At 33.4% G+C, this 57,671-nt stretch carries 34 protein-coding genes (1 of these 34 running past the window's edge); 9 read left to right on the forward strand and 25 right to left on the reverse strand.

All coding sequences use genetic code 11. The features are described 5' to 3' along the window. Nucleotides 1-469: 469 nt before the first annotated feature. The 4 genes from thrS (at nt 470) to rplT (ending at nt 3,730) form a co-directional block, all read left to right on the forward strand. A complete protein-coding gene (gene thrS / locus JM658_RS15105) occupies nt 470-2,410 on the forward strand; it encodes a threonine--tRNA ligase (RefSeq protein ID WP_236960175.1) in 1,941 nt (646 codons plus the stop codon). A 71-nt stretch (nt 2,411-2,481) separates the two neighbouring features. Next, entirely contained in the window at nt 2,482-2,994 is a 513-nt protein-coding gene (gene infC, locus JM658_RS15110) for a translation initiation factor IF-3 (RefSeq protein ID WP_317207880.1), read from the forward strand. A 63-nt stretch (nt 2,995-3,057) separates the two neighbouring features. Then, nucleotides 3,058-3,255, forward strand: a complete 198-nt coding sequence (gene rpmI / locus JM658_RS15115; protein ID WP_236960179.1) for a 50S ribosomal protein L35 — start codon at nt 3,058-3,060, stop codon at nt 3,253-3,255. Between the two features lie 130 nt (nt 3,256-3,385). After that, on the forward strand, nt 3,386-3,730 hold the full coding sequence (gene rplT / locus JM658_RS15120; protein WP_236960181.1) for a 50S ribosomal protein L20: 345 nt from the start codon (nt 3,386-3,388) through the stop codon (nt 3,728-3,730). 85 nt (nt 3,731-3,815) lie between these two features. Here the strand turns inward: rplT and JM658_RS15125 are convergent, their stop codons facing one another. Then, nucleotides 3,816-4,919, reverse strand: coding sequence for a hypothetical protein (locus tag JM658_RS15125; RefSeq protein WP_236960184.1), 1,104 nt, complete (start codon nt 4,917-4,919; stop codon nt 3,816-3,818). Nucleotides 4,920-5,068: 149 nt separating this feature from the next. Here JM658_RS15125 and JM658_RS15130 point away from each other — a divergent pair, with 149 nt between their 5' ends. Continuing rightward, nucleotides 5,069-5,878, forward strand: a complete 810-nt coding sequence (locus JM658_RS15130; RefSeq protein ID WP_236960186.1) for an HAD family hydrolase — start codon at nt 5,069-5,071, stop codon at nt 5,876-5,878. Nucleotide 5,879: 1 nt separating this feature from the next. Here JM658_RS15130 and JM658_RS15135 read toward each other — a convergent pair whose 3' ends face one another. Beyond that, nucleotides 5,880-6,302, reverse strand: coding sequence for a secondary thiamine-phosphate synthase enzyme YjbQ (locus JM658_RS15135; RefSeq protein ID WP_236960188.1), 423 nt, complete (start codon nt 6,300-6,302; stop codon nt 5,880-5,882). Between the two features lie 198 nt (nt 6,303-6,500). On the opposite strand from JM658_RS15135, the gene JM658_RS15140 reads away from it, so the two are divergent. Beyond that, on the forward strand, nt 6,501-8,759 hold the full coding sequence (locus tag JM658_RS15140; RefSeq protein WP_236960196.1) for a tetratricopeptide repeat protein: 2,259 nt from the start codon (nt 6,501-6,503) through the stop codon (nt 8,757-8,759). Nucleotides 8,760-8,774: 15 nt separating this feature from the next. Here JM658_RS15140 and JM658_RS15145 read toward each other — a convergent pair whose 3' ends face one another. The 5 genes from JM658_RS15145 to purD form a co-directional block, all read right to left on the reverse strand. Beyond that, nucleotides 8,775-10,775 carry a TonB-dependent receptor plug domain-containing protein gene (locus JM658_RS15145; RefSeq protein ID WP_236960198.1) on the reverse strand — a complete coding sequence of 667 codons (2,001 nt, stop codon included), beginning with the start codon at nt 10,773-10,775 and terminating at the stop codon, nt 8,775-8,777. Nucleotides 10,776-10,879: 104 nt separating this feature from the next. After that, complete coding sequence (locus JM658_RS15150; protein WP_236960200.1) at nt 10,880-11,734, reverse strand: hypothetical protein; 855 nt, start codon at nt 11,732-11,734, stop codon at nt 10,880-10,882. A gap of 117 nt (nt 11,735-11,851) precedes the next feature. Then, a complete protein-coding gene (locus tag JM658_RS15155) occupies nt 11,852-12,070 on the reverse strand; it encodes a hypothetical protein (protein ID WP_236960208.1) in 219 nt (72 codons plus the stop codon). Between the two features lie 254 nt (nt 12,071-12,324). Next, complete coding sequence (locus JM658_RS15160; RefSeq protein ID WP_236960210.1) at nt 12,325-13,548, reverse strand: asparagine synthetase B; 1,224 nt, start codon at nt 13,546-13,548, stop codon at nt 12,325-12,327. Nucleotides 13,549-13,687: 139 nt separating this feature from the next. Further along, nucleotides 13,688-14,959 (reverse strand): phosphoribosylamine--glycine ligase, encoded by a 1,272-nt coding sequence (gene purD / locus JM658_RS15165; RefSeq protein WP_236960212.1) that lies wholly within the window; start codon nt 14,957-14,959, stop codon nt 13,688-13,690. A gap of 306 nt (nt 14,960-15,265) precedes the next feature. Here purD and JM658_RS15170 point away from each other — a divergent pair, with 306 nt between their 5' ends. Next, nucleotides 15,266-16,438: a hypothetical protein gene (locus JM658_RS15170; protein WP_236960214.1), complete on the forward strand. Its 1,173-nt coding sequence runs from the start codon at nt 15,266-15,268 to the stop codon at nt 16,436-16,438. A 242-nt stretch (nt 16,439-16,680) separates the two neighbouring features. Here the strand turns inward: JM658_RS15170 and JM658_RS15175 are convergent, their stop codons facing one another. The 11 genes from JM658_RS15175 to JM658_RS15225 form a co-directional block, all read right to left on the reverse strand. Then, nucleotides 16,681-17,190, reverse strand: a complete 510-nt coding sequence (locus JM658_RS15175) for a hypothetical protein (RefSeq protein WP_236960215.1) — start codon at nt 17,188-17,190, stop codon at nt 16,681-16,683. Between the two features lie 231 nt (nt 17,191-17,421). Then, entirely contained in the window at nt 17,422-22,365 is a 4,944-nt protein-coding gene (locus JM658_RS15180; RefSeq protein ID WP_236960217.1) for a T9SS type A sorting domain-containing protein, read from the reverse strand. A 10-nt stretch (nt 22,366-22,375) separates the two neighbouring features. Then, a complete protein-coding gene (locus JM658_RS15185) occupies nt 22,376-24,565 on the reverse strand; it encodes a fibronectin type III domain-containing protein (RefSeq protein ID WP_236960219.1) in 2,190 nt (729 codons plus the stop codon). Next, a complete protein-coding gene (locus JM658_RS15190) occupies nt 24,456-29,285 on the reverse strand; it encodes a hypothetical protein (RefSeq protein ID WP_236960221.1) in 4,830 nt (1,609 codons plus the stop codon). The genes JM658_RS15185 and JM658_RS15190 overlap by 110 nt, the downstream gene beginning before the upstream one ends. Nucleotides 29,286-29,645: 360 nt before the next feature. Next, on the reverse strand, nt 29,646-35,387 hold the full coding sequence (locus tag JM658_RS15195; RefSeq protein ID WP_236960223.1) for a fibronectin type III domain-containing protein: 5,742 nt from the start codon (nt 35,385-35,387) through the stop codon (nt 29,646-29,648). Between the two features lie 8 nt (nt 35,388-35,395). Next, the gene (locus JM658_RS15200) at nt 35,396-37,846 is read right to left on the reverse strand and encodes a BamA/TamA family outer membrane protein (protein ID WP_236960224.1); all 2,451 of its coding nucleotides are present in this window, start codon (nt 37,844-37,846) and stop codon (nt 35,396-35,398) included. A 524-nt stretch (nt 37,847-38,370) separates the two neighbouring features. Then, entirely contained in the window at nt 38,371-38,952 is a 582-nt protein-coding gene (locus JM658_RS15205) for a hypothetical protein (RefSeq protein WP_236960226.1), read from the reverse strand. Further along, the gene (locus JM658_RS15210) at nt 38,949-39,200 is read right to left on the reverse strand and encodes a hypothetical protein (RefSeq protein WP_236960228.1); all 252 of its coding nucleotides are present in this window, start codon (nt 39,198-39,200) and stop codon (nt 38,949-38,951) included. The genes JM658_RS15205 and JM658_RS15210 overlap by 4 nt, the downstream gene beginning before the upstream one ends. A gap of 408 nt (nt 39,201-39,608) precedes the next feature. Beyond that, a complete protein-coding gene (locus tag JM658_RS15215) occupies nt 39,609-39,860 on the reverse strand; it encodes a hypothetical protein (RefSeq protein ID WP_236960230.1) in 252 nt (83 codons plus the stop codon). A 105-nt stretch (nt 39,861-39,965) separates the two neighbouring features. Then, the gene (locus tag JM658_RS15220; RefSeq protein WP_236960232.1) at nt 39,966-40,952 is read right to left on the reverse strand and encodes a UDP-glucuronic acid decarboxylase family protein; all 987 of its coding nucleotides are present in this window, start codon (nt 40,950-40,952) and stop codon (nt 39,966-39,968) included. A gap of 239 nt (nt 40,953-41,191) precedes the next feature. Continuing rightward, the gene (locus JM658_RS15225; protein ID WP_236960340.1) at nt 41,192-44,650 is read right to left on the reverse strand and encodes a methylmalonyl-CoA mutase family protein; all 3,459 of its coding nucleotides are present in this window, start codon (nt 44,648-44,650) and stop codon (nt 41,192-41,194) included. A gap of 310 nt (nt 44,651-44,960) precedes the next feature. Between JM658_RS15225 and purU the strand changes: the two genes are divergently transcribed. After that, a complete protein-coding gene (gene purU, locus JM658_RS15230; protein WP_236960234.1) occupies nt 44,961-45,815 on the forward strand; it encodes a formyltetrahydrofolate deformylase in 855 nt (284 codons plus the stop codon). A gap of 206 nt (nt 45,816-46,021) precedes the next feature. Here purU and JM658_RS15235 read toward each other — a convergent pair whose 3' ends face one another. From JM658_RS15235 to prfA, 3 genes are all read right to left on the reverse strand, one after another. After that, on the reverse strand, nt 46,022-46,816 hold the full coding sequence (locus JM658_RS15235) for an ABC transporter substrate-binding protein (protein WP_236960237.1): 795 nt from the start codon (nt 46,814-46,816) through the stop codon (nt 46,022-46,024). Nucleotides 46,817-46,825: 9 nt separating this feature from the next. Continuing rightward, entirely contained in the window at nt 46,826-47,635 is an 810-nt protein-coding gene (gene pyrF / locus JM658_RS15240; protein ID WP_236960239.1) for an orotidine-5'-phosphate decarboxylase, read from the reverse strand. Nucleotides 47,636-47,794: 159 nt separating this feature from the next. Continuing rightward, a complete protein-coding gene (gene prfA / locus JM658_RS15245; protein ID WP_236960241.1) occupies nt 47,795-48,871 on the reverse strand; it encodes a peptide chain release factor 1 in 1,077 nt (358 codons plus the stop codon). A gap of 409 nt (nt 48,872-49,280) precedes the next feature. Between prfA and JM658_RS15250 the strand changes: the two genes are divergently transcribed. Beyond that, nucleotides 49,281-49,931, forward strand: a complete 651-nt coding sequence (locus JM658_RS15250) for an ATP-binding cassette domain-containing protein (RefSeq protein WP_236960243.1) — start codon at nt 49,281-49,283, stop codon at nt 49,929-49,931. Between the two features lie 129 nt (nt 49,932-50,060). Here JM658_RS15250 and ccsA read toward each other — a convergent pair whose 3' ends face one another. The 4 genes from ccsA to JM658_RS15270 all read right to left on the reverse strand — a co-directional run. Next, nucleotides 50,061-53,207, reverse strand: coding sequence for a cytochrome c biogenesis protein CcsA (gene ccsA / locus JM658_RS15255; protein ID WP_236960251.1), 3,147 nt, complete (start codon nt 53,205-53,207; stop codon nt 50,061-50,063). A 93-nt stretch (nt 53,208-53,300) separates the two neighbouring features. Then, entirely contained in the window at nt 53,301-54,797 is a 1,497-nt protein-coding gene (nrfA, locus tag JM658_RS15260) for an ammonia-forming cytochrome c nitrite reductase (protein WP_236960253.1), read from the reverse strand. A 28-nt stretch (nt 54,798-54,825) separates the two neighbouring features. Then, nucleotides 54,826-55,425 carry a cytochrome c nitrite reductase small subunit gene (nrfH, locus tag JM658_RS15265; protein WP_236960255.1) on the reverse strand — a complete coding sequence of 200 codons (600 nt, stop codon included), beginning with the start codon at nt 55,423-55,425 and terminating at the stop codon, nt 54,826-54,828. 538 nt (nt 55,426-55,963) lie between these two features. Next, on the reverse strand, nt 55,964-57,671 hold the 3' portion of the coding sequence (locus tag JM658_RS15270; RefSeq protein WP_236960257.1) for an adenosylcobalamin-dependent ribonucleoside-diphosphate reductase. 845 nt of this gene lie beyond the right edge of the window; the window shows 1,708 of its 2,553 coding nt (coding positions 846-2,553); the start codon falls outside the window, past its right edge; it ends in the stop codon at nt 55,964-55,966.

The following is a 57,671-nucleotide window of genomic DNA, read 5'->3' on the forward strand; positions in this document are numbered from 1 at the left end:
CCATAAACAAAAAGAAAGGCGACAGTCTACCTAATCTCATATATAAACCTTATTTAAGCACGAAAATAACTAACACCTCTACTCTATTTATATGGAAGCAACATATCACACTTTTTAATACTTATAGCGGAACTATATATTTTAACACCCTATAATATGTCTACAAAATCGATTGTATCTATATGAGTAGTATTCAAAGCAACATAATTTACCTTATTATTGACACTATTATATATAATACTAACAACACTATTACATTCAACCAAATCATTAAAAGATAAGCAAAACCTTCTACCACCCTATAATCATTCATAATAAATAAGATTCTACACAGGTATTGATTCGCAAAAAGAACCTAATTATAGGTCTTTATATAATTCTTAGATTATATCTTAACTAAAAGAAACTAATACTGTTGTACGCGTGAAGACTTACCCTTATCTTTGCAAACTGAAAAACAGTATATAAAATGATTAAGATTACTTTACCCGATGGATCGGTTAAGGAGTTTGAGAAAAACACAACTCCTATGGATGTTGCCAGAAGCATAAGCGAAGGTTTGGCCCGTAATGTTATTTCTGCAAGTTTTAATGGCGAAAAAGTGGAAACGGTTACGCCTTTAACCACCGACGGGAGTCTTATTCTTTATACGTGGAATGATGCAGAAGGGAAGCAATCTTTTTGGCATTCTACATCTCATATAATGGCGCAAGCTTTAGAAGAATTATATCCAGGAGTAAAACTTACTATTGGACCTTCTATTGATAATGGTTTTTATTATGATGTAGATTTAGGTGAGCAGAGTATCTCTGAAAAGGATTTTCCTGCTATTGAAGCTAAAATGCTCGAGATTGCAAGAGGAAAGCACGATTATAAAATGCGTGCTGTTACAAAAGCAGAAGCATTAGATTTTTACAAGAAGCAAGGAAACGAATTTAAGGTTGAACTTATAGAAAATCTTGAGGACGGGACAATTACTTTTTGTGACCACGATACTTTTACAGATTTATGTAGAGGTGGGCATATTCCAAATACTGGAATTGTAAAGGCTATAAAATTACTTTCGATTGCTGGAGCGTATTGGAGAGGAAATGAGAAAAACCCTCAACTTACGCGTATTTATGGAATTTCATTCCCTAAACAGAAAGAGTTAAAAGAATATCTAGAGCTTCTAGAAGAGGCTAAAAAGAGAGACCATAGAAAGCTTGGAAAAGAGCTTGAGCTATTTACTTTCTCTTCAAAAGTAGGTCAAGGACTGCCATTATGGCTTCCAAAAGGAGCTGCATTGAGAGAGCGTTTGGAAAACTTTTTAAAGAAAGCACAGAAAAAAGCAGGTTACGAACAAGTTGTTACGCCACACATTGGACAGAAAGAGCTTTATGTTACTTCTGGTCACTATGAGAAATATGGTGAAGACAGTTTTCAGCCTATTCGTACACCAAAAATGGATGAAGAGTTTCTATTAAAACCAATGAATTGTCCTCACCACTGTGAGATTTACAATTCTCGTCCTTGGAGTTATAAAGAGTTACCTAAGCGTTATGCTGAATTTGGCACTGTATATAGATATGAGCAAAGTGGAGAATTACACGGATTAACACGTGTACGAGGTTTTACTCAAGATGATGCTCATATATTTTGTACTCCAGAGCAATTGGATGACGAATTTAAAAAGGTAATAGACCTTGTACTTTATGTATTTGGCTCTTTAGGATTTGAGAACTTTACTGCACAGGTATCGTTACGTGATCCTGAGAAGCCAGAGAAATATATTGGAAGCGACAAAAACTGGGAAATGGCGGAAGCTGCTATTTTAAGTGCTGCCAAAGAGAAAGAGCTTAATTATGTAATAGAAACTGGCGAGGCCGCATTTTACGGTCCGAAGCTAGACTTTATGGTAAAAGATGCTTTGGGTAGAAGCTGGCAATTGGGAACCATACAAGTAGATTATAATTTACCAGAACGTTTTGACTTGAATTATAAAGGAAGTGACGATAAGCTACACAGACCTGTAATGATTCACCGTGCACCATTTGGAAGTATGGAACGTTTTATAGCAATATTATTAGAGCATACTGCTGGAAATTTCCCTTTATGGTTAATGCCTGAGCAAGCTATTATATTGTCTATCAGCGAGAAATATGAAAAATATGCCGAAAAAGTTTTAAGTTTATTGGAAAATGACGAAATTCGCGCCCACGTTGATAATAGAAGTGAGACTATTGGCAAGAAAATACGAGATGCAGAAATGAATAAAATCCCGTATATGCTGATAATAGGAGAGCAAGAAGAAAAAGACGGCACGGTTTCTGTAAGAAAACATGGAGAGGGCGACATTGGAACAATAACAATTAATGAGTTCTCAGATTTGATTAATTCAGAAATCAATCGTACATTAAAGAAGTTTTAAAAATAAAGTTTAATTAAAATTTATAAGCCATAGCAATTAAAAGATTTAACAGAAACGCTCAAAGAAGAGAGATTAAAAATCCGCACAGGACCAATAGAGAAATTCGTGTACCAGAAGTAAGATTGGTAGGCGATAATATTGAGATGGGTGTATATCCTACCAAAGAAGCTTTAGCAAAGTCTGAAGAATTAGGTTTGGATCTTGTTGAGATTTCACCAAATGCCAAGCCTCCTGTTTGTAAGATAATGGACTACAAGAAGTTCTTATACGAGCAAAAGAAGAGAGAGAAGGCTATGAAGGCGAAAGCCTCTAAAGTGGTTGTGAAAGAAATTCGTTTTGGTCCTAATACAGATGATCACGATTATGAATTTAAAAAGAAACATGCTGAGAAGTTCCTTAAAGAGGGAGCTAAACTTAAGGCATATGTTTTCTTTAAAGGTCGTTCTATCGTGTATAAAGATAAAGGAGAAATTCTGTTGCTTAAGTTAGCATCAGAAATGGAAGATATAGGAAAAGTAGAGCAAATGCCTAAGTTGGAAGGTAAGCGTATGACTATGTTCATTGCACCTAAGAAAACGAAATAGGTTTTTACATACACTATACATATAAAAGAGAATAAGCGCGATAATTAAATAAATATTAGGAATATGCCTAAAATGAAAACTAAATCCAGTGCTAAAAAGCGTTTTAAGCTTACAGGTACAGGTAAAATTAAAAGAAAGCACGCCTTCAAAAGTCACATCTTAACAAAGAAGTCTAAGAAGCGTAAGCTTGCACTTACCCACTCTACTTTAGTTTCTAAAGCAGACGAAGGTAATATCAAACTACAATTACGTTTAAAATAATTGTTGTTTCGGTTCAATTAAATATTGTTTAACCCTGGAGTCAGGCCACTAAAAGACACGTACGATTGTATACTGTTGAATTAGTGAAATAAAGTGTCGATAGACCGCCTGCTACAAAAAATTAAAAATTATGCCAAGATCAGTAAATTCAGTAGCTTCAAGAGCACGAAGAAAAAAAGTGTTGAAGCAAGCAAAAGGCTACTACGGTAGACGTAAAAACGTTTGGACGGTTGCTAAAAATGCGGTTGAGAAAGCAATGTCTTACTCATACAGAGACCGTAGAAATAAGAAAAGAACATTCCGCGCTTTGTGGATTACTCGTATTAATGCGGGTGCTAGATTACACGGATTGTCTTATTCTCAGTTTATGGGGAAAGTAAAAGCTAATGATATCGAACTTAACCGTAAGGTTTTAGCCGATTTAGCTATGAACCACCCAGAGGCTTTCAAAGCAATTGTTGAAAAAGTAAAGTAAACGTTTAACAACATATTATCCGCTTATTAAAAAATCCGGTCTTTAACGAGACCGGATTTTTTTATGCAATCAACTATTTTAAGTCTTAATATACAATAGATGGTAATTCTGAAATAAATGCTTCATGAACCTCTTGTGGAGTTAAAATATGCCCTTTCTTTTGAGCGCCTTGTGCCAAATCATAACCTCGTTGCGCAGCGTCCATTCTCTGCGCTGGTGTTCCATGATGACCATCTGCATCAAAACCACAATCTCCAATATTAAAGAATAGTTCAAAAAACCCTTCAACACGTTTCCAGTTGTAAGTAGCTCCTCTTTTATGGGTCATATAATAAGCAGCAAAAAAATCAGCTTCCAATTCTGTAGAACGTGTAGACTCTGGAATATTCCCTTCTTCAACAGGATAAGTCCAATTATTATCAAACTGTATTTGATGCCCCCATTCGTGAGCTAAGATACCCGTCCACACAATCTTAACATCAATACCAGTTTGTGCCATCACAGAAACGATACCATCACTAATTACGATCATATCTCCTTGTCCTTTTCCGAAAAAATTATCAATATTAATTGCAAAGCCATCAAAAGAAACTAGAGGGTTCTCAATCAAAAATGTACTTTCCTCATTAATCCTATTGATATCTACAATCAAAGCATCAACATCTACTGTTGGCCCATATAAAAAGGGAAGTGTTTCCCTAAGTAAGTCTTCATTTTCAAAGTTGGCATTATGTTGCCCCTTTACAGAGATCTCTCCTTTCATGTCCCAAAACTTCTCATGATCTTTTACACGCTTTTTCATTAAGTTCGTATATTCTCCATTAGCTCCAAAGTACTGAGGACTCGTATCTACTAAGGACATGTAAAAATTTATTTCGCTATAAATACTATAAAAAAATCCACCTATATCATCTATATTTTCAGCTACAGTTTCACCAACAGCTTCATCAAAAGCTGTACTTTCACATTCTGATGGCTCTACTGCATTAGCAAGGTCATCAAAATATGAAAAATCATTAATACTCAAATCTAACGCTATTGTCCTTGCTTGCGAAATATTTGGATAGTCATTAACTGCAGAAGTTACATAGACTGCATTTAGATCTGCTTCAGTAGATACGTCCTCTTTAGAACACGAATTAAGCGCTAGTACTGCACCAATTCCAAGAAAAATTTGTTTAGTTTTCATAAAATATGTTTTAGTTTAAAATCATATCAATATAGTAAAAATATAGATTATATGCGATTTTAATCGATGAACGACATCACATTCCTAACAAACTATTAACTTCAAGTTGAAATAGAAATCCTATTTTTGCTACTTATACAATTATATTTATGGATTTATCGAAAGTAAGATTAGTAGTAACAGATATGGATGGAACCCTTTTAAACACAAAGGGAGAAGTAAGCGATTCCTTTTTTGAATTGTTTAAAAAATTCAAAGCTAATGACATTCATTTTGTTGCCGCGAGTGGGAGACAATATGATAGTATTACAAATAAATTAGCTTCTATTGTAGATGACATTACAATAATTGCAGAAAATGGTGGTATCGCAAAGCGAGGAACTGAAGAGCTCTTAGTCACTAATCTTCCTGCTGAAAATACTAATCAAATTATCGAACTCTTAAGAGGTATCGATGATGTTTTTGTAGTTTTATGTGGTAAAAAATCTTCTTATATAGAAACTAAAGACGCAACATTCATTGAACTGTTTAATGAATATTATGCAGCTTATGAAGTTGTTGAAGACTTAACAAAGGTTGATAAAGATGACTTTGTAAAAATAGCAGTATACCATTTTGAAAGCTCTGAAGAGCATATTTACCCTTCTGTAAAACACTTGGAAGACAGTTTGCAGGTAAAAGTATCTGGAAAAAACTGGTTAGATTTATCACATCCAAATGCAAACAAAGGATATGCCTTAAAAATGCTTCAGGATAAATTAGGAATCTCAAAGTCTGAAACTATGGTTTTTGGGGATTACAACAACGATTTAGAAATGTTAGCACTTGCCGATTTTAGTTATGCTATGGAAAATGCACATCCAAATGTGATAAAGATAGCCAACTATAAAACCAAAAGTAATGACGAAAATGGAGTTGAGTACATCTTAAATAAACTAATTGAAGCTAAGGAGTCTTAAATTAATTTCCGAAAGCAGTGATCACAACCGATCTCGATCCGCTGTAATCTCTATGTTCACATAGATAAATCCCCTGCCAGATTCCTAAATTCAAACGTCCGTTGGAAATAGGTATTTGAACAGAAGCCCCCATGAGCGATGACTTTACATGTGCCGGCATGTCATCTGGCCCCTCATAAGTATGGATATAATAAGGCGCATTTTCAGGAACCATTATATTCATATGGCTTTCAAAATCTGTCCGTACCGTAGGATCTGCATTTTCATTGATTGTTAGACTGGCAGAGGTATGTTTTATAAAAACTTGAAGTTGTCCAATTCCAATTTTCTTTATCTCTGGGATGACTTTTAATACTTCTTCAGTAATCAGATGGAAGCCTCTCTTTCTAGCCTTTAATTTTACTTCAATTTGAAAAAAATTCATTTTATACTATTGTATGACTATTATTTTTCAAACATAAACATATAATAATTCTTAATAGAGTGAATGCCTCAAAAAAACTCTCTTTTTCATAGTTGAGATAGTTATAATATTAGAATTTATAAGTAAATTTACTCTGTACTTCCCTCATGTATAAAAGCACTTTAAATTTCTAAAAAACCTAACAAGAAAGGCTTTATAATGAATAAATACATATCCCTATTATCTCTTCTGTTAATTACTATTATTACAGGTTGCAAAGATAAAAAAGACGAATACAAATCAATTTCTGCAGACGGTCATGATGAGATATTTGCATCTGTAAAACAAATCCCAGACGGAGATTTTTTAGGAGATCAGTCGTGTGTAAGTTGCCATGAAAATGCTTTTAAAGACTGGAAAGGATCTGATCATGATAAAGCAATGCAAATTGCTACTGACACTACGGTACTTGCCAACTTCAACGATGCAACATTTAAAAGTCAAGGTATTACATCTACCTTTTCAAAGAAGAATGGCGAGTTTTATGTAAACACCGAAGGTCCTGATGGAGAATATGACGATTATAAAGTTGAATATACTTTTGGAATCAAGCCCTTACAGCAATATATAGTTAAGTTTCCTGACGGACGATTTCAATGCTTAAGAACTGCTTGGGATACCGAAAAAAACAAATGGTTTGATTTATATCCTGATTTTAAAGTGGTTCATTCAGAATGGATCCACTGGACAAAAGGAGGGCTAAATTGGAATACGATGTGTGCCGATTGCCATTCTACAAATGTTCGTAAAAACTACGACGAAACTAAAAACAGCTTTAATACTGAATATTCTCTGATAAATGTAAGTTGTGAAGCTTGCCACGGTCCGGGGAAAAATCATGTTGCTCAAGTAAAAAAACTAGGAGAGAATTATAAACCTTCGGAAGATATTAGAATGACATCCGATACGCCTCAAAAACTACTCATTGACGAATGCGCAAGATGCCACATGCTCCGAGAACAAGTAACGGAAAGTTATAATTTTGAAGGGACGTTACTCGATCATTATTTTCCACAGTTATTAATAGAAGAGCGATATCATGTAGACGGTCAGATATTGGAGGAAGATTATGTATATGGTTCGTTTTTACAAAGTAAAATGTATCATAATAATGTTTCTTGTACAGATTGCCATAACCCACATTCTACTAAATTAAAATTAGAAGGAAACAACTTATGTTTACAATGTCACACTCCTGAAACATATAACGTAGAAACACACCACAAACACAAAATAAATACAGAGGGCGCTCAATGTATAAATTGCCATATGCCAGGAAGAATTTATATGGGGAATGACTACAGAAGAGATCATAGCTTTAGAATACCAAGACCAGATTTAAGTATTAAATATGACACTCCCAATGCTTGTATACAGTGCCATACGGATAAGGACAACGAATGGGCTCTTAAGAATTACATTGCATATTATGGAGAACCTAAAAAAAATCATTTCTCCGATTTATTAGCACCTGGTCTATCTGGGGGGGAAAATGGAGCTCATAATTTAATGACACTTGCAAAAGACACTTCTTATCCAAATATAGCGAGAGCATCTGCTGTAAAAGGATTGAGTAATTACCCAAATGCCAATGATATTAATGAATTAATTAGCTTTCTAAATGACGACTCTCCTTTAGTACAGGCAGCAACTTTGGATGTTCTGAAAGACGTTAATAAAGCTGATTATTTAAATTATTTTTATCCTTTATTAAAAAGTAAAGAAAGAACACTGAGAATTAAAGCTTTTGTTGCTCTTAATAGATTAGATGTTTCTCAAGTACCCGAAGAATATAAAGATGCTTATACCAAAGTTGAAAAAGAATTTGAAACTAGCCTTGAAGTAATTGCTGATTTTCCAGGTGGAAAAATGAAAAAAGCTGATTATTATCAAAGACAAGGAGACAATAATAAAGCTATAAAATATACTGAAGAAGCGCTAAAACTAGATCCTGTAAATAATAACATCAGAACAAATCTTGCCAGTTTATATTATAATAATGGAGAGCTACAAAAGGCTGAAAGTGCTTATAAAACTATTTTAAAGCAAGAACCAGAACACGGGGAGACTTATTATTCGTATGCTTTATTGCTTGCTGAATTAAATAAAATCAATGCGGCTATTTCCCAAATGGAAAATGCAATAAAATACATGCCTGAAAATATTAGAGTATATTATAACCTAGCATTACTATATGACCGCACGGGAAACTTTAAAAATGCAGAAAGCACCGCTAAAAAAGGATTAAAAATCGCTCCTGAAAATGAAAGTCTGTTGTATGTTATTTCTTATTTATATGCAAAAAACAATCAATTAAGAAGTGCTGCTATTACAGCCAACAAACTAATCACTTTGTATCCTAACAACCAACAGTATATTAATTTATATAATCAGATAAACGCTAACTTACAGCAATAGCCTCATTAGAGGCTATTACCATAAAATAAAGGATAAATTTATAAATGCGTTTCTACCCCTACGTGGGATGTTATTCCAATCTGAATATGTAGAATAATTAGTATCTAAAAGGTTTTCTATACCATATTTAAGCACTAATTTATTATTCCCTAGCATGAAGTTATTACCAAAAGACACATTTAATATTCCATATCCTGGAGTTTCGTCTTCTCCATAATTCTGACTATATCTCGATTGGTTAGCATTTCCCTGCAATTGCAAAGAAGCATTAAACTTAGATGTTCCATAAGATAATTCAGCCAAATAAGAAAATGGACTTATTAAAGGGAGGTTCTCCCCTTCATCTGTCACTCCATAATTATAACCTACTCCAGCATTAAGAGAAAGCTTCGAAGAAAAATCATATTGCGCATTAAGGAATGCATCAAAAATAGAAGCATGAGATAATGATGAATACATTCTAACACCATCCGCTCCGATTGTCATCGCTGCTATATCTTCATTAATTTCTCCAATAATATAATTTTTAATATAAAAATAAGAAGAAGAAACTCCCACAGTAAAATCACCTTTTTTCACATTAAAATTAAAATTAAGCTCAGTAGATTTCTCTTTCTCTAAATCTGGATTACCGATATAATCATAATTATCAAAGCTATTAAACAAGAAAAAACCATATCCTTCACTAACAGAAGGAGCTCTTTCTCCATAAGCCAATCCAAAAGATAAATCATACCATTCCTTTTGCAAAGCATATGTTGCAGCGATACTGCTTAATAATCTATTTTGCTCTTGCTCGATCTCTGGATAAAATATTTTTAAACTCTCATACCCTACATCTTCAGCTATTCTATTATGTTGATACCCTATACGTAAAGTTCCAGTAAGCGATTGCGATTCTGTAATATGAAATTCATCTTTAAAATAAGCTCCAGAATATAATGTTCTTACATCTGGCCATGTGTACATAAACATTTCTGGCTGGCTAGGATCATTAGGATACATTGTCATTTCTGCCAAAGACTTATTATAGTATCCATTTAAATTGAACATCATTTCATGGTCATTTTTATCAAATTTTAATTTTGAATAAAAACCATAAGTATCACTCCAGCCCGGCATATCCATCCTAATAGGGACATCTGGTCTTTTAGAATCGTCCATAATATGTGTTACCTTATTATAGTAAATCTTAGACTCCCAATCTTTAATTTTAGCTTCTGAATTTTGATAATGGTGACTTACAGAAGTAATAATCCCTTCAGCCAAAGAAACATCCATTGGTAATGCGGGATATCCAACATCTGTTGCTCGGTCATAAATTATTTGCGAGTGCAAACTATTATCATCATTTATTTTATAACCAGCTTGCAATGCTATATTATATTTCTGAAACTGAGAATAAAGCACTTCTTCGTTGTTTCCTGCATCATAGTTATCCGCTTTCCTGAAAATCCCATCTACATCAACATAAAACTTATCTCCACCATATTTCGCTTTTAAGCCTCCTATTCTATAGTTTCCATTTGTTTCATATCCTAAATCTGTAGTCAATGCAAATCCAGATCCAAAGCTAGGGTGTTTTAAGCTAAGGTCCACAGCTCCTCCTACACTCTGTCCGTTTTCTACACCACTCTGTCCTGATGATATTTTAATTTCAGATAAATTGGAAATATCAACATATGAAGTCACCGGATCCATTTTATCGGTACAAGCGCCAAAAATCTGCATCCCATCTATGGTTACAGATAGACGCTCGCTAGACATATTATTTACACTTGGTTCCCAAGCATAAGCTCCTCTTTTAATGAGATTAACACGATTTGCAGTCTCTAGATAATCATCTACACTTCCTAGCGCTTTATCTTCTTGATAATTACTTAATTTCTTATTACCAATAACTATAACTTCACTTAAAAAATTTGTAGAGTCTTTTACAAAAAAAGGATACTCTTGACCGCTAGCTTTTTGCAAAAAAATAGCTAGTAGCACTATACTAAAAATTAGCTTCTTCATCTTCAATAAATTTTTACCCTAATTAAAATCAAACTCGCCCTGATGAATCTCCTCACTATTATATAAATAGAAGACCTAATAAAAATCACCAAGGCGAATTCTATTTAGAATATCAATTCTAGGTATAAGCTACCCTTATCTCCATCTTCTTCTGTAACATCATCTCCAGCTATTAAAGTCCCATCTTCATCATAAACTTTTAAGTTTAGTGTCCAATAACCCGTCATGGTAAGTGATAAATCTCCGTGATACATTTCATCTGAAGAAGTATATGTTAAATCTGTATTATTTGGTGAGCTATGATTTCCCATATCTGGCATTCTAGGATCTAAACCGATGGTATAATCTTCAACTTCAGGAAAGCTCATCATACTTTCCATTTCATAAAGACCAACAACCATTTCATTAACCCCAATAATTGGTTCTGAAGGCTCTACAAGTGCTAAAACATATCTTTTACTAGTATCGTCACTGAATACAATTACATTTTGAGTTTCACTTCTATTGACCGTAATTGTAGAAGAGGCTTCATACGCTGCATTGTCTATGGTATAATCAAGGGATAACGTCCATCCAGAACCGTCATCATTTGTCATCTGAAAAACTATATACCCATTATATAGTGTATTATAATTATCCATTTTATCAACATCAGATGCAGGACACGAATGAGACATTGTTTCCATATCCATTACTGGACTCCAGTCTATATCTGCATTTTCAACATATTGTTCTGTAGATTTATCAAGGATTCTTGTTGTAATATTATTGTATCCAGTTTCGAAATCTCCAGTTTCGGTATAAAGCTCAATGATATGCGTATCATTTTCAATGCTTTCTACCAATTGTAACTCTTCAATTTCATCTATAATATTTAAATCATTGCTATCATCATCATTAGAACATGAAGTAGCAAAAACAGCAGTAAAAAGAACGGGAATTATATATTTTAATTTCATCTTAATTTATTTGATAAGTTTATATTCAATATATGGTATACGGTGGCTTTTACATTTTTATAACCATAAAAATGCATTCTTAAATTTTAAGAAGATAATTCTTAATTTATATTGCGATTAGCAATTAGGAGGAGGTGTTTCGATATCCAAATAACTAGATTGAACATAGTTATTCTTGTACATTTTAATTGAAAGCTGAGTATCAGCAGTACTTATCTGTTCTTTAGGATTAGAAGAATTAGAGGTTAAATAAAACACATCTAAAACAAGTTTCCTTTCGGAAGGAATTTCTTTATCTGATTGTTGCTCATGCGATAATGAGATTTGCTTTGCCAAATAACATTTACCATTACAACCTAATTGGTTTTCTTTTTGAATACAAAGTACTTTTGCTATATAGCTCTGATTCGCTAAAAAATTTCCAAAAATGAATAGGGTATTGAAATTGTTAATCAACAATACAATCACCAAAAAAAATACTGTAATATTTCGTGATATGACCCTAAACATGCAGCAAAAATACGACTATTTCGCAATTACTTACATGATAAAAATCATAGATTTTTGTAGGATGGAAAAGTTGTATAATATTAGGTTTTCTGCTGCTTCTTTTTGGCTGCAGGAAAGAGCACATTGTTTAAAATGAGTCGGTATCCAGGTGAGTTTGGATGCAATTCTAATTCTGTTTTCGGGTCTCCAACATGATGTTGATAATCTTCAGGATCATGGCCTCCATAAAAAGTAAAAAAACCTTTTCCTTTAATTCCATGAATATAACGAGCCTCCCCATTTATTTTATTTTCTCCTAACACTAAAACTGTAGGACGGATAGTGGCTGGATCGTATGCTGTTGTTTGCCCCATAAAACCTTTTACCAAAGCAGTATGATTTTGACAAAGCATGGTTGGAATCGGATCCCATTTTGCTGAAAATTCCATCAGCGTAAAATAATCTGTTTCTTTTTGAACACTCTCTCTTTTTTGAGTCATATCGATAGAAGAAAACTCATATTCCATAGGGTCTCTTTCCAAGAGAAAATCTCGAAAGGCAAAGGTCTTAGAAAAATTAAGTTTCGATTGATAATTTGGCTCAGAGGGATCACCATCAAACATCGGCTCACAGATATCAGTTTCTGATGCTGCTAGAGCGATATCAAAACTATCGGTAGCAGAGCACATAGCAAACATAAACCCTCCACCAACTACATAATCTCTAATACTCGATGCGACTGCAAGCTTTTCTTCAGAAACTTTATTATATCCTAATTCAGCAGCCAGTTCTTCAGCTTTCTTTTTATCATTTATATACCATGGAGTAGCTCGATAAGCTCCATAAAACTTTCCAAATTGTCCTGTAAAATCTTCATGATGTAAATGCAACCAATCGTATAACAATAATTTATCTTGCAACACTTCCGTATCATAAACAACATCATAAGGAATTTCTGCATAGGTAAGAACCATCGTTACGGCATCATCCCATGGCAAACTCCCTTTAGGAGAATAAACTGCTATTTTCGGTGCTTTTTCAAGAACAACAGACTCTTGATTTTTAGATGGACTGCTAATTTCCTCTAGTATTACTTCCGCCTTTGCATCAGATAAAATTTCAAAAGAAACCCCTCTAATTTGACACTCTTTCCTTGTAGCTTCTGTATCAGAAATTAAAAAAGATCCTCCACGGTAATTAAGCAACCATTTTACTTTTTCATTTTTTGCCAATACCCAATAAGTAATTCCATAGGCTTTTAAATGGTCTTCTTGGGTTTCTACATCCATAGGAATAAGAATATAAGAAGCAAAAGAAAATTGCATTGTTAATAGCAACAAAAAAAAGAGTATCCACTTATTAGCGGGATACTCTTTTTTGGTTATATATTTAGTAAACTTAGGTAGTAACATTAAATCTTTCAGTTTCATATCGACATTGTCATATTCTAACTGAAAAATACAATTATAAATCGAAACCTAAGTCTTTTCTATAATTCATTTTATCGAAAGAAATTTTTTCAATACTGTTATATGAAGTTTTTAGAGCCTCTTTAAAATCAGCTCCAAAAGAAGTTACAGCCAACACACGACCTCCAGAAGATACCACTTTATTATCTTTTAGCTGTGTTCCTGCATGAAAAACTATAGAATCTTCTACATTCTCAAAACCAGTAATCTCCTTACCTTTTTCGTATGCCTCAGGATATCCGCCAGAAACTGCCACGATTGTAGTTGCTGTACGCTGGTCTAACTCCAAAGAAACTTCATTTAAAGTACCATTAGCAACTGCTTGAAGAAGTGTTACCATATCATTTTTAACACGAGGTAAAACAACTTCTGTTTCTGGATCTCCCATACGCACATTATATTCAATAACATAAGGTTCATCCCCCACTTTTATGAGTCCGATAAATACAAATCCTTTATATGGAATTTCATCTTTTTGGAAACCTTCAATAGTTGGTTTTACGATTCGGTCTTCTATTTTTTGCATAAAAGTAGCATCAGCAAACGGCACTGGGGAGATAGCTCCCATTCCACCAGTATTTAAACCAGTATCCCCTTCTCCAATACGCTTATAATCTTTGGCTGTAGGAAGTGTTATGTAATTTTTTCCGTCAGTTAAAACAAAGACACTAAGTTCTATTCCGCTTAAAAACTCTTCGATAACCACTTTAGCACTCGCATTTCCAAACTTAGCATCAACCAACATGCTTTTAAGTTCTGCCTTAGCCTCTTCAATATCATCTAAAATCAAAACTCCTTTTCCAGCGGCTAGTCCATCTGCTTTTAAAACATAAGGCGCTTTCAAAGTCTCTAAAAAAGCATATCCAGCTTCTAAACTTTCAGAAGTAAAACTTTGATAAGCTGCAGTTGGAACATTATGGCGTGCCATAAATTCTTTAGCAAACTCCTTACTCCCTTCTAAAATAGCTCCATTTTTTTGCGGTCCAATTACTGGAATGTTCTTTAGCTCTTCATCGTCTAAAAAGAAATCATGAACTCCTTGTACTAATGGATCTTCTGGACCTACAACTACCATTTCTATTTTCTCCGCTAATACTAGCTTTTTTATAGCAGGGAAATCAGTTACCGAAATAGGCACATTGGTTGCGATCTTCGCTGTACCTGCATTTCCAGGTGCAACAAACAGCTTTGTGCTTTTATCACTTTGTGCTATTTTCCAAGCAAATGTATGTTCTCTACCTCCAGAACCAAGAATAAGGATGTTCATTTCTACTGAAATTAAATTGACTTTTATTTAAAACATCAAAGTTACACCCAGCAGCGCCAAAAACATAATTTATATGTAAAAAGTTTTGGAGTTGGATTTACACTAACATATTATTTATAATCTATAAAAAATTAAATATAGTACTATCAACTACAACCTACAGAATGCACAAAACACAACACAATAACTATATACAAAGGTGAAAAATAAATATTTCACACAGTAAATCTCTTATTTAGAATAATTTCACATATAGAATTTATACCTATATTTGGAGTATATAAATAACATAAAATTTAAAATATCATGAAAAAAGTACTACTACTACTTATTTTTAGTGCATTTTTAATTGGATGCAGTAACGATGATGACAATTCTGATCTTCCTGAGATAGAAGATGCTACTTCCTTGAAAGTAAACACCGTAAATGGTTACACAAATGTAATAACCGATGCTGATGGGAGAACCCTTTATTATTTCTCTAAAGATGTAAATGGAGAATCTGTATGTACTTCTGAAGGCTGCTTAAATACTTGGCCTCCATTTGAAGTTTCTAACATTGACGACTTAGAATTAAGTGATGCTATTGATGCCGAACTTATTGGTACAGTTACAAGTCCTAACGATAGCTCTATGTTACAAGTTACTTATAAAGGATGGCCATTATACTATTATGCGGATGATGAGAGTGTTGGAGATACCAATGGAGAAGGTGTTGGCGGAGTATGGTTTGTTGCAAAAACAGATTACAACTTATTTACTGCCAATAAATCAATTATTGATGATGAAGATTCTATAAACTATTTTGTAGACGACCAAGGAAAAACATTGTATTATTTTACTAGAGATTTTTCTGGTGAAAGTATGTGTACAGATAATCCTGATAGCGCTATAAATGGTTTAACTTGTATAGAAAGATGGCCTGCATACTACAGTGAAGATATTGTAACTACAAGCCTTCATGAGTCGGAAGACTTTGGTGAAATAACAAGAGAAGATGGAACTATGCAAACTACTTATAAAGGTTGGCCTCTATATTATTTTTACAATGATGAAAATGCAGGAGACACAAATGGAGAAGGAGCTGGAAATGTATGGTTTGTAATGAGTCCTGACTACAACGTTATGTTGGTTACTAAAACAGTAAATGATGAAAGACAAGACTATATTGCTGACATTAACGGAATGTCATTATATACATTTGATAATGATACTACCATGAATGAAAGTGTTTGTTATGATGGTTGTGCAGAAGTTTGGCCTCCATTTTATGAAGAGGAAGTAGTTGGACCATCGATATTAGATACAGATGATTTTGCTATTTTTGAACGTACTGATACAACTGGTGGAGGAGATGACAGTAATAAACAAATTAGTTATAAAGGAATGCCATTATACTACTTTGCAAACGATAATACATTTGGAGACACTAACGGACATGGAGTTGGGGATGTTTGGTTTTTAGCCGAAGGAAATTAATTTTAACTTTATCAGCTATAAAAAGCAAGGGTAGAAATAAAAATTTCTACCCTTGCTTTTTTTTTTATATCTCTTTATTTTTTTGACTATACAGCTGATAAGAGAAAAAACTATTCTCATTCCCTATTATGAAACTCATAAGTAAGGATTATTTTTACTTTATGTAATTTCTACTTAATGGCGAAGCTTATTACATTTTACCTGAAAAAATAGAGTTGTGCAGTAGCGAAGCCTTAAATATTTCATTCTTGTTTCTTTTTAGGCTTTCTCCATTCGTTAATTTGCCAAAGCAATGAATACGCTGCTATGGCAAGCATTATACTATTAAATATTATTTGCTGCATAAAACCATCTGTATCCATTTCTGTTTCTTCTTTTAAAGCATACCTCCCATTTATATTGGGGTGGTACCATATTAATAAAGAATCATTATGTTCCTCTAAATAATTAAGAGCCCCAATCGTTCTCATATATGTTTTTTTTGACATGAGCAAAGCTTCAGAATTGTCTTGTAGCTGAATATATTTTCCTTCATCATAATATAAAAAGTAAGTTGGAAGATTCCCTCCCCCTTTTTTAGTACTTATAGGCCTGCTTTGTATTAGGGAGTCTATTTTCATTTTTTGTTTAACAAAATCCTCTTTATGCTTCACGTAATTAAACTTCTCAAATAGATTTATAACTGTAAAGGGTGTCGCTAAAACATTAACAATCAGTAAAAACACAAAAATTATTTTTGCAATTTTCTTCATTTAATTAAAATCGTTTTCCTATTTCGCTTATTTTAAGTTTATCCGTTATTGATATACTTTTTCTCCAATTAATTAATTCAAACTCCAAGTTCCTTTTTACTAATTTTTAATTCATTTCTATAAAAAACTATCAAAATAAACATTGACTTTAGTAAATAAAAATTATTGTAATGTATATCTATTTAATAAATGTCATCTTCATTTTCCATTCAAAACTAAAAGGGTAGATAATTATCCTTTAATTAACTTTCTTACTGCAATTCCATTTGGAGTTTCCAATACAATTGCATAAATACCAGAGGAGAAAGAGCTGATATTAAAGTTTAATATATATGCTGAATCTCCTGTTCCCTTTTTGGAGGCTACAACACTATTATTTAATAAATTAAACACTTTTACACTCACGTCTCCTTTTTCTTTTAACTCTAAAGACACATCAAAAACTCCACTCGTAGGGTTAGGATATACCATAAATTTTTCAATATTGGCTTCTCTCTCTTTCCCATCTTCTTGGTCTGTTGATGTATTGTCTCTCGCTATTACATTAACAGTTTTTGTCTGATATGCTTGACAATCTCCAACTGTAGTTAACATTGTGAGTTCATATTCTCCTACTTCATCAAAATAAAGTTCAGCTTGATCTTGATCTTTAGAAACTACTTTTGTTTGTTCAGGTAAAATCCATTCTATTGTATCTGGAATTGGGTTCGTTACATCGACAACCGTAAACCTCTCGTTTACAAAAACCTGACTAGATACAAAAAACTCTACTCCTATATCATTACCGCTCTCCTTAATCTCAATAGTATCCGTTCCTTGGCAACCTTTACTATCAGTTACTACCACAGTATAGATTCCTGCAGAACCCACAGTAATGGTAGCATCACTACTTGTAAATCCGTTTGTAGAAGACCATTGATACGTAGCATTATTATCTGCTATTGTTGCGTCTATAGTTCTTGTTTGATCATTACATAAAGTTGTTAAGTCATCTCCCAAATCCACTATCAAAGGTTCTGGATTTATCACCTCATAAGTACGCACTAAAGTTTCATTATTAAACCCTTCTATAGAAACTGTATATTTCCCAGCACATAAATTAGAAATTGTTTTTGATGTACTACCATTATCCCAAACATACTGAAAGTTTCCACTACCCTTGTTTACAATAATTGATATACTTCCATTGCAACCATCAAAACAAGTTGGATTAACAATAATCTCTTCCACAATATCTGGTTCTGTAACCTCGTATTTTTCTGTGAGTCCACATCCATTTACATCAGTAATCATCAATTCATAATTACCTTTAATTAAATTATCTATACGGGTTGTTGACCCCATATCTTTCCCATCTTCCAATCGAGTCCATTGTATGTCATAAGGTGTTGCTCCTCCAACTATATCTAAAGAAATTTTTCCATCAGAAGCTCTAAACTCACTTGCATTTGTAATTTCGACATTCTCGATATTAATGGGTTCATAAACATTAGAAATTTCAAAAGTAGCCTCTGTCCAACAAGCATTATCATCTTTGACAGATACGGTATATGTACCTGCTGATAGGTTCTGCAAATCTTTAGAATTAGCATCATTGGACCAATAAATATCATAAGGAGGAGTTCCCCCCGCAATACTTATTGAAATACTTCCTGTTGAATCTCCATAGCAAAAAACATCTTGCAGCGATTCCAATTTTATTTCCAAAAGATTGGGTTCCAAGAGCGAGTAAACTTCAGAGAGCACTTTTACTCCATTGGCATCTGTTAACTGTAACTGATAATCTCCAGCTGTTAAATCTACAATGGTAGATTCATTTACAGAAAGCTCTTCTGATGTTCCTCCAATTATTTCATACCATATATAAGAGTATGGTTTTATACCCCCACTTGCATTAGCTTGAAGCTCTCCATAACTATCTCCCTTACAAAGTAGTGAGAAAGTTTCTTCAATATTGATTTCTAATTTTTCAGGCTCTACAATTACAAAGTCTTTAATTATAGAACAATTGATACTCCCCACCTCATCAGAGTTAGCGTCATTAACTACTAAAGTATAAGTCCCTGGCTCCAAACCATTAATATCCTCATCTGTACTAGAAAAACCAGTATCCGAGAACCACTCATAAGTATATAGTGGAGTTCCTCCTGTTATCGTTACAGAAATAGCACCATCATCATAACCAAAACCTGTAATATCTCTATGTTCATCTATTGTTAAAGAAATAGCTCCATTCGGTTGTTCTACATTAATAGTTTCGATCAGTTCACAGCCGTTTTCATCGGTTACTGTCACTGTGTAATCTCCAGAGCTAAGACCTGTAATATCTTCCGTAGAAGCACCATTACTCCATGTATATGTATAGCTACCAGTCCCTCCTGCTACAGTAATATCTATGCTTCCTTGAGTATCACTGTAACATAGATTATCTCCAACAATACTAGTCAACTGAAGTGCTTCTGGTTCTTTCACTTCAATAGGGTTAGAAGTATAAGATGCATCTGACCCAGATTCATCCGTAACAGTTACAACATAGCTCCCCACTGTCAAGTTTGAAATATTTTCAATGTCTCCCGAAATAAAATTCGGATCACCTACTTTTTCCCATTTATAATGATATGGGGCTATTCCTCCTACTGGAGTTACAGCTATGCTTCCAGTAGAGAATCCATTGCACTCTACATCTACAACATTAATATTTGTATCGGGAATCAATAATTCATCGGGTTGTGTTATTATTATTGGCGATGATAACTCTGCCGTACATCCATTTTCATCTGTTACTGTTACTTGGTAGCTACCCGCAGAAAGTGATGTTAACGTATTTTCGGTTCCTATATAATCATTTCCGTCTTTTTTCCATTCATAACTATAATTGCCAGTTCCTCCATCTGCTTCTACTTTTAGCGCACCAATAGCTCCTCCAAAAATGTTGTTATCTATATGATCGGTTATGTTTTCGTTTATGGAAAGTTTAATAGGTTCATCTACCGTTATTAATTCGCTATATGTCACACCACAATTAAAAATATCATTCTCCCAATCGGTAACACTTGCTATCTCTAAAGAAGCCTCATAAACAAAACTATCAATTGGAATTTCGAGGACAGAAATCCCTTTTGCAGAAAACTTCTTAAAGTTATTCATTCTACCAAACTTATAAGCAAAATCTCCATTACCCCCTGAAACTTCAATCCTAACCAAACCATCTGCTGCACCATTACATGTAATATGAGACACTTCCACATTATTAAAAGTAATGGGAGCTGGATCAGAAAGATCCCACGTTGCTGTTACTTGAGTAAATTCATTTGGAGGGTCGTTCTTATCAAATACTGTTACAGTATACTCCCCTGATTCTAAATTAACAATTGTATTAGAGTCTCCAGGATATAAAACTCCATTTTTTGTCCATTCATACCTATAATCAGAAGTATTATTTATATATCCATCTTTTACCTCAACCGTTAAACTACCATCATTACCATTACTACAACTAATAGGAGTTACATACTCTTTATCTATAGTTATCTGTGGAGGTGATTTTAACTCCTCCACAATAGCAATATTAACACTACACTGATTACCGTTATTTAAAACTCTAATATTATATTTCCCTGCCGCTACATTATTAAAAGTATACGAAATTGAATTACTGTTTTCACTATACACTACTTCGTTATTTTCATCTAGCAGCTGGTACTCAAATGGAGGGATTCCACTTACGCCTACTTGAACTATTCCATTAGTTGCTCCTTCATAGGTTGGATGCTTAAGTATGTTATAAGCTGTAGTTTGAAATTTTAATGGATTTACTACTTTTTCAATTTTTTGTTCAATAAAATCAAGACTCTCGCATTCTCTTCCGTTATCTAAAACTAATTTACTTGTAAAACTATATGTAGACCCCTGTACCAAGTCTGTAAACTTATATGTATTAGATGTTGGGGGTGTTGGAGCTAACCAAGTATTTCCTCCATCTTCAGAAAACCAATATTTTCCTCCGTCAAAATCTTTTCCACTAGAAGCACTAATGACAATACTTCCTTTACTATCTACACAAACTGGCTCTATGTAATTACTACTGGTAGTTGTTACTGGACTTGGGGATTTAATTGTAAATTTATCGGATATCTCACCACTCTTAACGACTACATTATCTCCTTCTCCTTGAATAGATTGGTAGACCACAAAATAATCTTGAGAATTTCCCGTACTTTCTATACTGGAACTTAAGTCTGGTATTATAACCTGATTTGAGCTATTAAATGTAGACACTTCATAATTCTTCAAAACTTCTGGAAAACCATTCTCTCCAGAGCTTTCAAATAATTCCGTGTTTTTTAAATTAGCACCATCATCAAAGAAAACCCTCTGATTTAAGTCATAAACATAAAAACGCATCTTATAACCATCATCCAGTTCATCCATAAATGTAAAAGTTACTGTACCATCACTACTATCTGAACATGTGGTATTAGTAGTTGTAGTTTTTGAATTATCTAATTCTGGGGAGCAACCGATGATAGTGTAAGTTCTTTCATTAGTATAAGTATCTTGATAACCTGTATGAAAATATATAACATCCTCATTCTTCCAATCTCTTTCATTCAACCCAGTTTCCATAAATAATTCTTCTAAATTAAATATAGGTTTGTTTATATTGAGATTCTCTGGGAAAGAATTCCAATTTATAGCATCAAAGCTATATTCCCATTCATAGCCATAGGATAAACTAATTTCATCCTTAGTACAAATGGGTTTATCATTTTCCTTCTTAATATGTAAGGGGTATAGCTTAATAATAAAATCGCAAGCTCCAAAAATTTCAACCTTTCCGTTCTTAAAATCTGTTTTTGAATAATCTAATGTCTCATCAAAACCACAAGAAATAGGATCATCTAAGTCTACCCAACTAGCTAATATTTGTATCCTAACACTTGTAAACTCTTCCTCTTCTACAAAAGCTACATCATATTCATAGCTACCAATCCCTGAAATATCTGTACCTCTATAGGTCTTCGAAAAATTTGGTCCAATAGCAACACTCCCAAAACTAGCATGATTCGAATCTCTCTGAAAAACTTCAACTAAAAATCCATATTCACTCTGCCCAAAAACTCCTTGAAGTCCTATCAATGTAAAAAATCCAAACAACAGTAAAATCTTTTTCATAATCGTAATTTTAATAGATTACTTCTATCTCTTTAATTTCAGACAATACTCCTCCTTCTGTTACCACTTGTAATCCATAGCGGTAATCAGTATTAATTTCCAACTCGTAATCTTCGTATCGAGTAATATCCCCTTCAAAAGTTTTAAAAAGTTTTAGTTTTTTGTCTTTTGAAGCTCTGTAAAGTTTGTATTCCACAACCGCTTCTACTTTTGCATTCCATGTTAATATGACAATCCGCAACTCTCTGTTTGGAAAACCATTAAAACGGATATCATCAGGTTTTATGACCCCTCTTTCTGTTCTTACTGCTACAGGGGTTGCTGGTGTACTTTCTAATTGATTATCATCTAGAGCTGTGATAGTAAAACTGTAATGTTTACCACTCTCTATTGAAGTATCTATGTATGAATATGGCTTTAAAGTATCTAAAACTGCTAATTGCTCCCACCCTAACTCATCAATTAACAAGTCTTTTCTATACACAGCATAACTAACAACATCTTCACTAGAGCTTGGAATAAAGTCTATTTGCACTCCATCCTTTGCAACTTTATAATCATTAATAACGGGAGCCGAAGGCGCTGATAAATCTGGTTTTTCAAGAGTTAATACCTCAGAAAAATCCGATGCATTATAGCGCTGATCTTCTGCCAAAACCTTGTAATAAATATTTTCATTCAAATTATTTACTGGGATCGTATCTATGAATTGATTCTCTTTATAAACTACATTTGTTATTTGCGCGAACTCTGCTTCTATATTATTGGATCGATACACTCGATAACCCGCTAAATCTGGCTCTACATTTTTTTGCCATTGAAGTTTAACAACCCCAGTTGTATCAATTTCTCCCTCCAAAAGCATAGGAGGATTAGGTGGAATGGAATCCACTGGCTGCACAATTGCTGCAAATGATGGGTTTTCTGTACCATTTTTTCCTATTGCAATAACTTTGAAGTAATTAATTCGTCTTAATTTATCGTATGTTGTTTTACGAGTCTGCGGAGATAATCCGTCAACTACGGTTTCATACATGCCTGTTGCAGTATTGGAACGTCGCAATTCAAATCCTTCAATTTTACTTTCCCCTTCTTCTGGAAATTCCCATTCGATAACTGCTGTTTCATCATTTACAATATCTTTAAGGCTAATATGTGGATTGAATTTTAACAACTCTCTCCCCTCTCCTTTTATAGATTCTGTGACAGGTCCAACTTCTCCAAATGAAGTTATTCCTTTCAATCTATAATGTATAGTTTTTCCATTTGGTATTGAGTCCACCATAAATAATGATAGCGTAGGATCTTCTGTATTCTTTTCTGCATTAAAAATTGGTTGTTCATTTAGTGGCTTATAATTATTACCATCTAATGATTTTTCAACCTTATAACTAGTATAAATACTCTTTAATAAGCTAAAGTTCCAACTTATTTGAGCCTCCTTATCACCATAAATTACTGAAAAATCTATAGGAGTTGGCAACTCTTCATACATATCTGTTCCCGCATAACCACTCCCTGATTTTATATCAAAAAGTTCTGAATTTGCAACTTTAACCCGATATAAATACCGTTCTCCAGGAATTACAGTATTATCTTCTAAACCTAAGCCTGCTAACTTAGCAGCTTCATAGCTCTGTTCTGCTGCTAAAAGCGCAAATGTAAATCGTTGTTCTTGCTGACTATTCGCCTCCATTACAGCATCTAAACCAACTTGAGATGAAATTTTAAAATTCTTACCATATAATGCTTGTGCTAATATTGCTGCATTATTATCATTATTTGCAATGGTTTCCCAATCTGGTAGTGGAGCTGGTTTGATTGGCTCTTGATTTAAAGTAATTGTTTCTAATGGTAAAACTGCCTCTCCATTTCTAGAAATAGTTACGCGTTCTACATAGAAGCCAATATCGTTCGTTTTTTTCCATGCATATGGCATATTTGGTGCCCAACGTAACATTACCTTATTTTCTAACGACCTTGTGATAACTTTTATCTCAGGGACTTCTATTTCTTGGGTAAACGCTGAAATGCTCCCTAAAATAAATAGTAAGATAATAAGCTGCTTTCTATATTGATTAGTCCTCATTTTAATCATTTCTGTAGTCAATATCATATCCTTTTTCATGAATTCCTCCTGGCGTTCTGTATATAAGTTGCGCTCCAAATTTATCAAATGGTAATGGAGGGAATGTTCCATTCATTATATATTTATATTTCTCAAACATTGCTTGATTCACATCATTACCATTACTATATTTATTTACTATTTTATCCCGTAGATAAACAAAATCTTCATTGTATTGATACGGAAGGTTATAAACAAAAGGAATTCTATTTTTAACCCAGTAAGAGTTTGGATTTGTTAAATAACTTGCCATATAATTATTCGATAAGTAAAAAGATCGAGCTGGAGGAACTCCCAGAATCTCTTCCTCTCTATCTACCCTTATCGTTCCATCTAATGGGTAATTTTCATATATCAATGGATAAACTTTTCTCTTATAATAAGAATCTTTTAGGTCAGCTTTTGCTGAGATCAACGCCTCTCCATTTGTTAACTTCACTCCCTTTATTTCTGCTTCTTCAAAGGGTTCATAGTTATTTACAACTATCGACATAGAATGCACATTAGCATAGATATAATTTGTTACGTTACCTGTTATATTTAAACTTTTCACCTTCTTCCCGAAAGTTTCATATTCACTGGTATGAAACCCAAATTCTAATAACGATTTTGGTTTCCCTGTTATTAATTTATTTGCTGCTGCCTTTTTATTAGAAACCGTTGCACTAGCGTTGGCATCCATATTTTGTACATCTCCAGTGTCTTTATTAAACCAACTAGTATCCCCAGATTCATCACTAAGAACTACTTCTGACTCTTCTACTACAATTTCTGTTTCTACATCCTGACCAGGAGGAAATGCCATTAAATTAAACTCATAATCTGTATTCACCATGATCTCTGGTATATCAAAAAACACTGTGCTCTTTGACTGGTCTACTTTAATATCGGTTCTTCTTACAGTGCCATTGCTTGAAGTAAACTCTCCTTTAATTGTATAATCACCATTAAACAAATAATCTTGAAAGAAACCCATCTTCACATACCCTTTGTTGTATTCTTGTCCATAAAAATTCTTCTGATCTTTTATTGGATACATATACGTGATATTCTCAAATGGAATATGGTCTGGTGCTTTATCAGTTATAAAAGACAACTCGCGTTTCTCTGTAACTAATTTTCCATTATCTGTCAATGTAGAAAAGTTTCCATTTTTATATTCATCAAAGCTTACTTCTACTTTTACATTCACTCTTTTTTTAGATGGTAGCGTAAGAACAGGAATAAAACTAACAGCATCATTCGTACTATTATATTCTAATCTTCCTTCTAGCTCCTTCCCTTCGGAAGTAACTTTAAATTCTTTAAGTTTAATTCTAAAGGTTCTCTCTCCTTCATCGGTTTGAACAGTAAAATTCTCATTTACTGTGTAATTAAATACCGCTTGTGGAGCTGTAAAAACAGATACTTTCCCCTCATTATCTGCAGGTTTTACATCCGAAATAATGGGAACTCCCACTGCTTCCGACATATTCTCCATAATACATTCTTCCCCAAATTCAACTTTAATTCGGTATCTACCTTTTACAAGACCACCTAAAATACTATAATACATCCCTACGTATCCTTCAACAAATACGGGGTTTGGAAATTGTCCTCGGAGCAATGCTGCTATTCCTGCTTGAATAATTGGAAACTTTCCATTTATAAATAATAAATTTACTTCTACTCCAAACTCTCCATAAAGATATGCATAGACTTGCCCCATGGAATACCATCCATTATTCCCTACGGGGCCACTTCGTCCTTTACACTTTGCATTTGCATAATAGGCATGCATCACGTCGAAACCTGCTCCTGCCTCTATAAAAGCATAAAAAATTCCTGAATTAAAATTCTTTCGGTATACAAAATTAAGCCCAAAAGCAAAGCCTCTTCCCGCAGTTAATTCATTATCCCTTCTGTTATCATTGAGGATATCATCTCCTAAAATTTGTAGAATTCTTGGATGTGGAGCTACTTGATCTGGAAGATTATCTCCTGTCATAAAATATCCACCAATCTCGAACTCTTCTGGAGGAACAGAAAATAAAATACCTAATCTGTTCACTGGTGTTCCTAAATGTAGATACCACTCATCAGGACCATCATGAATTACAGCATATCCTGCACGATTTGATGTTCCTGCACCCCTAATCCCTTCTAAATCTATATAAACTTCAAATTCCCCATGAAAAGTATTTGTTGTAAAATCTTTTTCAATTCCAACATAAACTCCAACTCTCCCATTTTGAGCTACATCACTTAACGGAATTGCTTTCTTACCAAGTCCTAAAAAATTACCACTCTTACTTAGACCGTCAACTAACTGCTTATTATCTTCATAAAAAGTATTAACTTTATCTAATAATGGAAAACTAGCACTTTCGCCTTTAGTACTAGCGAAATCTCCTTTTTCCTTAGACATAAAAGTTCCTTCTCCTATAAAACCAATTTTATTTAGTCCTCCATTAGTATTGAATTGCATTTCTAAAAAAGCTTTCCCACTAAATGTTCCTGGATTTGGAAGTCCAATTTCAACTCCGGCTCGCAAGCCCAGCCCATAATCAGCCTCCGGAAAATATTTTGCCTTGGATGGAGTAAAACTATCTTTGCCATTAATTTCTCTTCGCATTCTATAAGAAAGCCCCCCCGTAAAAGACTTTATTAATAATTTTCCTCCCCCATTCTCCTTTTTATTATCAGACCATACATCTACAAACCAGTATCTAAAATCTGTAGAACCAAACATTGCTTTCCCCTCTACTACTAATTCTAACTTTTTAAAACCTACTCTTACATCTGCCTCAAAACCATCTCCATAAGTAGGATCATTTCTAAATACGTTTAATTCAGCTTTAAAACCATAACCACTTTGATCTGTATCAAGTTTTGGAATACCAAAATCTACGCTATCAAACTTCCATTTATGTATTGACTCTCCCTCTTCTAATTTTCCTAAAACCCTTAGAGTAGAAGTTGCTGCAAGTCCATTATCATCCAAGTTAATATTTACATCAAAAGCAAGGCCTACTTTACTTCCTGGTTTTACAAAATGAAGATTATTAATTACAACTGGGAACCCTAATACATTAAAGTTTATATCCCTATCATAACCAAATGATTTTGCATCAATTATTGGTTTTCCTGGTTCTGTATTAAGCTCCAGTTGCTCAAAAGTTATATTATGAACACTTAAATCTTTTTTACTATTTAAAGCTTTTACCCCTCTTACTTCAAAGTCCGTCTCTATTGATAATGAACCAGTTAAATTTGCAAATGGATAAACTTTGTCTTCCAAAACTTTTATTCCAACATTAGAATTTTCTTTCAAATCTATAGTCCCAGAAAATACAGGTGCTTTAAATGTTTTATCTTCAGCAAGGGTGACTGCTAATCCATATTCTTCTGGAGCAATCCATCCATGGTATCCCATGGGCTCTTCAAAAGTAGGGACTTGAATAGCCCCTTTTAATGATCCTCCTCTTAGACCATTCATAGCAATATTTACACTTACAGAATCAATTCCAAAGCCCCACTTATCTGCAGCACCTTCTTCAAGAGGTAATATTTCTTTTCCATAGAAATATCCAGAAACTCCATAACTATCTATCACCAAATTCTTAGCACCGAAAGTTACTCTTTCTTGTCCTTTCTCCCTTCTTTTTATTCCCTTTGGAAGCATCACAGATACTTCCTCAGCATAGAAACCTCTCCATAGGTTTTCATCAGAAGATGAAAAAACATCATTATAATCCTTAGGAAAAGTTAGGTTTTCAACATTTCTAAAATCACTTAAATCTAATACAGCTCTTTCCACATGGAATCCCCAACCTTTAAAACCAGTCATTTCAAAATCGGGTAACGAAACTTCCATCAATAAATCGTTCCATCCATTAGCCTTTATACTAAAAGAAGTTCCTACATAGCAATTATCGGCTAAATCATTATTATTAGTATCATTTCCACACACATAATTTCCTTGACTATCAATAGGAAGTAAAATTTTTCTGGAAACGCGTAAATCTCCCTCCAACGAAATAGCCTTAAGTCCACTACAATCAAATTCCACGAAAGACTGCTCTCCATAAGCCCCTGTATCTAGATTTACTCCTCCTTTTAATGTTAATAACCAATTATCACCATTAATAGGGATTGGAACATCTCCTAATAGCACTAGTCGCATTCCATCTATAAGAGCACCATCATGAGAGAGTTTTACCCCTTGTGCTCCAAAATAAAGTTCTTTCTCTTTTTGCGGAATTGTTAGCTTTGCCCATGCGTTGAACTCTGCATATTCGGGATGAAATTTAACTTCAGAAATAGCTAGTTCCACACCATTACCAGAAGTCGAATCTATCTTTCCTCCTAGTCCTACAGGCAGTTCTAATAATTCATTCCCTGTAATAATATCAACAAAATTATTTAATTCTTTTACTTTTTCGAAAGCATTTATAGCCTGATTAATAAGCGTATCCACTTTAGGATTTTTTGGAAAATTTTCTTCCAAATAAGCCGTATCAAACTCTGGACTCATATCTTTAAAAGACTTATAGAAACTCTTATTTTTTATTAAAGCGTTATCTAAATCTGGAAAACTTTTAAATACTTTAGATCGTGCTTCTTTTTTGGGTGTTTCCTCCAAAACTCCTGCATTATACTTCGCCATTTTTTGCAAATAGTTAAGCTGTTGGGAAACTTTACTTGTTACCGTAGTGTCGATGTCTGGTACAAGCAAACTATCCTTACCGGGATGGGCTACTAACGAAAAAGTAAAAAATAGTATTAATAAGGTTAAGTAGTTTTGGTTCATAATTTGTTGCTTTTTGTAATCCAGTAATACCTCTTATTGGTTGCTCTCTTTATGTTTGTTCGACTATCATATCTTTATTTTGATACTATGTCATTTGGTTTAGCTTTACACTATGCATTTCTAGATTAGAAATTTTATATTCAAGCCTCATTTTTATGCTTTTAGCCTGTATTTATTTCTTTTTTTGACTTCATATTGTATTCTACATTAGCAAAAAGTTTATGATAACGAAAAGGAACAAACAACTATTTTCTTATCAATACCTAGACTTCCATTTTCTATAATCTTGAATCTAATATTTTATAAAAATAAAAGCTATCATAAATAATTAACGACCTAAATTTCAAAGACTTATTAATTTTACTTTTCTTCATCAATCTTATTTACTTTATCAAATAAACCACTTAAATCTTCTTGTTTAGTATACTCTTTAAGAATGTTGCTTGATATAGATAGAGTAACATTTAAAACATTATCGATTCGCAACAAAACTCCTTCTTTATCCTTTAAGATTCCATAGTACCGTATATTATTTTCATCTAGTAAATAATATTCTAACCCTCCAATATCGTCGCTGAAATAATCTAAAATCTTTTTACTTTTACCATTAATAGTTATTACTTCTTGGAATTTTTTGTCGTTAATTACTTTGTCTATTATTTTATTAAACTTTTTTGGTGAATATTTCATATTATCCATATGCTTAATCATCGCATTGATATTGACCGTTTTTTTTCTGAATATTTTGGCCAAATCATCGAGATCATATTGATATTTTTCAGTTATTCTTAAAAGTCTTTCGTAATTTTTCCGTTTTAGATCTTGAAGACTGTAATTAGCACTTAGCATTATATCCAATACTTCTCGACCATTTTCACTGTCAAAAAGTTTAGCAGCAGCTTTTTTATACTTTTTACCTTGCCCTTCAAATAGTTCATCAAAACCTACGAGCTTTCTTAGTAACTTGCTTGAGTTAGTGTCTGATAATTTCATTTGATTTTTAAAATACAAGTATCCATTTTTAACAAATGGCGTATTATTTCGTATTGCTTTGAATATACCAGACCCAGCCTCACCAATAGCAACTGGTATAATACATTCTATACTTAATCCAATTATCATAGTGTTAGCTTCATCTTCCGACAGATCCAAATAAACCAAATCTAGAATTGTATCAAAGTCCATTCCGGTTAAGCAATCATACAGTAAATTAACAATTTTAGAATTCGATTCGAAAGCTTCTCTTGTTCCTGCAGCAACAGCACCTGCAAAGGTTTTATAGTAATTCAAGTCTTGGTCTTTCCATCCAAGGTAATCCAGTATCTGATCGGCAAACAATTCGGATGAAAATGCAAGAACAAAACCTATTAGAAATTTTTTCTTTCGCTCTGGGCTTGAAGCAATCTCATCCAGTTTTTTAACAAAATCTGGATCGTTTTTATATTTTTGTTTTAATGCAACTAAGGCATCATTAAACTTCTTGTCAAATTTAGTGGCATTGTTAAAAATCTTGCTCACTTTATTTTTATCTATAAACGACTCAACTTTACCTTTTCTTATTTTTTCAGCAAGTCTACTGTCCCTTGTTATAATCGGTGATACTTGAATATCTGCATCATTGATGTCTATGACTTTTTTAAGTTTAAAGTCTAATTTTCCATTATACTTTTTAGCCGTTATGGCATAAAATTCATCTAAAGACTTTGCTTTTTTAAGATACGCAGAACCAACAAAAGGAATAGATAGCCCTAAAACATAAATAGTTTGACTTGTAATATCTCCTCTAATACCAGCATAAACAGAACCAATAATATCAGTAGCATTATCAGCCCCAGGTATTAAACTAATGACATCAAGCGTATTATACAAAGTTTGGTCAACACTTTTCCATTCATCAAAATTGTACAAATGCTTTGACTCTAATTTTGATTTATTAAATAATATCTTCCATGATTCCATATAGCCACCTGAAGAATTTGTTGATACATAATAATTTGTAAGTTTGTCATCAGTTATGTAAAATTCACGAAGCTTTCCAACTTCAATATCCTCTTCTCTCCAAAAATTTAAATCATTTTTTTCTAAGGCTTCAGATTCTTCAACATCTGCACTTAAAATCAGAGCATTCAAATCATTAATCCATTTTTTTCTCAACTCTCTATACTGTTCTATATCGTATTCTTCATTATTTTTAGGATCGGTTTGTCCAATGACGTATGTCAACATATCAATTTTATCAATTCTTGGACTCTTATAAAACTCTAAACGATTTATGTAAGGGGCTCCTCGTTTTCCTTTCTCAGCTTCTGTTTCTAGAGCATAACTTAAAATTGTACCGTCAGCCTTTAAGAACACTCTTTTTATAAATAATGGCTTTTTTAAATTAGTAAAAGCTCCCAATGCATAGTCAAATAAATTACCTTTACTATCTTGCTTAAATGATAGTGCTTTTTGAGTAACTAAAGTATTGCTACTTTGAGCAAATCCAGGTTGCACACACTTAATACTTGTTAATACCGAACTTGAAATAGCATAAGGCACTGTTATCAATACTGCATTATCACTACTTAACAGGTCACTTCCGTTTAAAACTTTAGCTGCAAAAGCATCACTTGCAACTTCATTCATCATAACAGATACAGGCTGAAATACAACATAAAAATCAATACCTGTTTTTTGTTTTAACAAGTACAGCTTATCTTCAAGAATTTCTGCCTTTCCGTTAAAGTCTGATTTAGAGATGTTAATTAAATGATAATAATCATTTTTATTACGAGGTGCGATCTTGTTCGTTACTGCATTTCTTCTTTTGTAGGCCTCATTTAACTTTTTAATAGCTTCTTTAACACCATATTCATCTACTTTATCATGTTCAGGTAAATAATCGCAAATATTTAAACTAAGAGCATTTGTTAATTTACTTGCATCGCTATCTGTTCTGCACTCAATTGTACCCTGATACTCTATTTCGGTGTCATTATAAAACTGAAATCTTCCCTTTTTAGAAATTATAGAATTAACATGATAATATTTTGTTTTAAAATACCTATTAAACCCACAACCTCCATTATACTGAAACAAATAAACATCCGAATCACTATCTAAAGAGGTATAAGTAGTTATCTCCCCAAGCTCGTTTTGTTCTGTGAAATACCCAATAAATTTACCTTTATCGAAAGTTGCATAATAATTCGTCTCATTAACTCGAAAACCAGGGACAGCACCAACTGGAACAGATTCATTAAAAGTTTTATCCACAACTTTTGAAATAATTATCCTAGTATCTTCAACCTTAAAAGGTACCCAATCCGGAGTAAACCATACTTTATTGGCGATTTCGCCTTCCTCTTCATCTTGGAAAACGTAAAATTTAAGATCAGGATTATGTATTTGAGCCCAATTCATATGGTTTAAAGTACTACCACTTCCATAGTCCATTAACCAATCTGTAGCTCCTTTACTAGTTCCATTCTCAGTAAATGGATGTTGTAAAGCAAATATTCCATGCCCTATTTCGTGTGCAATAACTTGTCCTAAATTTCCTGCCTTACCTTCTTCTTCAGCTGATGTATTAAATACAAACCCGAATTGCCTTTGTAGTGGCATAAAGCCAGCAATAGGTCTACTTGGCATAATATCATTACCAAATACAAAAAGATAATATGTATTATTATCTACAATGTCTTTGGATTTAAATAATCTTATAAGCTTTTTCTGCTCATCATTAAAACTATTTAGCCATGGCTTATCCCCTATTTCAATTTTCCCATCAGCTCCAAATTCCATTGGATCTATAGAAGTGGGGAAGTCCATAACCTCAACATTCACTGAGGCAACCCCTTTTTTAAAGATTTTATTTATTTGGCTAGTAATGCCTGTAGGAATTTCAGCATTGTTTACTCTTACCAATTTTATATTCACAGTTCTATCTGTTAAATGCCATAACTGAAATGCTCCTGCTGTTTGCTGTTTTTCAGTTGCATCTTTAGGCTGTACTACTGCATATATAATTTCATTTTCAAAAGTATAATACCCCTTTAGTGAAATATTTATAAGGTTTGGTGCAATACTATCTCCTTTTAACAACTCTCCCTGCTGTGTTTTGAAACGTAAATCTTTTAAATTCACGTTTTCACTATTAAATTTTACACGAGCAACAATATTATCCGATTTATCCTTTTCTACCGCCTTATGCGTTAAAACGTAATCGTTTCCATTAGCATCATTTATTGTGATATATTCTTCATTTAAATTGCTTTTTTCTGAGTACGGAATTTCATCAAAACCATATGTACTTGATTGGTTTTCAAATGTTACAATTACATCTTTAGAAGTAAGGGATTGTAATCTTCCTTTATTATCAACGCCCTCTACATTAGTAGCTGTTACCGCTCCTCCTTTATCAATCTTACCTCCTACTGAAATATCACCACCTGCATCTACGTGATAGGTATTTCCCTCACTATCTATAATTACTTTATCGTCTCCAAGTGGGCTGGTTTCTTTAGCTCCATTAACAGGATTTGTTACTACAATTTCTCCATTCTCTTTAGTAATAATTGACTGATACTCTCCCTCTGGAATAGCAAAATTCACTCGTATTTCGTCTAGATCATTGTCTCCTTCTACCATCTCCCCAACAGCTTCACCTGCGTCTGTAACATCTTTTATAGCCTCATCTACGTCCAAAATATTCTTCATACTTGGATCATACTTTGTAATCACCATTCCCTCTGCTAATTGGCTATCGGTATTTACAAATACATTGGTAAACTCAACAGCAACTTTTACACTTTTTAAGTAAGGTATTGTTACATAACCTTTACCTGTAAAGCGACCATTATTCCCGCTTACTTCTTGGACTTTTACAGGAAAATCTCCTGCCTTAAAAACATCTCCTTTTTTAAGTTCTACCAGTGGCTCTTGGGTTGCAATATCTATAGCTGGCGGTATTCCACAGTTATAAAGTCCCGATTCGTCCTCCGCAATAAACGTAGTGAAGCTTTTTATTGTTGAATAATCACTGTCTACCAACTCACACTTTTTGGCTACTTGATATTCGTACACTGTACCGGGGCGTAAATCCCATAGTGTTACCCAATTCGCTGTAGAACGGGAACTAAACCATTGGTTTCCTTCTCCCTTTTCTCGGTAACGGACTGTAAATTCGGATATATCGGTAGTAAAATCATCCCAATAGATATTTGCTTCTCGCATTCCTTTTACCTCATGCGTAACATTTTGCGGGGTTTTACAAGGAGCACTTAGAATAAACGAGAAAATTTCACTATCACCATTATTTTTAAAAACTCCAACCTCTTCTGCTCCTTGCAAAGCTTTCGCTTTTACACGCCATGCATACCGTTTATTAGACAGCAATAGTGGGTCTGTAGGCCCATATATATATGTTGTATTTCTGGTTGTGGTCGTAAAAACTGGGCGAGAGCTTAAAAATGCAGCCTGTGGATCTATGTTATTATCCCAGATCTCAACCAATGTTAACTCATACTCTACATTGGAAACGTTAATATGCCTCGGTGTCCATTGAAAAACAATATTCTGAGGGTTCTGCTCTTGAATCCCTGCTCTATTCTGTGGATATACTAAAAATGGTGGTTCATTCTGAAAAATATAAGTGGTAGCACATGTTTTTTGTGAAATTCTATTGCCACTTATGGCATCGTAAACTTCATAACAAAACTCATAAGATCCCTCTGGTATTGGCTGCCCATAAACATTAGCACTTATGCCTGTTGTATTTGTAAATTCATAATAAGGGGCTATCTCACTTGCATTTAACACTAAAGGAATTCCTCCTTCTAAAAATAAAGGCGATGCTCCATTTACAATTGCATTGCTTTGAAAACTAATTCCATTTCCCTCAAAATAAGTTTTAAAACGAATCTCCCTATTTGAAATACTAAGATCGTTTAAGATTATTTGTACTTGTAACGGACCGTTTATTACAGACGGATCTGCATAATTAGAAAAATATATGGGAGCCGGTTGCTTTATAGTTGGTACTACTGTAACTGGATATGTTTGCGCTTTTGCTAAAAAAGCAAAACATAGAAATATAAATAGTAGCTGCAATTGCTTCATAAGTAGGGTTAGTTTTCAGTCTTATCGATATATCTTAACTTAAAGGCGTCTGGGTTTACAGCTTCAAGTGATTTTTTATAATAGAAATCGATCATTTGAAGCTCTAAATATACTTTAATTTTCTCTAAATCATTACTTTCTGCAAATATTTCATAGGATTTATTCGATGTTTTTTGTTTGAATTCGTTTAATAACTCGTCTGGATAGACTACATCATTCATAGAATTATAACTATACAGAGCTACTTCCATCCATCTATGTCCTACCATTTTTTGCTGACGCGCTACTAATTCTTTTTCTTGTAATTGATAATCCTCAAGCATTTCCTTTTCTGATGCTGATAAATTAGCAAGGTCTTTCCCTTTTAACGGATGCTCATCCAACTCCACCTTCAGTCCAACAAAACGTTTTTCTAACTGATAATCTATACGACGCATATCCCGCTTTAACTGATTGATTACGTTAAACAATAATTGATCGTATATCTGTAAAAAATCGCCATAACCATACAATTCTTCTAAGAAATTAATAGCATGCTCTTTATAAGGACTAGCCTCTTCTTGCTCTTGAATAGTTGCAAATAAGACATTTAAGTTTCCAGATTGGGAAATAGGAATATTTGCAAACTGATCGCTGTTTTTAACATTACTTATCTGCTCTGTAACTTCTGTTAATGTACCATCATAGGTTACATCTCTATATCTAAAACGTACTGTGGGCTCACTATAAAGAGGATCCCTTTTTGTGCGATTAAGTTTAATTTTAAAATTATCAAAAGTATAAGAATAGGTGAGCGTCGCCGTAAAATCGTTTACGCTATTGGCTACACTATTTCTAAATAATGACAAGAAGTTTAAACTGAAATTATGCTTTTCCATATACACATAACTTCCTCCTAGTCTAAAATTATACACACTCCCCTGGCGATCTCCATTACTATAAGATGCATTATAGGAGCTTGAAAAATTAGTTCTCAGTTTTTTATCAAAAAATAATTTCCCCACAGAAAGCGTAGGCCCCCAAGTTAAAGATTTATCTTGTCCAACGGTGTTATATGATGCATTTCCAGCCAATGTAACATTCATTGCTAACGGAATATAGCCCACAGTATATCCTGCTGCACCATTATAAAATGAATTCTCCCCTCCTTCTACTACAGTTCCTCCCTGCTGATTAACTGCATTTTGATATACCATATTCAGGCTAATAGTTTTATTTTTTTCTTCTGATGCCAATAAGTTGTAATTAGCACCAAGATTGGCATTTTGAGAAACTTGACGATAGTTTAACGTATCGAGGTTTTGAAATTGATCCACTTGATTTATATAATCAAACTGATCTCTAATATTTGTATAAGACTGAAAATTAGAATAAGAACCATTTAATGATAATTTATCTGAATGGGTATATCCTAAATTCACGGATCCTACTATACGTTGCATTTCCGAACTTTTCTGCTTGTCTAAATTATCTCGTTGGAAGCCAGTATTAACAGCTACGCTTAATTTATCATTGAAAACTGTCTGACTCACATTTAAAGTGATATTCTCTAAATCATTATTAAAATAATAAGCACCTAAGGTTTTATAATCTGGGTCAATCCGTTCATATCCAACACCCACAGAACCATTTCCTGCTGGGTAATCGAAACTTGCATTTAAAGCAGAATAATATTCTGTACTTATGTTTTCATCCAGAAGAAAAGACAACATTCCTTTCTCTCCTCTTTCATCCGTTAGGCGAGAATCTTCAGTGACTCCAGAAATAGCATATTCTACTCTTAATTGCCCACGATCAAATAGATTGATGTTTGTCTCAGCGCTTATAACAGTATTCTCTTTAGGCGCCAATTCTAACTCAGACGGGTAAGGGATACGCAAAGAATTCTCATCGTCTTTAGCATGAAAATAAATAAGCCCTAAGCTAATTTTTTCAAATTCATAAGAAGCTTTTGCTCCATACCCCATACGTTTATAAGCTACAATACCACCCTCTTCATTTGGGTTGTATTCGGTAGCCTTTAAAAAGCGACCGTACATAGCACTAACCTTAAAGGGCTTATCTGGAGGTGTTAATTCTACTCCCCCTCCAGTAAATTGATGTCCACTAAGGGTATAAGGTGAAAAAGTCATGGACACATCACCAATATGTGCTGTAATCCATTTATAAGAAGGATGTAAACTTAACCTATTGAATTTAAAAGGGTTTGCAAAATCAAAATCTTGGTTAGAATAGGTAAATGATAGTGGGATGTTATACAACCCTGCAATATTAAAATTCAAATTTCCATTTAAATAATATGTAAATGGCTGTCTATTGGAAGACCCAGAGTAGTAAACCGCATTAGCAGAAATCCCTCCATTATAACGCACCAACTTGGCTTTACCAACTTGGTCTAAGTTAAAGCTTTGTCCGTAGCAAAAACTCGATAACAGTAAGAATATTACGATTAATCTCAATGGATTTTTAATATTTTAGGGCATGTAAATATAAAAAATCCTATTAATTATTTGTTAATAACGATACTTTTTTTCTACAAATTACAAATACATAACAAAAGCCTTTGATATGATTATAATCTACAACCTTGAAAAACTACAAAATTTGTACTTTATAACACTTTATTTGCTATACAATGAGCTGATTTTATCAATTAAGTTAAAAAACCGTTTGCCTGTTTTCTAAATGATTTTTCAATTAGACTTGTTTTATCAGAAACTTAAGGAGACTCGGAGAAAGAATAAAAGCCTATAATCTAATTTTGATTTGGATTTATAATAGATTTATTGTGTTTATCATGAAAGATTTCACTTTCCAAGCTTTTATTACCATTAACGAATAAAGGCTTTTTTTTTTAAGTTCCTGCTACTGAAAAAGCATTAGAGTACAGTAAAATACTACATAAAATGGAAACAAGCATTGCTAAGTATACTCTCTTCATTTGATAACTTTATTATTTTCTTATAAAAGAAGAATGCCATAATTAACTTTTAAAAAGCTTAATTAATCTTTTTATCATAAAAAAAGAAAAAATCCAAAAAGTAGTCCCAAAAAGTACTATTCCTCCAAAGCGTAGCCAACCATTCCTAATGAATTTTCTCATTTCATGTTCATTCCCAATTAAAGGAGTATTATTAATTTTCAGATATAGTATTTCACTACTATAAACATCTGTATATCTTGATTTAGAGGTGTGGATAAATGAGTAACATTTATAATTTTTTAAATCAGGCTCTTTTAAGCTAAATTTGAATTGCTCGTTTGAATATAAATCGGTTTTAAATATTTCATTAAATTTTTCTTGTTGTTCTGTTTCATTTTCTATATGATAAGAATCTCTAAAAGAAGGCGTTTCGAATATTAAATAACTTATCCTAAACCCATTCATTTGCTGCGTGCTATATGTCAGTTCTGTTAGGCTTTCAGGTTGATTAATAGCTCGTTCCTTAGCTTTATTCTCGTTATACACTTTTATACCCGCACTGAAAGGAATAATTAGCGACCCAACAAAGAAAATTGAGCTTATTATCACTCGTATTACTATGTATAATACTCTATCTTTCATTTTTTCTTGAACATCTTATAAAAAGCAATAATTATTATCATCAAAAAGAAACCTCTACCAAGAATATAACCTATAGTCGTTCTATTTAAGTTATACATTATTACTTTAAAAGTTTTACTTTTTATACTCCCTTTATTAACTTCTTCAAAAGTTGAAAAATCATCATAGTTTATAAAACCTGAAAGCATTAATAAAATAATTATTATGTTTCCAGTATTTTTAGCTAAAAAATCTTTTAATTTATTCATTCTAGACATTACTATACATGATAATAAACAGTTACTTCAGGTCATATTTTTAGCAAGACCTGAGTTATAGATGTATTTTTGTGTTATTTTAAAACTAGTAGTTTAATCCTACTTTTATTACGGTCACTAAAATCACGATGTTCCTTTTTATAAAACTCGCTTTCAGGTAGATTTTAAAAAATTGATATGTGAGTTCCCTCTACTACCACGAGATTGTATCGTATGACAATGCTTAACGTTTGAACTTCCATTGGTTACTTTCTTAAAATAAGTCAGCAATAATTCAGGCTTTTTCTCCTTAATATCCCTAAAAACTAAATGTAAATGATTAGCCATGATGCACTAGTCAACTATCTCCATAATTATTTCTTCAATACTCCTAGCCTTCTGTGCCGTCGTTTTGGTAGTTCATTTTTTCTTGAACATCTTATAAAAACCAATTAATGCTACCATCAAAAAGGAACCTCTACCAAGAATATAACCTATAGTTGTTTTATTTAAGTTATACATTATTACTTTTGCCGTTCTATACTTTAAACTCCCTTTGTTAACTTCTTCAAAAGTTGAAATATCATCGTAATTAACAAAAACTGAAAGCATTAATAAGATAATTATCATTTTTCCATTATTTTTAGCTAAAAACTCTTTTATTTTATTCATTTTAGACATTACTATACATGATAATAAACAATTACATCAGGTGATATTTTTAGTAGACCTAAGTTATAGATGTATTATTGTATTTTTAAAACTAGTAATTTAATCCTACTTTTTATTACGGTCACTAAAATCGCGATGTTCTTTTTTATAAAGCTCGCTTTCTGGTAGATTTTTAAAATATTGATAGGTGCGTTCCATCCCCTCTTGACGAGATATTTTAGGCTCCCATTTTAATATCTCTCGCGCTTTTGTAATATCTGGTCTTCTCTGTGATGGATCGTCTTTTGGAAGTGGTTTATATACAATTTTCTGATTTGTTCCTGTGAGTTTTACAATTTCTTCAGCAAAATCTTTAATAGAAATCTCTGTAGGGTTACCAATATTTACAGGCTCATGGTAATCGCTCATCAAAAGGCGGTAGATTCCCTCTATCTCATCATCAACATAACAGAAAGATCGTGTCTGACTCCCATCGCCAAAAATAGTAAGGTCTTCGCCACGTAGCGCCTGACCAATAAAAGCTGGAATTACACGACCGTCGTTGAGACGCATTTTAGGTCCATATGTATTAAATATTCTTGCTATGCGGGTATCTACGCCATGAAAACGATGATATGCCATTGTAATAGACTCCATAAAGCGCTTAGCTTCATCGTAAACTCCACGCGGCCCAACAGGACTCACGTTTCCATAGTATTCTTCGGTTTGCGGATGCACCAAAGGATCTCCATATACTTCAGAAGTAGAAGCAACTAAAATTCGTGCGTTCTTATCTTTGGCAAGTCCCAAAAGGTTATGGGTTCCTAAAGCTCCTACTTTTAATGTTTGGATCGGTATTTTTAAATAATCGATTGGACTAGCTGGAGATGCAAAATGTAATATATAATCCAACTCTCCAGAAATATCAATGTATTTTGTAACATCGTGGTGAATGAATTCAAAATTCTCACTACTTCGCAAATGTTCAATATTCCTGAGGTCGCCAGTTATAAGATTATCCATTCCTATTACGTACATCCCTTCATTCATAAACCTATCACAAAGGTGAGATCCTAAAAACCCTGCCGCTCCTGTTATTAAAATACGCTTCATTTCCAATATCAATTCTATTTGGGAACGAAGATAATTATAAAAACTGGGTTTTTATATGTAGATACTGTTCTTCATAATTAGAACTATTGAATCTCTATTTTAATGGTCTCCAAAACGATATATCGATTCACAAAAACAAAAAACTTGGTCTACTTTTCAATAAGACCAAGTTTTTTATTTCTTGTTATAATTAAGTGTAAAGCGCTAAAATAAATTAATAGGACTCTTCTAATAGCTTTCTACATATTCCTTCTGTACTGCCCACCTACTTCGAATAAAGCTTGCGTAATTTGCCCTAGAGAACAAACTTTTGTAGCTTCCATCAAAGCTTCAAATACATTTTTATTATGAATTGCAGCCTGTTGAACCTCTCCAATAGCTGTCGTAGATTCTTTAGCATAAACTTTATGGAGCTTTTCTAATGTGCTTATTTGTAATTGTTTTTCCGTTTCGGTAGCGCGGATTACTTCCGAAGGAATAACAGTTGGAGACCCTTTACTACTTAAAAAAGTGTTCACTCCAATAATTGGATATTCCCCCGTATGCTTTAAAGTTTCATAATATAAGCTTTCTTCTTGTATTTTTGAACGCTGATACATGGTTTCCATAGCTCCTAAAACACCTCCACGCTCGGTAATTCGATCAAATTCCTTTAATACTGCTTCTTCTACCAAGTCTGTAAGCTCTTCTATAATAAAACTTCCTTGAATAGGATTTTCATTCTTAGCTAACCCTAATTCTTTATTTATAATAAGTTGAATGGCCATTGCACGACGTACAGAATCTTCTGTTGGCGTTGTTATCGCCTCATCATAAGCGTTTGTATGTAATGAATTACAGTTATCGTAAATAGCGTATAAAGCTTGAAGTGTAGTTCGGATATCGTTAAAATCAATCTCCTGCGCATGTAACGATCTTCCTGATGTTTGAATATGGTATTTTAACATCTGAGAACGTGCATCTGCACCATACTTTTCTTTTAAAGCTTTTGCCCATATTTTTCGTGCCACACGACCTATCACAGCATATTCTGGATCTACTCCATTAGAGAAAAAGAAAGATAAATTCGGTCCAAATTTATTGATATCCATTCCTCTACTTAAATAATACTCTACATAGGTAAATCCATTTGCCAAAGTAAATGCCAATTGGGTAATTGGATTTGCTCCAGCTTCTGCAATATGATAACCAGAAATTGAAACCGAGTAGAAATTACGAACGCCATTCTCAATAAAATACTCTTGCACATCTCCCATAAGTCGCAATGCAAACTCAGTAGAGAAAATACAGGTATTTTGCGCCTGATCTTCTTTTAATATATCTGCTTGCACTGTTCCACGAACCTGCGCAATAGTTCTTTCTTTTATCTCCTTATATACTTCTATTGGTAGTACCATATCTCCGGTAACTCCCAAAAGCATTAATCCTAATCCGTCGTTACCCTCTGGAAGCCCTTCCTCTTGTGCTCCTTCAGAACGAGAGAAACTATTGTATTTAGGACGTTCGCTATTTTTCTGCTGATAAATAGCATCTATTTTAGCATTTACTTCCTCTTCTAAGTCATTTTCTTTGATATAGATTTCACACTGCTGATCGATTGCCGCATTCATGAAAAATCCTAATAACATCGGCGCTGGACCGTTAATAGTCATACTCACAGAAGTCATAGCATCTGCTAAATTGAAACCTGAATATAACTTCTTAGCATCATCTAAACAGCAAATTGAAACTCCCGCATTTCCTATTTTACCGTATATATCTGGACGGTGATCTGGATCATTTCCGTAGAGAGTAACGGAGTCAAAAGCAGTTGACAAACGTTTTGCTGGCATTCCTAAACTCACATAATGGAAACGCCTGTTTGTACGCTCTGGACCTCCTTCTCCTGCAAACATTCTTGTAGGATCTTCACCTGTTCTTTTAAAAGGATACAGTCCTGAAGCATATGGGAATTCTCCTGGCACATTTTCTTGCAATACCCATCTTAAAACATCTCCCCATGCTTTATACTTAGGCAATGCAACTTTTGGAATTTGAGAGTGTGATAATGACTCCGTATGCGTTGCTATATTTATTTCTTTATTCCTAACCTTAAAAGTGTAAAGTGGCTCTTTATATTTTGCTACTTTCTCATCCCAATTTAAAATTGTTTCCCAATGGTGAGGATCTAAATTCAGTTTTACACGATCGAATTCCCCAACCAATAATTTTATAAAGTCTTGATTTTCTACTTCATCTAAATTAAGAGACTCCATATCTACACCATACTTAGACAAAGAAAGGTCAGCGTCTGCTACACTACACAAGGTTTGGTAAATTCCATAAAGCTTTTGAGCGACCGCTACTTGTTCATCAACCTTTTTATCGTAAGCGCGATTACTTTCTGCAATTTCCGATAAATAGCGTGTTCTATTTGGTGGAATTACAAATACTTTCTCACTCATTTCCGAAGAAATTACAAACTCCGATTTTAAGTTAGAACTCGTCTTATCTTCAATCAATTTCATGATTTCCTTGTAGAGTGTATTCATACCAGGATCATTAAACTGTGCAGCAATGGTTCCAAAAACAGGAAGTTCATCCGCTTTTGCTTCCCACATCCCATGATTACGTTGGTATTGTTTTTTTACATCTCTAAGCGCATCTAATGCTCCTCGCTTATCAAATTTATTGATCGCTACCAAATCGGCAAAATCAAGCATATCAATTTTTTCTAATTGGGTAGCTGCTCCAAATTCTGGTGTCATTACATATAGAGATACATCTGAATGGTCTAGAATTTCTGTATCACTCTGTCCGATTCCTGAAGTTTCAAGAATTATTAAATCATAATTTGCAGCTTTTAAAACTTCTACTGCCTCTGCAACATGCTTAGAAAGTGCTAAATTAGACTGACGGGTAGCTAGGCTACGCATATAAACGCGCGAATTATTAATGGCATTCATACGAATACGATCCCCTAATAACGCACCTCCCGTTTTTCTTTTTGAAGGATCCACAGAAATAATTCCAATAGTTTTGTCTTCAAAATCGTTTAGAAAACGACGTACCACCTCATCTACCAAACTACTTTTTCCTGAACCTCCAGTTCCAGTAATTCCTAATACAGGAACCTTACTCTTGGAAGTGTCTATACTATTAAATAACCTTAAAAATTCTTCGTGGTTATTCTCTGCAAGTGTAATAAGCCTTGCTATTGTATTTATATGTTTCTCTTCGAGTTCTTTTTTTACATCTACTTCAGAAGGCAAACCATCAATTGCATAATCAGAATTCTGTACCAAATGATCAATCATTCCTTGCAGTCCTAATTCTCTACCATCATCTGGCGAATATATTTTGGACACTCCATAATCTATTAGTTCTTTTATTTCCTCTGGAAGGATCACACCACCTCCACCACCAAAGATTTTGATATTGGAAGCACCTCGTTCGACTAATAAATCGTGCATATATTTAAAATACTCATTGTGCCCTCCTTGGTATGAAGTAAGCGCAATAGCATTTGCATCTTCTTGAATAGCTGTATTTACCACTTCTTCCACACTTCGATCGTGTCCCAAATGGATTACCTCAACTCCAGTAGCCTGAATAATTCTACGCATAATATTTATGGTAGCATCATGCCCATCAAAGAGCGAAGCTGCAGTTACTATTCTTATTTTATTCTTAGGTTTATATTGGTTTGTTTGCTTCATCATTAATAAGATGTGTTATTTATGTCTGCAATTTACAGAATTTGCATAAAAAAGGAGCTTATTTTAAGAATAAGTTAATCCACAATCCAGAACAAATTCCTAGCGATTAATTTAGCCATATTTTTATTTCTAAAAGATCTAAATGCATAAAAACTAGCGAAATAAATTAATAACGTGATAACTGACCAATTGAACGTTATTATTTTTGATTTGTAATAATCTTAATTTATTTTCACTAAGAAATTATGAACAAGCATTAATCAACAGTAAAAAGAATTATTTTTTACTTTTTTATCATACCACCAAAACTATGGCTAAAATCACCATTTTAATTCACTGCAAAGACACTTCGGGTATTATTGCCTCTGTAACCAATTTTATCCATAAAAATCACGGGAACATTGTTTATATAGATCAACATGTTGATAGAGAGAATGGAATTTTCTTTATGCGTTCTGAAAGTGTATTCAATGAAAAAACTTTTCAGTTAAAAAATTTTAAAAGTTCTTTTGAAGAATTAATTGCTGAAAAATATGAAATGGAATGGCAATTATATACTGATGATTACCGACCAAAAATGGCGCTTTTTGTATCTAAATACGACCATTGTTTATATGATATTTTAGGACGCTATAATGCTGGCGAAATGAATGTTGAAATTCCATTTATCATCAGTAATCATCCTGATTTAAAACATATAGCCGACAGCTTTAAAATTCCGTTTTACCATATCCCCGTAACAAAAGACACGAAAGAGAAAGCTAAAAAAGAACAATTAGAATTATTAGAAAAATTTGGAATCGATTTTATAGTTCTTGCCCGCTACATGCAAATAATCTCGGAAAAGCTTATTGAACGTTACGAACATAAAATCATAAATATCCATCATTCGTTTTTACCAGCTTTTGTAGGGGCAAAACCTTATCATTCTGCATATAAACGTGGTGTAAAAATAATTGGAGCTACGAGTCATTATGTAACCGAAGAATTGGATGCTGGCCCGATTATAGAACAAGATGTAACCAGGGTAACGCATGCTCATGCCATTGAAGATTTAGTGATGAAAGGGAGAGATTTAGAGAAGATTGTCCTTGCACGTGGAATAAAACTACATATTGATCGTAAAACGATGGTTTTTAACAATAAAACAATCATTTTCAGTTAAGCTATAAAGTCATTTTTTTAACTTTTTATAACTCATTTACAATAGTATCTGCAACTTAATATTAAGATAATTTCTACTTAACATTGTTTAGGCATTGTTTATAGAGATTTGCATCAGCAATATGAGTTTCATACTTACAGAGTTTGAGTTAGCAGTTAGTTTAGAAAAGCCGATTTCCACATATCGGCTTTTTTTTTGCTCTAATTTTAATGGTTATTTATAACCGTATGTAATTCTTTGAAATAAGCAAATGCGCTTTTAAGTCGGGAGCCATACCAAGAAAAATATTCTCCATCAACTAAAATAATTTTTACCGCAGGAAGATCGTTTTGCAATTCTTCGATATGTTTTTGTTTGAATGGAAAGGGTTCTGAAGACAATAAAATATAATCCAACTCTTTATTATTCATCAATTCAGAAATCGATATTTCTGGATAGCGGGTTTTATCTACAAACACATTTGTAAACTTATTTTCTTTCAACAGAAAATCTATAAATGTATTAGAACCGGCAACCATCCATGGTTTACGCCAAATAAAATAGGCTACCTTTTTTTCTGAAGTATTCTTAATAAAAGATTTAAAACTACTCCATTCACTATTAATAGCTCTAATTATTTCTTCTGCTGAATTCTCTACGGAAAATAATTCTCCGTACTGATTGATAAGTGCTAGACTATCTTTAAGTGTATAAATATCTGAAACATGAACTGTTGTAACCCCTTCTAAAGTAGCAACAATTTCTTTTGTATTCTCTTCCTTATTACAAAGAATGATATCTGGATTTAGCGATTTTATAAGATCGAATTTTACGTCTTTTGTTCCGCCTACAATAGTTTTATCCTTAATAGCTCGTTTAGGATGTACGCAAAACTTAGTAACTCCAACAATGCTATCTTCCAATCCCAAATCGTAAAGCAACTCGGTTTGTGAAGGCACCAAAGAAATAATCCGCTTTGGAACCTTTTTACAATTTATATGTCTCCCTAACTGATCTATCAAATTCGACTCTTATAAAAAAGCAGCCATCTGCTGTTGCATCTCTTGAGCTTTTTTAGCAGCTACTTCTGCAAAATCTTCATCATTTGAAGCATAGATAATCCCTCTAGAAGAATTAATTAGCAATCCTATATTTGATGTCATTCCATATTTGCAAACATCTTCTAAACTTCCGCCTTGTGCTCCAACTCCAGGAACCAATAAAAAGCTCTCAGGTACAATTGCACGAATCTCTTTTAGGTATTCTGCTTTTGTAGCACCGACAACATACATTAGGTTTTCCGAATTATTATATGTTTTCGAAGTCTCAAGTACTCTTTGGTATAAAGGCTTCTCATCAACTTGTAAAGTCTGAAAATCGAAAGCCCCTTCGTTAGAAGTAAGCGCTAAAAGAATGGTGTGCTTATCTTTAAAAGCTAAAAAAGGCTCCACGGAATCTTTCCCCATGTATGGAGCAATAGTTACCGAATCAAACTCCATGTCTTCAAAAAAAGCTTTGGCGTACATTGTAGAAGTATTACCAATATCTCCACGCTTGGCATCTGCAATTGTGAATAATTCTGGGTAATTCTCATTTATATAATCAATAGTCTTCTTTAGCGCTTCCCAACCTTTTATCCCAAAAGCTTCATAGAAAGCAATATTAGGCTTGTATGCAACTGCCAAATGATGTGTAGCATCAATTATAGCCTTGTTAAACTCAAAAATAGGATCTGTTTCATGCAACAAGTGATTTGGAATTTTATTGATATCTACATCCAAACCGATGCATAAAAAAGATTTCTTACTTCTTATTTGTTCTATGAGTTTTTTTGTTTCCATTCTATTGGGTGTTGGGAGTTAGGTGAAAGGTTTTAGTGATTACGTAATTATTTTCACCTCTTTATTATTCTGAAAAATGCCATACTTCGACAAATGTCATACTTCGACAAGCTCAGTATGACATTTAGAATTATTAATTCAAAATTTAAACTATTAAAATTACATTGTTTCACTAGCTTCTTTAAGCTTCTCTGTGTTCTCTGTCATTTTAAGCTCCTCAACGATTTTTTCTATATCACCATTCATAATATTAGATAAATCGTAAAGGTTTAATCCTATTCTATGGTCGGTTACACGCCCTTGAGGATAATTATAGGTTCTAATTTTAGCACTTCTATCTCCACTAGAAACCATACTTTTACGTCTTGCAGAATCTTCTTCTTGCTTTTTAGCAAGCTCACGCTCATATAAACGAGAACGTAATACTTTAATAGCTTTCTCTAAGTTTTTATGCTGCGACTTTTCATCTTGACAACGAACTTCGATTCCTGTTGGTAAATGCTGCAACTGAATAGCAGAATACGTTGTATTTACCGACTGCCCACCAGGACCAGTAGAGGTAGTTCTAATAATTTTAACGTCTCCCATATCCAACTCCACATCAAACTCTTCTGCTTCTGGAAGCACCATTACTGTAGCCGCTGAAGTATGCACACGACCTTGTGTTTCTGTTTGTGGTACACGTTGTACACGGTGAACACCAGATTCGAATTTTAAAGTACCGTAGACATTCTCTCCACTTACTTCAAAAATTATCTCTTTGTATCCTCCAGAGGTTCCATCATTAAAGTCTACTACATTTACCTTCCAACCTCTACTTTCGCAATATTTAGTATACATACGATGTAAATCTCCAGCAAAAATACTTGCTTCATCTCCACCAGTACCTGCACGGATTTCCATCATTACATTCTTAGCATCTTCAGGGTCTTTAGGAATCAACATAAACTTGATTTCCTCTTCTAATGGAGCTAATCTCTCTTTGGCTTCCTCCAACTGCATTTTTGCCATTTCAACCATTTCAGCATCACTTCCATCTGAAATAATCTCTTCGGCCTCCTCTATATTGCTAGTAACATCGATATACTCATCGCGCTTTTGCACAAGCTCATTAAGCTCTTTATACTCTTTATTTAATTGCACATAACGCTTTTGATCTGCAATAACATCTGGTTGGATGATTAAATCCGACACCTCATCAAAACGTTGTCTTACAATATTTAATTTATCTAACATAGTTCTTCTCTAATTCGAACTACAAATTTACGATTATTTTTCATGATTTTATAGTTTGATAGTATTCAGTTAAAATTTTCTAAGATTAAGCCTACTATAGTAAAATAAATGATACTTTTATATGGATGAGAACGCTATTCTTAATTTTCAACTTTTATAAAAGCTACTTTTTAATCTCTGTTTTTATACAGTTTATTTTATTGTTTTTAATATTTCCAATTCCCGCTATCCTACTTACTAAAGCGCTGCTTTTTGGAGCCATTTTTTTAACTTCAGCAAAAATCGGAAATGATAATAAATTTACTTTCTATCAAAATCTCACCCTTTCTATAACTAGATTATTCGTTGGGGTGTTATTTGTAGACTTCATTATTAGTCTAGTTATATATTCATTTTACAGCCTTTTATTTTGATTCTGGAAATTGACAACATAGAACTTAGCTATGGAGATAAAAATATCTTGTACGGCATCTATTTCAAAAGTGAAATAGGAAAAGTCTCTGGAGTTTTAGGACGAAATGGTTGTGGAAAAAGCAGTCTCTTAAAAATTATTTTCGGAAGCTTAAAACCTAAATACAAACTTCTTCGGATAGATAAAAAGCCTATCCGTAAAGCTTTTTATAAAACTGATTTGGTAAAATATTTACCTCAGCACCAAATGCTTCCTAATAATCTAAGCTTAAAAAATGCATTCTTTCTGATGAATGTTAATTGGAGTGATTTTACAAGATACTTCCCAGACTTTGATCGCTATAAATCTATGAAACCAAAAGAAGTATCTGGAGGAGAATTAAGAATTGTAGAAGCTTTTCTTGTTTTAAAATCTGAAGCTAAATTTGTCCTTTTAGATGAACCCTTTTCTCATATTGCTCCGTTATATATCGAAAAGATAATAGAAATAATCCATGAGGAAAAACAACGAAAAGGAATTATTGTTACCGATCATTTATACGAACACGTGATTGATTTATGCGATGATTTATATCTTCTAAAAACAGGAAGCATTAAACGTATTAATTCTAGACAAGATTTAATTGACGAGCATTACTTGGTAAGTTAAAAGTAACATTCAATACTTAAAAGCTAAGAGGATTTAAAATTTCACTAAACTAAAAACCTCGGAAATCACTTGAAAAGTAAAATCCGAGGCATTATCTATCAATATTATGATCTTTTCTACTCCAAAAACCTATTTTTTATAACTCTTAAAAGCCTTCTGCTTAAAATAAGCTAACACTGTAACTATAACCATTATTGCAATTACAACGTAAACAAATTTAGGAATTGGCAATGGATCTCCTGCTGCATAGCTATGTAATCCTGATAGGTAATAATTCACTCCAAAAGATGTCATTATTATAGACCAAAAAGCAAACATGCTGGCTACATTAAGAACAAAATTATTATTCAATTTAGGAATAAACCTTAAATGCAAAACTACAGCATACACAATTATACTTATTAGCGCCCATGTTTCTTTAGGATCCCAAGCCCAATAACGCCCCCAAGATTCGTTAGCCCATACGCCTCCCAAAAAAGTTCCTACGGCCAAGACAAATAAACCTATTGTCATCGCTATTTCATTAATATAACTTAGCTCTTTTATCTTAACATCTATTATATTTTTATTCTTAGGAGTCTTAAAAATCAGAAGTAATAAAGCCATCAATCCCAAAACAGCAGATAATGCCAGCGGGGCATAACTACTTACAATTGTTGCTACATGCACTTTTAACCAATATGATTTTAAAACAGGCATTAAATTAGTTATCTCTGGATTCAACCAATCTAAATAACTCACAAATAACAATGCTCCTGAAAATAATGTAGAAAGTGGCAATGCAAAATCAGACTTTCTAAAAGACATTAAACCTGAAAATAGTAAAACCCAAGCTACAAAAACTAACATTTCATAACCGTTACTCCATGGAGCATGTTGCGCTACATACCAGCGTAAAATTAAATTCCCTGTAAAACACAAAAATGAAATCAGCGTGATTATTATCAATGCATTATTGAAAAATTCTAAGGCTTTGTTTTTTACAAACATCCTAACTATCGCCACAACTAGCAGAAGAAATCCGACTGTAAAAAACACTTGAAACAGCCAAAAGTTAATATTCATTTTGTTATACCAAATCTCAGCTTCTATCCGCTCTGGAGTAGGAATAATCTTTTCTCCCAACACTTCTTGATATTTTTTAATGTACATCAATTTTTCGTGCGCGCTATTGTAATCATCTTTAGCGATATCATTAAAATAAGCTGGGATAATACTCCTAGCAAATGCTGCATCTTCTTCTGGGAAGTCATTAAAATCATGGTTATAACTAAACCAAGTATTATTAGTATCGTTCTTATTAGGGAAAATTTTAAAATAATTACCTTCAAATAAATTATATAAGATATTAAAGCGCTCATCAATCTTTAAAATCTCTTTATCAAACTCATTTCGCTCTGCCGGTTTTTTCTTATTTGCAGCTTCTACTTCACTCGATAAAATATAACCTCCATCTGCATCTAATAAACTCTGAAAAGGCATCAATCCATTCTTCCCTACAACAACATCATCAAACAAATCTCCCGTCTTTTTGAAATCCGCTTTAATGATAGGGATCTCGCGCCACAACCTCGGTGACATATGCATTGCTAAAAAAGCCTGATTAGGATCATAAGATACTTTTCCGCTCTCTAATTGATACGTGAAAGTAGCTTTCCCTGAAATTTTTCTAAGAAACTCTGAAGCCAATGTATTTACAGGCTTTATCCTTCCATCGAGATCTTGAACTAAAATCCTTCCAAAATAATCGGCATGCGCTCTATCTATCTCTTGAGACTCAATTAATTTTTCAACATGTGTTTCTAAAGAATCATTTATTTGCTGTGAAAAAGAAGCCTGCATAGTAAAAAGTAACACTAGAATGGCAACATGCTTTTTCTTGAGCTTCTTTAGCTTTTTATTAATTAAATGAAAGCGAGCGCCTTTACTAAAGAGCGTAAAAAACATTCCGACAGTCATTAAAAGGTAACCCAAATAAGTAACCCATGTTCCTACCATGTCATGATTTACAGAAAGCACAGTGCCCTTTTCATCTGTATCATAACTTGCTTGAAAGAAACGATATCCTTTATAATCCAACACATTATTCATGAAGATTTTATATGGCACCTTTTTCCCTTCATCTAAAATAGTCACCTCACTCGCATAAGCAGAAGGACTTGAAGACCCCGGATAACGCTCTAACTGAAAATCATTAAGCTGAATTGCAAAAGGAGTCTGAATAGCTCCTGCGCCATAGGATAAAATTACTCGTAAACCATCAATTTCTACTTCATGATGTGTAGGTAAAAAACCTTCTCGATATAATATGTTTAAAGACTTTTCTTTACCATTAACAGACACATTTACCATTAAGGCATCGTCCTTTACACTATCATTTTCTATACTCTCTTCTGACTCACTCTTTAATTTAAAAACTCCATTTTGATAGTATGTTAGAGGCACAAAAGAAATATCTCCGTGTCTATATAAAGTACGTAATGTGATATCATGCAAACTATCTTTTACTAATTTTCCTGCTTGCTGGGTAGACATTCTAAAAAAATCAAGATCATGCGGCGCTTTGATTCTAAAAGCTCCATCTTCTTCAATAACATTAATGATGCCCTCTTTATCAGAATTAAAACCAATTTCATGTTGGTGTTCTCCAATCCTCTCTATCTCTCCTTTTTTAAGATATATTGTATTTCTACCTTTCCCTTCTGTAACTACCATTTCTAAAAGTGGCTCTCCATTCCCTTCCTCCTCCACAACCTCAGCTATTGCATCTGGAATATAATCTTGGTAAGAAATAACAACTGGATTACCGTTAAAGTCTGCCTCCAAAGAGAAATCATTGTCTTTAATAGATGAAAAGGATATCTTCTCTTTTATTTTGGTTGATGTATTGCCATCTGTTATTGTAGCAGTTAAGAAATTAGTATCGGATATTACAACATTTGAAGATTGCCCTTCTCTTATTCTCATAACACCTCCATAAGAAGTATATCTAGTAATAGCCGCCCCTAAAACGATTATTATAAAGGCTAAATGAAATAAAAGTATAGCCCATTTTTCTCTTCTGAATAATTTGTATTTAAAAATATTCGCAATAAAACAAAGTGACAATCCCAGCATAACAACCTCAAACCACCAAGAATCGTAGATAATTATCCAGGCTGTTTTTGTACCATAATCATTTTCTACAAAGGTGGCAACAGCCATAGAAATTGCAAAAGTCAACAATAAGACCAATGCCAAACGTGCTGATGATAAAAACTTGTATAATTTCTGCATATAAATACTATTCAAAAAAAGATAGCTTTTGCGACTTTTAAAATCATCAAAAACTATCTTTACTAAGTTATAAAAACTACTATTAAATTTATCTTATTCGTTTAAAGAAACCGATTTTGTACCGTATTTAGATTCTCTTTCTTTTGCTGCTTCTAACCACTTTGGAATTAAATTTTCTTTAAACTCTTCTTTCTCTTTTCTAAGAGCATCCATATCTAAGCCTATATATTCTTGAGCTTTTTCTTTACTAGAAATATCTGGCATATCTACAGGTTCATTATATCCTAATTCAGCTAATAAACGAGCTAATTTAACACGTCCTTCTTGAATTATCGTAAAACCACTACCTAAAACTCTAGCTGTTTCTACTGGAGAGTGAAATGAAGCTCCATGCGATGCAGCCGCATAATCCCAACGCCATTGTGCATGACGGATATCCATAAGAATATCTTCCATTTGCTCTTCTGTAGCTCCTAAATCCCATGCTTTTTTTGCTTCCACATGAGCTTTAACTAAGAAACGCTCTAACTTTAATCTGTTTTCAGCTGTTTTCATTTGACGTTCGTAAACGTTCAATTTCAACTTATCTGCATCTTCTCTGTGACATACCTGACACGCATTTGATACATTATTTAAAGGCGATTGTATGTGGTGATCTGTAAATTTTTGTCCCCCTTCACTTTTATATGGCATATGGCAATCTGCACAAGACACACCTCTATCTGCATGCACTCCCGTTACATAAGTTTCATAACCTGGGTGCTGTGCTTTCAACATTGGTGCGCGACTAAGTTTATGAGTCCAATCTTTAAAACCTATAGAATCATAATATCTCTCCATTGCCTCCACTGTCATCCCATTATCCCAAGGGAATTTTAAATATGGAACACCTTCTTTACCAGGTAAATCTTTATCAAAATAATATTCAACATGACATTGTGCACATACTAAAGAGCGCATTTCTTGATGCGTTGCATTATTAATATCTTTTCCCATTGCATCAAAAGCCTCTACAAGTGCCGGACGCGTTATTGTCAATTTCATCGTTTCAGAGTCATGACAATCAGCACAACCAATAGGATTTACAATTTCTTCTCCTTTGTCTGCCCATTTACCAGCATAAAATTCAGCCACACCCTTTTCATTCATTAATCGAGGAACATCTGGCCCTTTACAGGTCCAACATGTTGCTGGCATCGGACCATCTCCTTTACCTTTTGGCCCACCTGTTCTCAATATATTTTGGATATCTTCAATAGCATGTTGATGTCCTCTCCCCTGATTATAGTCTTTAGAAAAACCATAACCAGCCCAAAGCACAACCAAGTTCGTATCTTCTTCAAGCATATCTCGCATTGCAGATCCACCTTGATAAGACACAAAGCTAGTATCTGCCGTTTGCAAAAACGACTGATATTCTGCAGGATAATTTTTTCCCCATTCTGAATTTCGAGGCTCATTTTCGCCAATATCCACTTGAGGAACATATTTATATTTAGCCTCATTTTTCCTATTAACAATACTGGATGCTAATAGCCCTAGTAGAAATACTACTACTACTGTAACAATAAATAAAACCCTATTTTTCATGTCTCGAAGAATTACTATTTTAAAAAATCTACTTGGTTTCCATTTCATCCTGTAACCACAGAGGAATCACTGCCTCTTCTGTGTCTGTAGGAATTGGTGCAATATTATTTTTGATCGTTGAAATACCATGAACTGTACCATGAGGCACCTCTTGATGACATGTCCAACATTTTCTATCTGTTCTATTCTGTACATGGTCTGCAATATACCCCTCGTACTTAGTTTGCGTAACTTGCTGTACATGACAGCGGATACAGTTATTTTGAACCACTTCTTGAGACTCCTCTCGCATAAACATAACTTCAGGTTCTGCTCTAAGTGTAAAAACAGAAGCATGAAACAATCCATCTTTAGCTTTAAAATAATATTTATTGAGAACATTATTGTGAGGTACGTGGCAATCGTTACAAGAAGCCCACTCCCTGTGAGAGCTATGCATCCAACTATTGTATACAGGCGTCATAACATGGCAATTTACACACGCCAAAGGATCATCGGACATATAAGATACTAGTTCCGCTTCTTTTGCCATAAATAAACCCAAACCTGTAATTACAGCAATTAAAAACACAGCGATCGTTCGCCATCTAGATTTTCTGTTTGGTAATATGTTTTTTCGGAGATTCACTAGTTATAAATTATCAAGTTTATTAATCAGAACTCAAAAATTAAATTTAACATCCAACTGTTAAACAAAAGTCATCAATAATATTCTAATACATGCTGACAAATGTCATATTAGAAGATTGATTTTTATCGTATTATAATATGACTACATCATTTTATAAACTCATGTTTTTAAAGCATAGAAAAAACAATTATACGCTCAACATAATATTCGATATATACTCACTACTTAAAAGAACCTCCTTTTTTTACTGAAGAACTTTTTACCCGTAAAGCATTCATGCCTAACTTATTATAAATATAATTAATAAAAACACACAAGACAAAGAAATTTTTCTCAACAGTAATTTATATGAAAATAATAGTTACTGATACGATAATATATACATTCCATAAAATGGAAACACTTTTTGGAGGCTATTCCTTCAAATTATAATTAACAGGAAACTAAAACATATCAAGAAAGAAAAAACCTCGAAAGATACTTAAATAAGTAAACTTCGAGGTTTTGTGTAAAATATTACTAGAGTCTTAAAGATCTATCCGCATTTAGAAGAACCACAATCTTTACATGTTAAGCATCCTTCTTGGTACACTAAATTACTTCCTTCGCAATTGCTACACTTCTGCCCTTTTGCTGCTGTTCCATCAACTACAAAACGCTTTAAAGCTCTTGCTACACCATTTTTCCATGTGTTTATAGATTCAGAATCCAATTGTAAGCTATTAATTAAGTTTACAACTCTATCTATTTCCATTCCATGGCGAAGTGTACTAGAAATTAATTTAGCATAATTCCAGAATTCAGGATTAAATTTATGCGACAACCCTTCAATTGTAGTTTTATATCCTCTCTTATTCTGATATTGAAAATCGTAACGCGAAGTTCCGTCTTCATTTCTATTTTTTATAATTACACCATCTTCAACCCAACGCGGAATTAATATTCCATCTTCATCATCTGCAAGACCCGTAAATATCTCATAAGGCATTCCATCGATTAAACCGATAAAAGCGATCCACTTCTCCTTACTATTCTGAAAACGTACTACATCCGCTTGTAAAACTTGAGGACGTTTTGTTGTTAGTTCTTTCTTTTCTGAAGTTTCTTCCTCTTTCTTTTCATCATTAGAGATTAAAACGCCACTACGAGAACCGTCACGATATACTGTAACCCCTTTACATCCTACTTTCCATGCTTCTAAGTACAGTTGTCCTACTAATTCTTCTGTAGCATCATTCGGCAAGTTGATTGTCACACTAATAGAGTGATCGATCCATTTTTGCACAGCCCCTTGTAATTGTACTTTACTCATCCAATCTACGTCATTGGAAGTTGCTTTATAGTAAGGTGATTTTTTTATTAACTCGTCTATTTCTTGCTGACTATAATTTTTTGTAGTGTCAATACCTTGAACGGTCATCCATTCTTTAAAACGGTGATGAAAAACTACATATTCTTCCCAAGCATCTCCTAGTTCATCCGTAAAATCAACACGCACATTTTTATCATTAGGATTTACTTTTCTTCTTCTTTTATATACAGGAAGGAAAACAGGTTCGATTCCAGAAGTTGTTTGCGTCATCAAACTAGTAGTTCCAGTTGGAGCAATCGTTAGCAACGCTATATTTCTACGTCCGTATTCTAGCATTTCGTAATACAACTTATCGTCTGCTTCTTTTAAACGAAGGATAAAAGGATTGTCTTTTTCTCTGTCTGCATCAAAAATGCTAAAAGCACCACGCTCTTTTGCCATTTCTACAGATGCACGATACGCTGATAAAGCTATTGTTTTATGCACTTCGATAGAAAATTCATTTGCTTTTTCTGTTCCATATCTAAAACCAAGTGCTGCCAACATATCCCCTTCAGCAGTAATCCCAACTCCTGTTCTTCTTCCTTCGTAAGCTTTTTTACGGATATTAAGCCATAAGTTTTTTTCTACCAATTTAACCTCATCACTCTCTGGATCAGCTTCAATTTTAGCTAAAATATTATCGATCTTTTCTAACTCCAAATCAATAATATCATCCATTATACGCTGTGCATAAGCAACATGTTTTTTAAATAATTCGAAGTTAAAACTTGCCTTATCTGTAAAAGGATTCTCTACGTAAGAATATAAGTTGATCGCCAAAAGACGACAAGAGTCATAAGGACAAAGAGGAATCTCACCACATGGATTTGTAGAAACAGTTTTATACCCTAAATCTGCATAACAATCTGGCACAGACTCTCTAGAAATA

Source organism: Joostella atrarenae (genome assembly GCF_021764745.1).
GTDB classification, from domain to species: domain Bacteria; phylum Bacteroidota; class Bacteroidia; order Flavobacteriales; family Flavobacteriaceae; genus Galbibacter; species Galbibacter atrarenae.

Excerpts from the sequence above, each read along its gene's own strand:
- thrS (WP_236960175.1), top strand. The coding sequence starts at position 470 with ATGATTAAGATTACTTTACCCGATGGATCGGTTAAGGAGTTTGAGAAA.
- rpmI (WP_236960179.1), top strand. The coding sequence starts at position 3,058 with ATGCCTAAAATGAAAACTAAATCCAGTGCTAAAAAGCGTTTTAAGCTT.
- rplT (WP_236960181.1), top strand. The coding sequence starts at position 3,386 with ATGCCAAGATCAGTAAATTCAGTAGCTTCAAGAGCACGAAGAAAAAAA.
- JM658_RS15125 (WP_236960184.1), bottom strand. The coding sequence starts at position 4,919 with ATGAAAACTAAACAAATTTTTCTTGGAATTGGTGCAGTACTAGCGCTT.
- JM658_RS15130 (WP_236960186.1), top strand. The coding sequence starts at position 5,069 with ATGGATTTATCGAAAGTAAGATTAGTAGTAACAGATATGGATGGAACC.
- JM658_RS15135 (WP_236960188.1), bottom strand. The coding sequence starts at position 6,302 with ATGAATTTTTTTCAAATTGAAGTAAAATTAAAGGCTAGAAAGAGAGGC.
- JM658_RS15140 (WP_236960196.1), top strand. The coding sequence starts at position 6,501 with ATGAATAAATACATATCCCTATTATCTCTTCTGTTAATTACTATTATT.
- JM658_RS15145 (WP_236960198.1), bottom strand. The coding sequence starts at position 10,775 with ATGAAGAAGCTAATTTTTAGTATAGTGCTACTAGCTATTTTTTTGCAA.
- JM658_RS15150 (WP_236960200.1), bottom strand. The coding sequence starts at position 11,734 with ATGAAATTAAAATATATAATTCCCGTTCTTTTTACTGCTGTTTTTGCT.
- JM658_RS15160 (WP_236960210.1), bottom strand. The coding sequence starts at position 13,548 with ATGCAATTTTCTTTTGCTTCTTATATTCTTATTCCTATGGATGTAGAA.
- purD (WP_236960212.1), bottom strand. The coding sequence starts at position 14,959 with ATGAACATCCTTATTCTTGGTTCTGGAGGTAGAGAACATACATTTGCT.
- JM658_RS15170 (WP_236960214.1), top strand. The coding sequence starts at position 15,266 with ATGAAAAAAGTACTACTACTACTTATTTTTAGTGCATTTTTAATTGGA.
- JM658_RS15175 (WP_236960215.1), bottom strand. The coding sequence starts at position 17,190 with ATGAAGAAAATTGCAAAAATAATTTTTGTGTTTTTACTGATTGTTAAT.
- JM658_RS15180 (WP_236960217.1), bottom strand. The coding sequence starts at position 22,365 with ATGAAAAAGATTTTACTGTTGTTTGGATTTTTTACATTGATAGGACTT.
- JM658_RS15185 (WP_236960219.1), bottom strand. The coding sequence starts at position 24,565 with ATGGAACATTCCCTCCATTACCATTTGATAAATTTGGAGCGCAACTTA.
- JM658_RS15190 (WP_236960221.1), bottom strand. The coding sequence starts at position 29,285 with ATGAACCAAAACTACTTAACCTTATTAATACTATTTTTTACTTTTTCG.
- JM658_RS15195 (WP_236960223.1), bottom strand. The coding sequence starts at position 35,387 with ATGAAGCAATTGCAGCTACTATTTATATTTCTATGTTTTGCTTTTTTA.
- JM658_RS15205 (WP_236960226.1), bottom strand. The coding sequence starts at position 38,952 with ATGAAAGATAGAGTATTATACATAGTAATACGAGTGATAATAAGCTCA.
- JM658_RS15210 (WP_236960228.1), bottom strand. The coding sequence starts at position 39,200 with ATGAATAAATTAAAAGATTTTTTAGCTAAAAATACTGGAAACATAATA.
- JM658_RS15215 (WP_236960230.1), bottom strand. The coding sequence starts at position 39,860 with ATGAATAAAATAAAAGAGTTTTTAGCTAAAAATAATGGAAAAATGATA.
- JM658_RS15220 (WP_236960232.1), bottom strand. The coding sequence starts at position 40,952 with ATGAAGCGTATTTTAATAACAGGAGCGGCAGGGTTTTTAGGATCTCAC.
- JM658_RS15225 (WP_236960340.1), bottom strand. The coding sequence starts at position 44,650 with ATGAAGCAAACAAACCAATATAAACCTAAGAATAAAATAAGAATAGTA.
- purU (WP_236960234.1), top strand. The coding sequence starts at position 44,961 with ATGGCTAAAATCACCATTTTAATTCACTGCAAAGACACTTCGGGTATT.
- pyrF (WP_236960239.1), bottom strand. The coding sequence starts at position 47,635 with ATGGAAACAAAAAAACTCATAGAACAAATAAGAAGTAAGAAATCTTTT.
- prfA (WP_236960241.1), bottom strand. The coding sequence starts at position 48,871 with ATGTTAGATAAATTAAATATTGTAAGACAACGTTTTGATGAGGTGTCG.
- ccsA (WP_236960251.1), bottom strand. The coding sequence starts at position 53,207 with ATGCAGAAATTATACAAGTTTTTATCATCAGCACGTTTGGCATTGGTC.
- nrfA (WP_236960253.1), bottom strand. The coding sequence starts at position 54,797 with ATGAAAAATAGGGTTTTATTTATTGTTACAGTAGTAGTAGTATTTCTA.